Here is a 57,671-nt window from a genome sequence, read left to right as displayed (position 1 = left end):
TGCGCGACGCCATGGAAAAACTTGGCGGAGACCCCGCTAAAATTAATCCACTGTCACCTGCGGAACTCGTAATAGACCACTCTGTACAAGTTGATGGTTATGGCGAAGATGGCTCGTTCGACTTAAACGCCAAGCTCGAATATGAACGAAATAAAGAACGTTACGAATTTTTACGTTGGGGGCAAACAGCCTTTGATAACCTTAAAGTGGTGCCACCCGCAACCGGTATCGTACACCAAGTTAATTTAGAGTATTTGGCCCGTGTGGTGTTTAACGATCAAAAAAATGGTCAATCCCTCGCTTATCCAGATACCCTAGTCGGCACAGATTCGCATACCACAATGATTAACGGCTTAGGCGTACTTGGTTGGGGTGTCGGTGGCATAGAAGCCGAAGCGGCCATGCTTGGTCAGCCCATTAGCTTGCTAATTCCACAAGTGGTTGGTTTTAAGCTCAATGGTCGCTTGCCCGAAGGCACAACCGCCACAGATTTAGTGCTCACAGTAACCGAAATACTGCGAAAACATGGTGTCGTGGGTAAATTTGTTGAGTTTTATGGGGATGGCCTTGCTGACTTACCACTTGCAGACCGCGCTACCATCGCAAACATGGCACCTGAGTATGGTGCAACATGCGGTATTTTCCCGATTGATGATGAAACGATTAATTACCTGCGTTTAACAAATCGCGATGAAAAACAGCTGAAGCTAATCGAAGACTACGCCAAACACCAAGGACTGTGGCGAAACCCAGGCGACGAAGCACATTACACCGACACATTAGAGCTGTCTTTAGATGATGTAGTGCCTAGCCTTGCTGGTCCCAAACGTCCGCAAGACCGTATTGCCCTTGATAAAGCAGGCGAGGTGATTGGGGAGCACTTAAAAGCTTTCCAAAATGAGCGCATGCAACAGCGTGATAAAAGTGATACTCAAGAAGCACGTATCGAAGATGAAGGTCCGACAACAAATCCGGATGATCCTGTTAACGAAGCGCAATATATGGGCGCAGCCAAAGTTAACTTTAAAGGTGAAGAGTTTGAGTTAAAAGACGGTGCGTGTGTCATTGCAGCAATAACAAGCTGTACAAACACGTCAAATCCGAGCGTTATTCTGGCGGCGGGTTTAGTTGCTAAAAAAGCCAAACAGCTAGGGTTGAAAGTAAAACCGTGGGTTAAAACATCACTCGCGCCAGGCTCTCAAGTGGTCACTGATTACTTGAAAAAAGCGAATTTAATGGATGATTTAGACGCGCTTGGGTTTAACCTTGTGGGCTATGGCTGTACCACGTGCATTGGTAATTCAGGCCCGCTCGCTGATGAAATAAGTGAAGCAATTCAAAAGCACAAACTTGTTGTAAGCTCTATTTTATCGGGCAATCGAAACTTTGAAGGCCGTATCCACCAAGATGTAAAAATGAACTTTTTAGCATCACCTCCGCTTGTTGTGGCCTACGCTATCGCGGGACGCACCGACATTGATGTATACAATGAACCCTTGGCACAAGACCCCAATGGTAACGACATTTATCTAAAGAACATTTGGCCAAGTGTGAGTGAGGTGAGTGAGTTAGTGCGTGATACCGTCACCAAAGAGATGTTTGCATCGAGCTACGGTAATGTTTATCAAGGTGATGATCGCTGGCAAAAAATCCAAATCCCTGAAGGTAAGCTTTATGACTGGGATGACGCATCAACCTACATTAAAAAAGCGCCATTCTTTGATGGCATGGAAATAGAACCGCCCGGTATCCCCACGATCAGTGGAGCACGTTGTTTAGCAAAACTTGGAGACTCAGTCACCACCGACCATATATCACCTGCGGGGGCGATTAAAGCCGATGCTCCTGCTGGCTTGTACTTACAAGAACATGGTGTAGAAAAAGCACAATTTAACTCGTATGGCTCTCGTCGAGGCAATCATGAAGTCATGATGCGCGGCACCTTCGCCAATGTACGATTAAGAAACTTACTTGCTGCTGGCACTGAAGGGGGTGTCACACGCATACAACCAACAGATGAACTTGCCAGCATTTTTGATGCGGCCATGCAGTATCAACAAGACGGTACCCCATTGATTATTTTGGCTGGTGCAGAGTATGGGACCGGTTCATCACGTGACTGGGCAGCAAAAGGCTCTTTATTACTGGGTGTAAAAGCAGTCATAGCGCAAAGCTATGAGCGTATTCACCGCTCTAACCTGATTGGTATGGGCGTATTACCGCTTCAATTTAAAGAGGGTGAAAGTTATGAATCGCTTGGTTTGACTGGTCAAGAATCCTTTGATTTTGAAGGCTTATACGACAAAACCAATGAAGTCAGCGTAATTGCAACTAACAGCGAAGGTAAGCAAGTTAGCTTTAGTGTTGATGTGCGAATTGATACACCCAAAGAGTGGGATTACTACAAACACGGCGGCATTTTACAGTATGTACTTCGTAATATGCTGGCTGAGCAGTAATCACTTTTAAGTTAACTAAGGGGCTGAAATTTCAGCCCCTTTTTTGTTTAAAACACCAATAAATTGCAGTTTAGACCAGCACACTTAGTTACAAAAAATGAAAAGCACATAAAAATCAGTATGTTAAACTTGGATCATAATTTGCAAATACTAACCAGATAAAAATCACAATAATTTTAGAATCCATATGACTATTGCATCATTCAAACGCGCGATGTGCGCAACTGCCATCTCATCGAGCTTATTATTAACAGGCTGTGTTATTCATGTATCTGCGGATCAGTTTGCTGAACAAAAACAACAAGACTTACGCGTTTCGGCTGCAAATGTAAGCCAGTTAAAAATCGATGCCGAAGCCGGCTCACTGATCATCAAAGGCAACAGCAATGCCACAGCTATCACAGTGAATGCCAATATCTATGCGGCTAAAGGCGATGAAACCTATACGCTAACACTTGAAAAACACGGCGACACAGTTGAGCTTATCAGTAAGCTCAATAATGGTAGCGTGTCGTTTTACAGTGGTTCATCACCTCATATCGATTTAATCGTATCTGTGCCAGCACAGCTTAAACTTGATATTGATGATGATTCAGGTGATATCGTCATACGTGCTATGCAAAACGATATCAATATTGATGATGACTCAGGATCCATTGTGATTGAAGGAGGTCGCAATATTCGTCTTGATGATGACTCTGGCGACATTCACATTAGTAATGTAAGCGGCAATATCAACATAGAAGACGATTCTGGCTCAATTATAATAGACCAAGGCCAAGGCCGTATTGATATTGAAGATGACTCTGGAGATATTCGCATCGAGAATAGCCAAGGCCCAGCACGTATCATTGATGAATCAGGTAGTATTAGCGTTAAAACATTAGGTGGTGCGCTCACTATCGAAGACGGCTCTGGTGATATAGATGTAAGACACATAAAAGGGCTCGTTACCATCACCGATGGCTCTGGCAGTATTTATGTCAATGATACCCTTGGACTCGCTATCATTGAGGCTGGTTCTGGCGACTTAAGTATTGACAATATTAACGGCCCAGTAAAGCTCAATAAGTAACCAATCATTACTTGATTTAAAACAAACCGTCTAAGTCAGATAGCACCTACACTTTAATTACGCCTTTAAATGTTGGTGCTTAAAATGACAGAAAAAAATATTATAAGAACCCTTAAGGTGTTTATTATATTAGGTATTTGCTTAATTATTTTAGGCCACTCGCTGTTAGCAAGTAACTATTTAGATGAAAGCCTAGGTGTTCACGGCATTATGATCAGTGCGGCTTGTATCGCGGTAGGCGTATTATTTTCATTACCGACAAAGATTTATTTAACCATTCTTTTAATGAAGCTTGAAAGCGAATTAACCACAAAAAACACGCACGTTTAGTGTTCTAATTGCTTATTACGTTGCTCAATTTGCTGCTTTATTTGCTCAGCATCTTGTATGAGTTGTTGTATTTTTTTAGGGTCGTATAAATTCGAATCTGCAGCTGATTTAACCTGTGTATCAGTTAACTTGCTTTCGGGGTCTGCTTGAAAACTCTCTGCGGGTAGCACCGTGATTTCTCGCGAGTCTAACGTCACCAACGTACTCGCATATTGTGGGTGAGGAGTATCTGCAAAATGCCACTGTCCTTGTTCATCTTGCCATTTATAAACCACAACAGCTGCATGACCATTATCAGGCTCGCTAAATTGCTTTAAAAGCTGCTCGGCTTTAACACCCCACGACTCAACATTTTGTGACGCGCTTTCAGTGACATCATGACTTACTTGTTGTGAATAACGTTGCAACATGCTGAGCGATAAGTAAGGCTGACCATCGGGCTTTTTTATATAAAATAGCAGCACAATACTGGTCAGTAATAGCATTACTGCAAGATAGCAAAATCGCTTCATGATCCAATTTATCCGTTATTGGTAGTTATTCATTATCTTAGCAAACTCTCCTGATGATTTGAGATTTTTCAGAAAGTCATTAAATTGTTTGCTGGTCTCTTTACCACGTTCATCAAACGCAAACTGTAACTGTAATGGCGCTTTGCCTACAGAGTAATCACTCACAGTAAACTTTTTGAAATCATTATTGCGAGCAACATACCACGTTAAGGCATCCCGAGAAATCACTGCGACGCGTTGGTTATGCTCCCAATCCATTAAGGCAAGTAGCATTTCAAATTCTGAGTAAAAATTCTCTCTGTGCATATCACCCGATTGAAATAAGTGTTCGAACTCGGGATAGGTGTAGCCATAACGCGCCATAAGCACATACCCGGCAAGCTGTTCAATCATAGGAATATGGCAGCCACTTGGCATGACCAATACATCTTCTACCATCGCGAGCGCATCACTCCAATAGTATTGATTCTGTCCAACATACCACTCTACAGACTCGATTCGACCATCAAGTAACCCTTCATCAAGCATTTTTTGTGAACGTTTCTCTGGCACATAAAAGTAATCAATACTCACTCCATATTGTTTTGCAAAACGGTTCAGTAAATCGCTCACAATGCCCTCTTCTTTACCGGCCATAAAATGATAAGGAGGATAATCGCTATCAGGCAATCCTATACGAAGCGTATCGGCTAAACACAATGGACTAAACAACAAGAATAATATAACTAAACGGCTCATGATTTTCTCTCACTCGATTGAGCCATGGACTATACATTTTTGGTATAAAAAAAGCGCAACCGATGTCGCGCTTTATGAATTTTCTGATAGGAAATTAGGACTAAATACCGTCACCATCAATGTGTAAACCACACTCACGGTTTAACCCAAAGAAACGAGTCTCTTCTTCAGTCATACCGGGTTCGAGTTTACGTGTTGTATGCACATCACCCATTGACACATAGCCTTGCTCCCAAAGCGGATGGTACGGCAAATCATGTTTCGTTAGGTACTGATAGATATCGCGATTATTCCACTCTATCAGTGGATATACTTTCACTGTACCACGGCTAATTTCAACTATTTGTTTATCAGCACGCGACGATGATTGGTCTCGACGAAGGCCACTGAACCATGTACCCGCATTAAGCTCATTCAATGCGCGGGTCATTGGCTCAACTTTATTAAGCTGATTGTACTGCTTAATACCCGCCTCTCCTTGCTCCCAAAGCTTACCAAACTTCGCTTCCTGCCACGCAGGGCTGAGCTCAGACTTGTACACTTTAAGATTCAGCGATAACCGTTCTGTCATGTGTTCAATAAACTGATATGTCTCTGGGAACAAATAACCAGTATCAGTCAGTACCACAGGAATATCTGGCTGCTGCGATGTCACTAAGTGCAACATCACAGCGGCTTGTATACCAAAGCTAGACGATAAAAAGTGCGTGCTTGGTAAGTTTTCAAGTGCCCACGCAACACGCTCCTCAGCGCTTTTTTCAGCAAGAAGACCGTTAATATCAGCCAGCATGGCTGTTTGGTCTTCTTTGCTCATCGTTAAGATGTTTTTAAATTCACTCATGGTTAATTCCAAACCTTAAAGCGGTATCGCTTTTAAAATTATGCGTGAAAATCGGTTACTGAAACTTTGACTTCAGCAACAATGCCTTTGCGAATAACAAAATCACCAAAACATTCACCGTCATTACGCTCACTCGCCCATTGGCCTATGAGCTTATCGAATGCATCTAGGTAGACATCTTCGCCAACATTTTCTAAATACAATTTAGGAATACGCGTGCCTTCACGGTTACCACCTAAGTACACGTTGTATTTACCCGGGCCTTTACCAACAAGCCCTGCTTCTGCCAACATCGCGCGGCCACAGCCATTCGGGCAACCCACAACACGCATAATAATGTTGTCATCACCCATACCGTGTTTCGCTAAGAGCGCTTCTGTTTTCTCAATTAAGCTTGGTAAGTAACGCTCGGCTTCTGCCATCGCTAATGGACACGTTGGTAGGGCCACACACGCCATTGAGTTTTTACGTTGCTCAGTATGGCTGTCATCAATTAAACCATGATTACGAGCAATCTCTTCGATAACGGCTTTTTGATCAGCGGGAACGCCAGCAATGATCAGGTTTTGGTTTGCCGTCATACGGAAATCACCTTGGTGAATTTCAGCAATTTTACGGCATCCCGTTTTGAGTGGTTTATCTGGGTAATCTAAAATACGGCCACTTTGAATAAACAGCGTTAAATGGTGCTTACCATCAATGCCTTCTACCCAGCCAATACGGTCACCACGGTGAGTGAACTCATACGGGCGGCTGTCTTCGAATTTAACACCAGCACGCTTTTCAACTTCCGCTTTAAATACATCAGTACCTACACGGTCTAATGTGTATTTGGTTTTTGCATTTTTACGGTTTGAACGGTTACCCCAATCACGTTGAACAGACACCACGTGCTCAGCAATTTTCAATGTGTGTTCAAGTGGAATAAAACCAAAGTCATCTGCTTTACGTGGATACGTAGCTGTATCACCGTGAGTCATCGCAAGACCACCCCCCACTAACACGTTAAAGCCAACTAATTTGCCGTTTTCTGCAATTGCCACAAAGTTTAAATCATTGGCGTGTACATCCACTTCGTTATTCGGTGGAATCGTTACCGTCGTTTTAAACTTACGTGGTAAGTACGTTGAGCCTAAAATGGGCTCTTCGGTGGTTTCGCTCTTTTCACCATCTAACCAAATCTCAGCATAAGCCTTGGTTTTTGGTAATAAATGCTCAGAAATCTTCGCGGCCCACTCGTACGCTTCTTGATGAAGCTCTGACTCAACTGGGTTCGTCGTACACAGTACGTTTCGGTTCACATCGCCCGCGGTCGCAATTGAGTCAATGCCCACGCTATTAAGCATTTGGTGCATGCCTTTAATATTGGGCTTAAGTACACCATGAAACTGAAACGTTTGGCGTGTTGTTAGACGAATACTGCCGTAGCTGGTTTTCTCGTCGGCGAATTTATCAATCGCTAACCATTGTTCAGGCTTGATGATACCGCCTGGCATACGCGCACGTAACATAACATTATGTAACGGCTCTAGCTTTTGTTTAGCACGTTCAGCGCGAATATCGCGGTCATCCTGCTGATACATACCGTGGAAACGGATCAACTGGAAGTTATCAGCGGTAAAACCACCGGTGATCTCGTCTTTTAAATCTTGTGTAATGGTGCCACGTAAAAAGTTACTTTCTCTTTTCAAACGCTCGTTATCAGAAAGCTTTACGTTTTTGTCTTGTTCGCTCATGGTATTTCCTAAATTTGTTACGGTGACGGCTGTTAGCTTTAAACGTGATTAATACACGTCTTTCTGATAGCGATTGGCGCTACGTAAATCTTTTAAGTATTGCTCAGCTTGCTCATCATCTTTGCCGCTGTTTTCTTTGATGATGTCAACCAGTGCGTGGTGCACATCTTTCGCCATACGATTAGCATCACCACAAATATAGATGTGTGCTCCGGCTTCTAACCACGCAAACACCTCTTTGCTGTTTTTACGTAGTTTGTCTTGAACATAAACTTTTTCTGCTTGGTCACGGCTAAATGCCACATCCACTTTAGTGAGTAAGCCTGACTTTAAGTAGCCTTGAATTTCTACTTGATACAAGAAGTCTTGCGTAAAGTGTGGGTTACCAAAGAATAGCCAGTTTTTACCACTTGCTTCACGGGCGTCTCGTTCTTGTAAAAACGCACGGAATGGCGCAATACCGGTACCCGGTCCCACCATAATAATGGGCGTTTCGTCGCTTACTGGTAAGCGGAAGTTGTCGTTATGCTCACTGAATACTTTTACCTTACAGCCTTCTTCAGCTCGACGCGCTAAATAACCAGAACAGCCCCCTAAGTGCTCGCTGCCGAATGCGTCAAACTCAACCAGACCAACCGTTAAGTGCACTTCTTCTTCAACTTCGGCTTGGCTCGATGCAATCGAATATAAACGCGCTTGTAGTTTGCGTAAGCAATCTACTAACGTTTGTGCGTCAAGCTTTGCTGGGTTTTGACGAATAATATCGAAGATTTGGCGAGGCTCAATGTACTCACGCATAGCCGCTTTATCTTCAACAAGCTTTAATAATTCAGGGTTACCCGTTGCTGTTGCGTATTTTTCAACAAAGCCAGGGTAAGACTGCGTTAATTCTAACTTTTCAATCAGTGCATCACGTACGCTTAGCGTTTCGTCGCCTAGTTTAACCGTGCTCGATGCATCGATTTGTGTAAGCGCAAGTACTTCATCAACAAGCGCTTCGTCATTTAAGAAGTACACACCCAACGAATCACCCGGTGTATAGGTAATATCAGAACCTTCTAGAGAAATCTCAACATGACGTACATCTTTCGTTGAATCACGGCCTGTGATCTTTTGTACCACACTAAGCTCAGCGGCAAACGGGTTTTGTTTGGTGTATTGACTTGCTGCTGGTGCTGCTGCACCAAATGGCATTGCCACCACTTGACCACCGCTTGTTTGTTGCTGTGCTTTTAGGTCGGGTTCAAATGCATCAAGCGCACCGTCTATCCATTTTGCAGCTTCGTCATCGTAATCAACGTCTAAGTCTGCGCGTTGGAAAATAGTTTCTGCACCTAGTTTATTGAAGCGCTCTTCAAAATCTTTTGCTGTTTGGCAGAAGAATTCGTAGCTTGAATCACCTAAACCAATTACTGCTACCTTTACACCATCTAATTTAGGTGCTTTTTTGGTGGTTAAGAATTCATGTAAGCTTTCTGCATCTTCAGGTGGCTCACCTTCACCGTATGTTGATACCACAACAGTGATAAATTTTTCTTTTTTCAGGGCTGTAGGCTTGTAGTCAGCCATATTGACTAGTTTTACTGCTAATCCACGTGATTCAGCTTGCTCTTTTAATTTGCTTGCAACACCTTTGGCGTTGCCTGTTTGTGAGCCGTATAAAATAGTGAGTGGTGCAGCATCGCCTGCAGCAGGAGCCGCAGCAACGCCCCCTGTTAATGCACCCGCATTAGCACTTGCAGCTAAGTAACCACTTACCCACGCTTGCTGAATTGGATTAAGTTCAGCCACTAAGCCTTGCAGCTTTTGTACTTGCTCTTGCGATAGCGGGCTCGCCGCTGCATTTAGTTGACTCAACAACATGAATTTATTCCTCGTAACCCTGAAAGTTAACTGCGAAACCCCTTGCTACTGGCATTTCACTAACAATTTTTTCGACTTTAAAATAGCTCAAACGATGCTTTTTAAAAGTTTATCTGAGCGTGAAGAATAACGAGGTCTCGCGCGATTAAAAAAGAATAGAATCTGCTTTGATATTCCATTTAGTTATTAATTTTCATATTTACTATAAAAAACAGATTAAATGCTTACTTAGTCGAATAAATATTTTACCAATTAACATTATTGCAACATACCGTGTTTAGCCTATACTCGCTGTGTTCATTTTAAGAACAGACAATATAACAATGAAAAGGAAACAATAATGTCACACGGGACATGTAATAAAATAATGCTAGCCAGCAGTTTGCTGTGTTTAGCAAGTTCAGCAATGGCGAATATCAACAATGCTGATTTCGAAACTTGGTCAGCAGGTGCCCCCTCAGGTTGGAGCACAATTGACAGTGGTATAAATCTCAGCAGCAACAGTAATGTGGTTTACTCGGGTAACTACTCAGCTCGCGTTACAGTGAATACAGGTATGCAAAGTAATACTGATTTATTACAAATGGTTGATGTCGTTGCGGGTGAAAGCTATGAGTTTTCGGCGTGGGTTTATCATACCGAAGGGGGGGTGAAGGCACGCCTTGTCGTTGATGGCTACCAAGGTTATTCAAACTCAGCATTAACAAATCAATGGCAACAGATCAGCTATCAATATACCGCATCAGTAACAACCTCTATCGATGTAGGATTACGTTTTTACGACGTAACGGGCTTTGATGGCAGCGAAGTTGTTTATGTCGATAACTTTGCGCCAAACACTGGCACACCGCCTCCACCTGCGGGGGGCTGTACAGATAACCAAGTCGCTCTTACCCTCACCACCGACAACTATGGTGAAGAGACCAGTTGGCAAATTACCAATGCTCAAGGCAGCACAGTAGCATCAGGCGGCAGCTACGCTGCTAATACGAACTATAACGAGCAAGCCTGTTTAGTTGATGGTGACTACACATTAACTATTTTTGATAGTTACGGTGATGGCATGTGCTGTTCATTCGGTAATGGCAGCTACAGTCTTTCTTTAGGTCAAACTGTGCTTGCCAGTGGCGCAAGCTTCCAAAGCTCAGAGGCTACACCGTTTAGTTTAGGTGATAACACTGGCGGCGGGAATGGCGGCGGTACCACACCAACAGAACCGACAGGTTATTATGTAACGACTCAAGGTCTTACGGGCTATGCTTTAAAAACGGAACTGTACAACATAATTAAGGATCATAACTCACAAGGTTATTCGGCTATTTGGGGATTTTACGACCTCGCATCGCGTGATAAATACTTTGAGAATGATAACTCAATTTTAGACCGTTATTCAGAGAATCCAGCAGGCCAAGACAGCTATAACTATGTTGCTGTGAGCGACCAGTGCGGTACCTACAACAGTGAAGCTGATTGCTATAACCGCGAGCATTCGTTCCCAAAAAGCTGGTTTGGTGGCACTGTTGAGCCCATGAATTCAGATGTACATCATATCTTTGCCACTGATGGCTATGTAAATTCAAAACGCAGTAACTACCCTTTCGGCGAAGTCGCCAGTGCAAGCTACACCTCTAGTAATGGAAGCAAATTAGGCAGTGCCGCTAGCTCATTAAATTATTCAGGTACGGTATTCGAACCGATTGATGAGTTTAAAGGTGATTTTGCACGGGCTTATTTTTACATGGCAACACGCTATGAAAATGTGATTGCTAACTGGCAAAACAACACAACGTATAGCAATGCTGTGCTTAATGGCTCATCAAGTCAGGTGTTCGAGAACTGGGTCATTGCGATGCTATTAAAATGGCATAACGACGACCCTGTTAGTCAGCTTGAACTTGATAGAAACCAAGCCGCATTTGAATTCCAAGGAAATCGTAACCCATTTGTTGATCACCCTGAATTTGCAGAAATGATTTGGTAACTTCGTTAAGGCAAGACACTTAACGTCAGTTAAGTGTCTTTTTTAATCAAGTAAAACCACTTTATTTGCCGCAATTAACCCGTCTACATAGCGCTTTTCTAAATGCCACGGATGACGCTTCCATCCTCGAAAAGCGAATCCAGCAATATGTATTTTATCAAACTGCGATAAATAGAAAGCGATAGCTAGAGTGCCAGAGCTTGGGCAATAAGGTCGATGTATTACAGGTCCTAAAGTAAGCAAGTGAGCGAGTAATGATTGTCGAAACTGAGCGCTTAAACGTTCACATTTACAGTGCAGACCATACATCTTAAATAACTGATTAGCGTAGTCTATCTTGCCTTTTCGATGAATTAATTTAAAAAAGCAGTGCAACAACGGATGAGGGTTAGGATCGGTGATCATAACCTGTGAAAGCCCTTCGAGTGGTATTGTAAGCGGTCTCTCTAGTAAGCCATGCGCCTGATAGCCTCGCCCAACTAGCCATAGATCGGTACAACGCTTACCTAAATGGGCTGGCATGTCTGCACAACGATTAAACCTAACCACGCGTGGGCAGCGATTAACGCTCGCTGCGATATGCGCACCCACAGGGCCATTACCTAAAATAATAATGTTTGGTTGTTGCATGACCCAAGGCACTCCATGTTATTCCTTAAAACAGTGTTATTTCACGCCAGCAACATGACCAGTTAATGACAGCTCACGCTAAATGTAATGTATATGCTAAACGTGTGTGTTCAATAAACAGTACATCATGTCGTTGCCGCTCAACACGGATACGGTAACCAAGATGATGTAACACCTGTTTTAATAAAGCTTGATGCTGCTGCGGTGTTGAATAATGAGAAATATCGAGTGCAACTAACAATGCCTCAGCGTAATGAGATCCTGATAAAAGAGACCGAAAAATACGGTTCTGTACGTCGATGATTTGTGTGACTGAGGTGTTGTAGCAATTAATTTGTAGACTTAACAGGTAGTTTTCGAGTGCATTCATAGCAACGTCCTTCTAAAAAACGCCACTTTAAAAGCTCAACTTTAGTTAAGGTAAAGAACTTTATTTATTTTTTGCTCCACTTATTCATAATCTCCTTGAACAACGCCGCTTCTTTATCTTCACAGGGTCTGGGTGAACCACTCGGTACGCCTGATTTACCGAACACTGAATTAAAGTCAATGCCATAACACTGTCCATTCAGCATCTCGATGCGTCGACTACCATCACCATTTTCCCATAATACCGTGGCTTCGCTTGAAATTGAGTACTCTTTAGGGCTCGTTATTCGTACTCCACTCGCATTGTTTGTTGCTGAGTGTAAATTTCCTGTCGCGTGCGCGGTCGACTGGTTGTACTCAACATCCATGTTAGGTAATGGCGCATAAGGATTAAGCTTTTTAAATGGCCTTGGTGATACCTCTGATGCAACGATTTCAGGCTCTTTTGTTGGCGTAGCGACTGTTGACGCATTGGTCATTGTCCTTCCTCTGGAATTTGTTTGAGCAGCCAGACTTAAAGTACTTTCATTCATAGCTGCGTAACTCGGCTGTTCAGCAACTTCTGAAGCAGTGTCCTCTGATTTTGGTTCTGTCGCAGAACCTAATTGGCTACTCTTAGCTTTTTCTTCGGGCGTTTTTTCTACATCTATATTTAAACGAGGTAAGGTCGTGAGATCAACGGTAACATAGGCTTGCATCACACCTTTAGGTTCAAGCCAAGGCGCAACAATGACACGCTGAGCATGTTTAGCAAATATAAGCAGTATGAGAACATGAAGTGTAATCGAAAACACCCATGCTTTATAACGTCCCTTTAACACCAACACTCCTTGTTTTTTATTCTAAGAGTATTTAATAACCCAATAAGTTCATTGTTAACTCGTAAGGGGTTAGCTCCCGTTTAACTGGTCGCAATTCGCTTAATTAAGTGGTCTATGTTGAGGTGCAAAACGTGTCGGTGGCAAGGCACTAATTTGGCTATTGAATTGTGCTAAATGAACAAAGTATAACGCTATGAACGTCAGGTTTAGTGTTTTAAATGAGTAATACCATTCCTTGATAACAAGGCAAAAATTTAGTTATTTAGTTGTTCTCGACAATTGATCCTGCATTTCCCCCTATCTCCATGCAGTCGTAAATCAGACATTTATAACGTAAGTAGCAACAGGTTTAATCACTCAAAATGATTAAGTATTATTGCGGGTTGGTATCAGTGTTATTTCAGGTGGGTATAACCCCTACTAACCCCTACTCGCTGAGCTAACGACTCACGTCACAAAGCAGTGAAGGTTGTTTTAAATACAAAAAACCCCAGCAAAGCCGGGGTTTTTTAGTAAGTAAACTTAATTAAAAATTAAGCTTGCTTTGGACGCTCAACAACGTCTACTAAAGTCCAAGACTTAGTCTTAGAAATAGGAGCACACTCACGGATAGTAACTACGTCACCAGCTTGAGCTGTATTGTTTTCGTCATGTACGTGTAACTTAGTCGTACGTTTGATGAATTTCCCATAGATTGGGTGCTTCACGTAACGTGCGATAGCAACAGTGAAAGATTTATCCATCTTGTCGCTGATTACACGGCCTTGAAGAGTACGGATTTTATCGCTCATTATTGACCTGCCTTCTGGTTAATAATTGTTTTTACACGCGCGATATCGCGACGTACTGTTCTTAGCGTGTGTGTTTGAGCTAACTGACCAGTGCTTGCTTGCATGCGCAGGTTGAACTGCTCACGAAGAAGTCCTAGAAGTTCAGCATTTAGCTCTTCTACGCTTTTGTCTTTTAGTTCGCTAGCTTTCATTACATCACCGTCCGAGTTACGAAAGTTGTTGTGAATGGTAATTTACGTGCTGCAAGGTTGAACGCTTCACGAGCAAGCTCTTCAGAAACACCTTCCATTTCGTAAAGTACTTTACCAGGTTGAATTTCAGCAACCCAATACTCAACAGAACCTTTACCTTTACCCATACGAACTTCTAATGGCTTGTTCGTAATTGGCTTATCTGGGAATACACGAATCCAGATTTTACCTTGACGCTTTACGTGACGTGTCATAGCACGACGAGCTGCTTCGATTTGACGAGCAGTCATACGGCCACGACCAGTAGCTTTCAAACCGAAAGTACCGAAGCTTACTTTGTTACCGTTTTGCGCTAAACCACGGTTGCGGCCTTTGTGCATTTTACGGAATTTTGTACGTTTTGGCTGTAACATTACTCGCTACCTCTACTTAGCACTTTTTTTGGCTTTCTTTGGCGCGCGTTTAGCTGGCTTCTCTTGCTCTTGTACTAGTGGTAAACCACCAATAACTTCGCCTTTGAAGATCCAAACTTTAACACCAATGATACCATAAGTGGTTAAGGCTTCAGAAGTTGCGTAGTCGATATCAGCACGAAGAGTATGTAGAGGTACACGACCTTCACGATACCATTCTGAACGTGCGATCTCAGCACCGCCAAGACGACCGCTAACTTCAACTTTGATACCTTTTGCACCAATACGCATTGCGTTTTGTACCGAACGCTTCATAGCGCGACGGAACATAACACGACGCTCTAGTTGTGACGCAATACCGTCAGCTACTAGTTGTGCATCAAGTTCAGGCTTACGAACTTCAGAAATATTGATCTGAGCCGGAACACCTGCAATCTTAGTTACTGCTTGACGTAGTTTTTCAACGTCTTCGCCTTTTTTACCGATAACAACACCAGGACGAGCTGTGTGAATTGTTACACGGATAGATTTTGCTGGACGCTCAATAACGATTTTAGACACAGAAGCCGCTTTTAATTCCTTAGTAAGGAATGTACGTACTTTGTGATCGCCAAAAAGCTGATCAGAGAAATCTTTTGAATTCGCGTACCAGGTAGAAACCCAAGGTTTAGAGATACCTAGGCGAATACCAGTAGGATGAACTTTTTGTCCCATTACTTATACTCCTAGCTATCTGAAACCACAACAGTGATGTGGCTTGTACGCTTAAGGATGCGGTCTGCGCGTCCTTTAGCACGTGGCATAATACGCTTCATTGTTGGACCATCGTCCACAAAGATCGTAGTTACACGAAGCTCATCAATGTCAGCACCTTCGTTATGCTCTGCGTTAGCAATAGCAGACTCAAGTACTTTCTTAACTAATACAGCCGCTTTTTTAGGGCTGTACGCCAGGATTTCTAGAGCGCGATCAACCGGAAGTCCGCGGATCTGATCTGCAACTAGACGTGCTTTTTGCGCCGAACCAGAGGCGAATTTATGTTTAGCTAATGCTTGCATTTATCATTCTCCTCTTAACGTTTCTTCGCTTTCTTATCCGCAGCGTGACCGCGGTAAGTGCGAGTTGGTGCAAATTCACCTAGTTTGTGACCGATCATTTCGTCTGTGATAAACACAGGAACGTGCTGACGACCATTATGGACAGCGATGGTCAATCCGATCATGTTAGGTATGATCATTGAACGACGGCTCCAAGTTTTAATTGGCTTCTTGTCACCGCTTTCCAACGCTTTCTCTACCTTCTTCAGCAAGTGTAGGTCAATAAAAGGACCTTTCTTGAGAGAACGTGGCATGGCTATTCCTCAACTATTATTTAGTACGACGACGTACGATAAATTTATCAGTACGCTTGTTCTTACGTGTCTTAGCACCTTTAGTCGGTTTACCCCATGGAGACACAGGATGACGACCACCAGATGTACGACCTTCACCACCACCGTGCGGGTGATCTACCGGGTTCATGGCAACACCACGAACTGTCGGACGGATACCACGCCAGCGATTTGCACCAGCTTTACCTAGTGAACGAAGCATATGCTCAGCATTGCCTACTTCACCAAGTGTTGCGCGACAGTCAGCTGGAACTTTACGAACTTCGCCAGAACGAAGACGTAGAGTAACGTATTGACCTTCACGTGCAAGGATTTGAACGTATGCACCAGCAGAACGTGCGATTTGAGCACCTTTACCTGGTTTTAATTCTACGTTGTGAACAGTCGAACCTACAGGCATGTTACGCATTGGTAATGTGTTACCAGCTTTGATTGGTGCATCAACACCAGACTGGATTGAATCACCAGCTTTTAAGCCTTTAGGTGCAATAATGTAACGACGCTCACCGTCTGCATATAATACAAGAGCGATGTTTGCGCTACGGTTTGGATCATACTCTAGACGCTCAACAACAGCTGGAATGCCATCTTTAGTGCGTTTAAAGTCGATTACACGGTAATGATGCTTATGACCACCACCGATGTGACGAACCGTGATACGACCTTTGTTATTACGACCACCAGACTTAGAGTTTTTCTCTAGTAGTGGTGCGTAAGGTTTACCCTTATGAAGATCAGGGTTAACCACTTTAACCAGGTGACGACGACCCGCAGAAGTTGGTTTACACTTTTGAAGTGCCATAATTCTAACTCCCCTTATTACTCGGCGCCGCCGACAAAGTCTAGCTCGCTACCTTCTTTAAGAGTAACGTAAGCTTTCTTCCAGTCTGAACGACGACCGAAACGCATGCCAGTACGTTTTGTTTTACCCTTAACGTTTAGTGTGCGAACACCAGTTACTTCTACTTCAAAAAGCTTCTCAACTGCAGCTTGAACTTCAGCTTTAGTTGCATCTTTAGCTACTTTGAAAACAATCGTGTTGTTTTCTTCAGCAGCGATAGTGCTTTTTTCAGAGATATGTGGAGCAAGGATCACTTTTAAAAGACGTTCTTCACGGATCATGCTAGCGCCTCCTCAAGTTGCTTAACAGCAGCAGCTGTAATAAGTACCTTATCGAAAGCGATTAGGCTTACAGGATCGATACCAGCTACATCACGCGTGTCAACCTTGTACAGGTTACGTGCCGATAAGAATAGATTCTCATCTACTTCTTCAGTCACGATAAGAACATCTTTAAGCTCAAGTTCTTTAAGCTTAGCAACTAGTTCTTTAGTTTTTGGTGCTTCAAGACCAAACTGCTCAACAACGATTAAACGCTCTTGACGAACTAATTCAGATAAGATGCTTTTGATCGCACCGCGGTACATTTTACGGTTTACTTTTTGGCTATGATCTTGTGGTTTAGCTGCGAAGCTAACGCCACCTGAACGCCAAATTGGGCTACGGATTGTACCAGCACGTGCACGGCCAGTACCTTTTTGAGCCCATGGTTTTTTACCACCACCGCTTACTTCAGAACGTGTCTTCTGAGCACGAGTACCTTGACGAGCACCTGCTGCGTAAGCAACAACTACTTGGTGTACTAATGCTTCGTTAAACTCACGTCCAAAAGTAGCTTCAGAAACTTCAAGAGCGCCAGAAGCGTCTTTAATTGCTAATTCCATCACTAAATCTCCAGGACTTATGCTTTAACAGCTGGTTTAACGATAACGTCACCGCCGATAGCGCCAGGTACTGCACCTTTAACTAAAAGCAAGTTACGCTCAGCGTCAACGCGAACTAGTTCTAAGTTTTGAGTCGTTACACGCTCAGCACCCATGTGACCGGCCATTTTCTTACCTTTAAACACCTTACCAGGTGATTGGTTTTGACCGATTGAACCAGGAGCACGGTGAGATAGAGAGTTACCGTGAGTCGCGTCTTGCATGCTGAAATTCCAGCGCTTAACACCACCTTGGAAACCTTTACCTTTAGAAGTACCGGTTACGTCAACTTTGTTGATTTCGTTGAATAATTCAACAGTAAGCTCAGCGCCTACTTCAAAATCGCCTTCACCACCATTTAGGCGGAATTCCCACAGACCGCGACCCGCTTCAACACCTGCTTTAGCGAAGTGACCCGCTGCAGCTTTGTTTACACGGCTTGCTTTTTTAGTGCCTGCGGTTACTTGAAGCGCGTTATAACCGTCTGTTGCTTCAGATTTGATCTGAGCAATACGGTTAGGAGTCGCTTCGATAACTGTCACAGGGATAGATACACCATCTTCAGTGAAGATACGTGTCATACCCACTTTACGACCGACTAGACCTAATGCCATTTTCCTAAAACCTCTCTAATCTTCCGATTAACCCAGGCTGATTTGAACATCAACACCAGCAGCAAGATCTAAACGCATAAGCGCGTCAACAGTCTTGTCAGTTGGTTCTACGATGTCGATCAGACGTTTATGGGTGCGGATTTCGTACTGATCACGCGCGTCTTTGTTAACGTGCGGTGAAGTTAGTACAGTAAAACGTTCAAAGCGTGTAGGTAGTGGGATTGGACCACGTACTTGTGCGCCAGTGCGTTTCGCAGTTTCCACGATTTCCGCCGTTGATTGGTCAATCAAACGGTGGTCAAAAGCTTTTAGGCGAATACGAATGCGTTGATTTGACATTCTTAAACCTCAATATAAAGAGCATTTAAAAAGAGCATAAAAAAACGACCGAAACAATCTTACTAACTAAGATGTCGGCTGTTCTCTTATATCTACGTTGAACTCCAAATCGGAGTTCCTGTTTTATTAGCTTGAAATCCAAGCTTAATGTTCCTTCCAAGTTCCCGAGGGAATTTTGAAAGCCTGCGTATTATAGTGAGATTGGTGATAAATGCAACAACTTTTTAGGATTAAAACGAATAAAGTCTGCTTTGTATAATATTTCAGTTAAATTCAGTTAAGCTATGTCTTTGCTTTACTATAGTTAATTTGAATAAACCCAAAAGCCACACTATGGCAATGGTCAGTCCAGTTAATAATTGCTATTCTATGGCGCTTTTTTTGTTTCTATTATTACTCTTAATTACTTTGGTGAGTTAATGCGTATCATTAATCGTTGTTTAAATATCATTTCTGCCGGTATGAACCGCTTATTTGTTAAAAGTAAGGTCTTGCCAGAAAACCCGATTGAGCAATATAACCTAAACCCCGCCAAACCGACTTTTTATATTGTTAGACTCAATGCGCGTTCTGATTTAGCGGCACTCGCACGCGTGTGTAAAAAATACGGCTTACCAAGTCCAACAGAAGAGCAGCTTTTGGGCAATAAAGAGCTTGATCGTTTTATTGGTATTCAAAACCCGCCGCCTCTGTTTGGTAATAAAAGTAAACCCAGTAATGCACTTCACCAAGGCAAACACATTATTGACCACCTAATGCACTCAGGTGAGAAAAACGTACAGGTTATCCCGGTTACTATTTTATGGGGTCGTAACCCAGGAAAAGAAAAGCCAGGTTTAGGTACATTGGTATCACACTCACTTACGCCAAGCTGGTTTCGTAAGTTCTTTGTCATTTTGTTTTCAGGTCGTGACAACTTTATTCGCTTTAGCCAACCGCTCGACTTATCGCTCTTGGTAAACGAAAAAGCCGATGTTGATGAACTGCCACATAAATTGCTACGTGTTGCTCGTGTGCACTTCCGTCGTCAGAAACTGGCAGCTACCGGGCCAAAAATGCCCTCACGTGAGCAGTTGTTTAATTCGCTGCTTGCCTCGCCAACCATCAAAAAAGCCATTCAAGTTGAGGCGAAAGAAAAAAACATTAGCCAAAATGAAGCGCGTCAAAATGCGCTTAAATTATTAGACGAGATCGCTGCTAACTACAGTGACGCGACTATTCGTGTTGCCGATCGTATTTTGACGTGGCTGTGGAATAAGTTGTATAACGGCATCGATATTAAATTTTCTGAGCAAGTCCATGAGCTAACCGACAAAGGCCACGAGATTATCTATATGCCTTGTCACCGCTCGCATATGGATTACTTATTACTGACCTATTCGATTTACCATTTAGGCTTAGTACCGCCGCACATTGCAGCGGGCATCAACTTAAACTTTTTCCCTGCAGGTGGCGTATTCCGCCGCAGTGGTGCATTTTTCATTCGTCGCTCATTCGCGGGCAATAAATTGTACTCCTCTGTATTTAAAGAGTACCTAAGCCAGTTATTCATTAAAGGCTACTCAGTAAAGTTTTATACAGAAGGTGGTCGCAGTCGTACAGGTCGTTTATTACCACCTAAAACGGGTATGTTAGCAATGACATTGCAAGCGATGCTGCGCGGCATCGATCGCCCTATTTCGATTGTGCCCGTTTACATTGGTTATGAGCACGTAATGGAGATTAATACGTATTTAAAAGAGCTGGCAGGTAACGACAAAAAAGGCGAATCTGTATTAGGGATTTTTAAGGCCATTAAAAACCTTAAAAACTATGGCCGTGGCTACTTAAACTTTGGCGACCCCATTTCGATAAACCAATACCTTAATGAGCAGCAACCTGATTGGCGTGAATCGATTCACCCAACAGATGTACAAAAACCACAATGGTTGGGTTCACAAGTCGCTAATCTTGCAGACAAAGTGATGGTTAATATCAATAGCGCTGCGGCGCTTAATGCGGTGAATTTGTTAGCGATGATCTTACTGGTTAACGATAAACATGCGCTGAGTAAACCCAAACTGATTGCCCAACTTGAGTTCTACTTGCACCTGCAACGTAGTGCAAGCTATAGCGACAAAGTGACCACCCCCAATGAAAGCGCAGAGCAGCTGTTAGAGCATGCATTGAAACTGAATAAATTTGATGTGATCAGCGACGAATTTGGCGAAATCATTGCAATTAACGATAAAGAAAAAACGCTGTTTAACTATTATCGTAATAATGTGTTGCACTTGTTCGCTGTTCCCAGCTTACTGGCACTGCATTTATTTAAAACACACAAAACGACTCTGGCTGATTGCCAAGCCGTGATTACACGCTTTTACCCGCTATTTGCCAAAGAGTGGTTCTTACATGAGTTAGATGAAAACTACATTACTCGCGTTCTTGCCAGCTTTGTTGATCAAGACTTAATTGAAATCGATGGCAATAATATCAAAGTGACAAATAGCAACGACTGCTTAGCAAAACTCGAAATGCTAGGGCGAGCCTTGAGCTTAACCTTGCAGCGTTATGCAATCGTGGTTGGCTTTATTCAAACCAGCAAGGGGATTGAGCGAGAAGAGCTTGAGCACGAAAGCCAAGTATTAGCAGAGCGTTTAGGCACGCTGCATGGCATTAAAACCCCTGAGTTTTTTGATAAAAAAGTACTTATCGGGTTTATTTCAAGCTTACGTGAGCAAAAGTTAATTACCGAAACAGAGCACGGTTTTACCGGTAGTAATGCACTTTGTGAAGTATATATGTATCTAAAAGCATTGCTGCCAGCACGTGTCTGGCAGTCAATTGATGACATAGTGCAAAGCCAAGCTACGCACTCAAAGGATTAGCGCTGGCGCATCACCCCTTCTTGGATCGTTGAGGCAACTAAGTTGCCTTGACGGTCAAAGAACTGCCCTCTCACCAAACCCCTTCCCGAGCTCGCACTTGGGCTATCAATCGAATATAAAATCCAATCATCAAGCCTAAACGGACGATGAAACCACATCGCATGGTCAATTGTCGCCACTTGCATATTAGGTTGCATAAACGACACGCCGTGCGGTTGTAAAGCCGTGGGTAAAAATTCAAAGTCCGATGCATACGCCAATAAATAATTATGAATGCGTTGGTCATCTGGCATCTCGCCATTGGCTTTAAACCAAATGTGCTTAACAGGTTCCATTACCTGAGGTTTAAATGGATTATGAAACGTGACTGGGCGCATTTCAATCGGCACCTCACGAATAAATTTATTGCGGATCACCTCGGGTATATGCTCAGCATTCGCTTGGTAAAATTCAAGCGATGACTTAAGTTCTTCAGGCTGCGGCACATCTGGCATATGGGCTTGATGCGACAGCCCCTCTTCTTCCCCTTGAAATGACGCTGTCATATAAAAAATAGGTTTGCCATATTGAATCGCTTTCACGCGACGCGTACTAAAACTTTTACCATCACGAATATTTTCGACGTCATAAATGATTGGTTTTTCGGCATCACCAGGGCGTAAAAAATAGGAATGCAAAGAATGGACAATGCGCCCTTCTGGTAACGTTTCTTTGGCAGCCGACAAAGCTTGCCCCATAACTTGACCACCGAATACAGCACGAAACCCTAAATCTTGGCTTTGCCCTCGATACAAGCCTTGCTCAATTTCTTCTAACGATAGCAACGACAGTAAATCATCTAATACTTGGCTCATTTATTTATCCTCAATCCCGACAAGCGTTTAATGATACTATAGACTAATTGGAAGTAAATCTTTGTAAGGGCACCTAATTATGGCTTATTGGCTTTTTAAAACCGAACCTGATGCGTTTTCAATCAATGATTTAAAAAACGCGCCAAAGCAAACCTCAATGTGGGATGGTGTACGTAATTATCAAGCCCGTAACTTTATGCGTGATGGCATAAAAGCAGGGGATTTAGTGATGATTTATCACTCAAGCTGTAAACATGGAGGCGTTGCGGGCATTGGCGAAATAACACGTGAAGCCTATGCCGATCCAACGCAATTTGATTTAAGCAGTGACTACTATGATGCGAAGGCCACAGCAGAAAACCCACGTTGGTTTGTCGTTGATGTTACTTATAAAGCGCACCTTAACAAACTAGTGAGCTTACAAGCGATAAAAGCAAATGACGCCATCACTGACATAGCCCTAAAAAAAGGCGGGCGTTTATCAGTCATGCCCGTCACGGAGCATGATTGGCAACAAATAATCGCCATGAGTGAAAGCTAACATATTAAAGTCGCAGCCATTTTTATTAAATGGCTATTTTTGCTATAATGTGTCCCCTTTATTTTAGAGGTACCGTGGGGGATGTATGAAATTATTGTATTGGCTAGATGAATGGACCCAGCTCCCCCATGCAGAACAGCAAAAACAAGTGCCGTTCACAGGCGGTGACTTACTCGGTGATGTGTATGTGAAATATCATATCATCGACGCCAGCAAACCTCTGCTATTTACCTTTTCTCCTGCGGGGACAAATTATCAAGAACATGACCTTACTGATGATTTCTCACCATGGGCCTACAAGCTTGCAAAAAAGCAAGATGTTAATATCATTGCCTTTCAACATTTAGGTATCAGTAACTGGTTTAGACACCGTAATTTATTATTTTTTATTGAGCAGTTAGCCCCCCTTATTGGCGGCTTTAAAGAACGCTTAGGCTATGGTTTAAGCCGAGGAGGCTTTGCAGTAGGTGCATTTGCTAATTTGTTGAAGCTCGATAAGGTGCTGCTATTTCACCCTGTCAGTACAAAAAATAAAGAAAAAGCGCCATGGGATGACCGTTCAAGTACTGATATCGCACAAAAATTTGATTGGGCAGGTGATTACCACGACGTAGATTTAGGGCAGGCTAAAGGTTACATTATTTATGACCCGACCAATCGAATTGACCGCGCTCATGCTAAACGGTATTCACAATTAACCCATTTACGGGTGTTTGGCATGGGTCACAGTGTTCATGCAACCTATTTAAATAAGTTTGGTTTTTATAAGGATGTGGCGGTGGATTTTATTCGCCATCAACAGGTTGATATTGCCCAGTTTCGCCAACAAACAAAAACCTTGCGCTTTAAAGAAGATTACTACCGACGCTTAAATAAAGCGAATAAAGGCTCTGCACACCGTTTAGCCTTGCTCAGTACCGCACATAATATTTTGATTGATGAAAAGGCTGAGCATCTCCAAGAGCAAAAGGAAGCTGTTGATGTACAGCCTCTGATTGATATAGCCATTAAGCACCAAGAGGCGCACCCTAAAGACGCGATAAAGTTACTCGAAGTCGCTCAGCAACTGTCGCCAGATGATCCATTGATTGAACATAAATTAAAGCAACTCAAGTAATCTAGCTTTTACCTTTACGGTGCTTTTTGACGTGCCCATGCTTGGGCACAATGGTCAGATACATAATCAAACCAAGCCACGAGAAAAAGATGATACCGATCAACCAGGCGTTCTTTTCGTGACCTTGCGTGCGCTTACTATTGAGTACAATGACCACAGGTAAAATGTAGGCACTGAGAACAATAATTAAAAACGCGACTTCATTCATTATTTCACCAAGGCCGGCCAATCAACTTCGTTGCTTAACACACGCTCAACAGCAATATAATGTAAAATATCGCCTTCACTAACGACATAGTCAAGCGGCGGATTTAAATCCATATCTTGCGCACTAAGATTATGGGCAACGCCCAATAAAATAGCGTCATGACTTTGCTTAAAATGATGAAATAAATTACCAAATGTCATTGCTTGCACTCCCTTAGGAATTGGCAAACTGAACTGTGTATCACCATGTAAGGTTGATAATAGCTCTTCCTGAACACGGCTTGAGCCAGGGTCTTGCATAGAGCGTACAAGTATTTCAGCCGATTTTGCACTGCTGCACTCGACATTATGGCAATGCTCTAGCAACATTTCGATTTTTGTTTCATCATCAAAATGCGCGCTGATATGGCAGTGTTCATTCACTAATTTGCTGATACGTAACGCTGTAGTAAACGTTTGGTCGTCATCTTGACCATCTATAATAATTTTATCTGCGCGTTCAATCGCCACTCGTTTTAGCTCGTCAATGTCGGTAAAGCTGCTTAAACGGGCAAAATCGACGTGCGGGTTGGCTAAAAATGGATGCTCCATTTGCTCTGTCACAGCGAGCAGAATACGACGATCTAAACGTTTTTGATCTGCTAAAATATAGTCAATCATCTTTTTAGTCCGCGTGTCATGCCAGCCAAAAATAATGATGTGATTGTTAATATGTGCGAAGCTTTTATCACCCGTCATAGCGCGCCTAATTAAGTAAGTTACTGTTTGCCCTGTTTTTCCTAACAGAACGCCAAATAATGCTAAACCAAATGGTATTTGTAATATTGCAACAATCCAACGTCCCAATTCTGTACTGGCGCTAAAGTCGCCATAGCCTACCGTTGACGTTGTCACAACATAATAATAAAAATAGGTGCTAAGTGGTGTTAAGGCCTGCTCGCCAACAAGCACAAGTAACCACCAAATAAGTAGCATGTGCAATAGGGTTGTTATTACCACAGCTTGCCAACTCACTTGGTCAATATGGCTGCGAATAATCACCACTAAACGATTAAATAGATGATGCATAATCCTTGCAAATAGTCGTAGAGGAATTTATCCGATACGGTACTTTAATGCTTAGCCTTTGGCAACTGATGGAAAATTACTAATGCGTAACAATGAAAATTAATAGTAGACTATACTTTCTCTGTATTTAGTATTTAGGGTGATATATGTCTGGTGTTTTAGCCTCAGTCGACAAACGCACGCAACTGGTCGGTGAAAACCGTTTAGAGCTATTGCTTTTTTACCTGCATAGCCGCCATCTATTTGCCCTCAATGTTTTTAAAGTCAAAGAAGTGGTAAAAATACCACATATAAGCAAAGTCCCCCACGCCCACCCTAAGGTTGCTGGCGTGGTCGATATTCGTGGCGAATCCATCCCCGTGATTGATTTACGCAAGGCAATTTGTATGCCTGATGCACAGCATATCGAAGATACCAACCTTGTAATTACTGAATATAACCGAACGGTGCAAGGCTTTTTGATTGGAAAGGTCGACCAAATCATCAACATGACATGGTCTGACATCATGCCACCGCCAACGGCGATTGGTAAAAATCACTACTTAACCGCACTCACTAAAATCAAACGCGATGGCCAAGAACACTTAGTGGAGATCATTGATGTTGAAAAAGTACTCGCTGAAATCATCGAATACGAAGTCAATATTTCTGACGACATTTTAGATCAAAGCATCGTTAATGAGTTTGCTGGTCGTAAAATACTGCATGCTGATGACTCTCCCACAGCCCGCAAACAAGTGAGTGACACGCTCTCTCAACTCGGTATTGAAATTATCCCTGCACGTAACGGACTTGAAGCACTTAACATGCTGAAGAGGTGGGCAGATGAAGGCAAAGATGTTGAAAAAGAACTGCTGATGGTGATCACCGATGCAGAAATGCCCGCGATGGACGGTTACCGCCTTACACACGAAATTCGTAACGATAATCGTCTTAAAGACTTACACATTGTATTGAACACTTCACTCAGTGGTAGCTTTAATCAGGCGATGGTCGAAAAAGTCGGTTGTAATGCCTTTTTATCAAAGTTTCAGCCCATTTTACTGGTTGAAGAAGTGCAGGCACGACTAAAAGCGGTACTCGAACAGCAACCGTAACACTGCTTTTTCTAATACACCGAATACAGTCTCCTCGGTATCAATTTGCCAATTAGCTTCATTCATGATTAATTGGCACTATTGATTCAACGACAACAATAAAAACTATGCTAAATCGCGTTGCTAAACCATTTACCAAGCTGGTTGAACGTTATCTACCAGATCCATTTATTTTCGTCATTTTATTAACCTTGCTGAGCTTTATTGTGGCCAGTATTTTTACCCCCTCGTCCCCGGTGCAAGTATTAGCTGCGTGGGGAGGTGGTTTTTGGAACTTATTGCAATTTGCCATGCAAATGCTGCTGGTCTTGCTAACAGGTTATATGCTGGCAAGTACCCCTGTTATGCGACACCTGTTAACCACGCTTGCGACGCTCGCGAATACCCCCGCTAAAGCAATCATACTAGTAACGTTAGTTTCTTTATTGGCAAGTTGGATAAACTGGGGATTTGGCTTGGTTATAGGGGCTTTATTTGCCAAAGCGATTGCCAAACAAACCCGGGTAGATTACCGACTACTGGTTGCCAGCGCTTATTCAGGCTTTATTGTCTGGCATGGTGGTTTAGCGGGTTCAGTACCGCTAACTATCGCCACCGATGGGCACTTTTCGGAACAAAGTATTGGGGTAATTGGCACTGAAAACACCGTCTTCGCAGGCTTTAATATTGCGATTGTGCTGGGTTTATTTATTATTATGCCATTGGTTAATCGCTACATGTTGCCAAACGAGAAAGACAGTGTGTATGTTGACCCAGCAAAACTTAACGATGAGCCCACGGCATCAGTAAAACCCACTCGCCCAGCCGAAGTGATTGAGCATAGTCGTATATTAGGTATCGGTATTGGCCTTGTTGGTCTTGGCTATCTATTTTATTACTTTGTGCTCAGTGGCGGTGGCTTAAACTTAAATAGTGTCATCGCTATTTTCCTGTTCAGCGCTATTTTACTGCATCAAACACCTCATAATTTACTGCAAAGCTTACAACAGGCGATCCCGAGTGGCGCAGGCATCGTGATTCAATTTCCATTTTATGCAGGGATTATGGCCATCATGGTCAAAACAGGACTTGCCCAGCAAATATCTGAAGGGTTTATTGCCATTGCAACCACTGAATCACTGCCCTTTTGGAGCTTTTTAAGTGCGGGGTTTGTAAATATTTTTGTGCCATCTGGTGGAGGTCAATGGGCCGTTCAGGCACCAATCGTGATCCCGGCAGCACACGCACTCGGTGCCGACATACCTCGTGTAGCGATGGCCGTTGCGTGGGGTGATGCGTGGACTAACCTGATACAACCCTTTTGGGCACTCCCTGTGCTTGCCATTGCAGGCCTAAAAGCCAAAGACATCATGGGCTTTTGTTTGGTGCAACTTATCATCACGGGTGTGTTTATTTCATTAATGTTGAGTTTTTATCCTTAAAAAGCAAAGCAGGAAGTGTAAAAACACTTCCTGCTTAGTCATTAGATTCACAAAAATATTCGCTCTGCTTTTGTAAACTTAACTCGATAAAATTTTCATTGGTAGGCTTAAAATTGCGCTTTCAGAGTCGGCAAAGTGCATCATAACAGCCACATGTCCGGCAACAACAAGTGCATACATTACCGCTGAAAAGCCTTGGCCATAGGTGTCCAGAGGGATTAAATGCGAGTAATGACGGCCGCGCCATTCGAAGACAATTTCCAGCGCCCCAACAAATAAGAAAAACACCAACAGCATTAAGCCAAAGGTGTAACTTAACCATAAGCCAAATAACACCCCTAATAAACACACGCTTAAACCAATCCAAGATCGCATTGAAAAGCTAATACTTTTTAAAACATGGCCGCCATCTAGCGGTAAAATTGGTAATAGGTTAAATAAATTAAGCAAAGCACTCAGTACAGCAACACCGGCAAATATTTCCATTTCAGTGGCGTAATAAAGCACCACGCCGAGCACTGAGGTAATTAAACCAAATGCAGGCCCCATGAGTGAGATCACCACATCTTGCCAGCGCGTTGTTATTTTATCGTCGGATACAGCCAGTCCTCCAACAAAAGGGATAAGATAAATACCCTTGGTTTTAATACCAAAGTATTTCATGGCTCTAACATGACCATATTCATGCACCACTAAACAAGCAATCAGCATTAGCGCAAACTCGATTGAGAATAGCCATGCATAGCCGGCAACTGACGCACCAGCGAGTGCCGCTTTGACGACCTTTGCACTTTTAAAGAGTTTAAATCCTAACGCGAGCAAACCGATGATGCCACGTTTTGGCTCAGCCTCTTGCATAGCGGGTAATGCAAGTTGACTCACCCACTGTTGATTTACATAAACACCCAAGCTTTTATCGAGCACGGTGCTGGTATCTAACCCGATACGCTGCCCTTGAAAATCAAACTCATACATTTGTTGTTCTGGGTTCTCGAACGCAATCGCTTGTTGTTGATGAAATAATTGCACTAACTGCGCGCCCTTTAAATGCAATGTAAAGGTTTCATTTGCTAAGCTCAGCTGAAGTCTGATCATAATCTATTTAACGGCTAATAAGGAGTGTGGCTATTATACTGAGGCGGCGCTAAATTACGAATTAACTCTTGCGGCCCTTGTTGTGATTATTTACATCAATACACAAGTAAAAAACATGACGAAATAGCATTTTTCTACTACTTTTAACTAAAGCATTTCTTGTTCATGGAGTGAATATGGTGAAGTCAGCACGGCATATACTCGTAGTCGATGATTCTAAAGCGATTCTTATCGTTATGCAGGCCATTTTAAATGAGCTTGAAGTTCCTCATGTCACAACCTGCTTAAGTGCTTGCGAAGCCTTAGAGAAAATAAAAAAAGCCCCGCATTATTTTGATGCCGTCTTCACTGATTTAAATATGCCTGATATGGATGGTATGGAGCTTATGCGTCATTTAGGCGCAATGAAATACCATGGTGCGATCGCAATCATTTCTGAAATGGACCCTAAAGTCATCGATTTAGCGGCTGACCTTGCACGTAAACACAACGCGCATCTTATTGGCAATATTTCAAAACCCGTGCAACTGAATCAAGTTTACTTACTACTCCAAAAACTTGAGCATTTTTCGATTCATGTCGAACGAACAAAATCCCCGATTTCGGAGTCACTTTTACTGCATGCTATTAGCCACAATGAAGTCGTGCCATTTTATCAACCAAAAATTAATCGCCATGACAATCGGGTTGAAAGTATTGAAGTGCTGGCACGAATTAACACCAGTAAAGAAGATGATATCGTTTTACCCGAACGCTTTATCTGTATTGCCGAAGATTTAGATCTTATTAACCTTATTACTTTTCAATTATTTGAAAAGGCGACGAGCGACTTTTCTGAAATTAAAGAGCACTTTGAACCAAATTTAAAACTGGCTTTTAATTTATCGCCTTCACAGCTTGAAGACTTAAGCTGCCCAGATAAACTAGCCCTCATTTTGCACTTAAACAATTTATCGCCAAGCGAAGTGATTTTAGAAATTACAGAGCAGTATGCACTTCGTAGTGCCGCACAACTCGAAACCCTAAACCGCCTTAGAATGCGTGGTTTTGGTATTTCGCTCGATGACTTTGGGACCGGCTTCACCAACGTGCAACAACTCAAAACCCTGCCTTTTACAGAGATAAAAATAGACAGGACACTAATCAGTAATATTGAAACTGATCAGTTTTCACAAGTTATCGTCAGTAGCTTAGTAAATATTGCGATTCAAGAAGACTTAGCCATTGTGGCTGAGGGGATAGAGCGCGTAGAAGAGCTTGACTACCTAGACCGCTATAAAGAATTTATCTTAATGCAGGGTTTTTTACTTTGCCGCCCGAAAGCCAAAGAAGACTTTTTAAATTGGTCATTTTCATGGCGGCAAATGGTTAAAACCGCAGCGGGGTATCGCCGCTAAGGCTCACGTTTATCGTCGCTAACAATCGTATTACTGCTCTCTAAACGCTGCCGCCAGCGCTGCTTTGCCTCTTTTTGCATATTGGCAGATTGGTCATGTTCGTCAACGATTTCAAGCCCCATTAAGGCCTCAATTAAATCTTCCAATGTCACAATGCCTTGAATATCACCATATTCATCAACCACTAAGCAAATATGAACACGTTGCGATAATAAGGTTTCAAGCAAAGTAGGCACATGCAAGGTTTCTGGCACCGTATAAATAGGCTTGACCAGCTTGCTAATTTTGTAGTCTTCACCCAAGCGATGGTAAGCAAGCATAATATCGTTTTTATGTACAAAACCAATAATGTCATCGCCATTTTTATCGTATACCAACACCCTAGAAAATGACGATGAACCATATTCCGATAAATACTGATTCACTGTAATATCTTTGTGTACTTTAAAAAGCACAGTGCGCGGCGTCATTAATGTATCAAGTTTGGCATGGCGAAAATGCAATAAACTGCGAATAATCTCAGACTCATCTTGTCTAAGTGCCCCAGATTCAGTGCCTATATCTGCCATTGCTTCAATTTCTTGACGTATATAATATGCTTCATCGTAATTGCGCCCTAAAAAGCGCGTTAAGATATCCGCAAACCAAACAAAGGGTTTTAAGATAAAGACTAAACCCACCAGGCTTACGCTTACGATGGGGGTTAAAGCACGCCAGTAATTAGCACCTAATGTTTTTGGAATAATTTCGGATAACACGAGTACCAGTAGTGTCATTATTGCTGAAGCAATGCCGACAGCCGCATCCGAAAAAACCACCGCGGCTTGCGCACCAACACCCGCAGCACCTGCAGTATGAGCAATCGTATTTAAAGTTAAAATAGCCGCCAATGGTTGATCTATATTGTCTTTCAACTTAGCAACACGCTCAGCTAAAAGAGGTTGCTGTTTTCGTATTAAAGCAACATAGCTTGGCGTAATGCTTAGCAACACAGCCTCCATTACTGAGCATAAAAAAGAAACGGTAATTGCCACCAGCATGTATACAAGTAATAGTGTCACTGTGCGCCCTCAGCTTTAATGAAGTGCCTCACCTTAACAAGTGTTTACACGAAGCTCAATCCATTCTGCATTCTAACGCAGCACACTTTTTGACATTTTTGCTGCGTGTTATATTGGTCTAAACCACCATTTAATAGGCTAAATCATGATGTTTACAACAACTTGGCTGAGCAAGCGCGCTCGCTTAAAAACAGCACTCAGCGCTGTGGCACTGTGCACTTTAACAAGCACAGCAATGGCTGCTGCCATTGATAAGTCTGCAATACAATTTATTGGCCCACTTAGCGATGACATGCAACTTAAGCCCTATCAAACCGAGCACCGCGATGCCATCATCGCCAATCTACTGCCACACTTACAAAAAAATACCTCCCGTGTACGTGTCTTTGGTGATGAACAAGATTGGCAAGCATTTGATAAAGTAAGTGCCCTTACTTTAGGGGGCCTGCAAGCCCTAAAATTCACAGCGTCAGCCGAACGTTTTAGTCAAGGTAAGTTATCGTTAAAGGGGATCGAAAACGCCCAGTTATTTATTAACGGCGAAAAACAGACTGAAAAAGATAAAACTTATGAATTGGCATTGAGTCAAGGCGACCATCAAATAGTGATCATCACAGAGCAAGTGCCTAATTGGCATGATGTTGCCATTGATTTTGAAGCTAAATCAGAGGAAAGCGCTCTGACCTTTTCAGCAAAAGAGCAGCATGGTTTATCGGCAAAGCAATTATTTGATGCACCAACGATAAGCTACATTTCTATGTCACCAAATGGCGCACATTTTTTGACGAGTACACGCCATTACGACGATAAATCAGCAAACCAAGCTCTGTATGTCACTGAGTTAAAAAACGCTAAAAATAAGACTATTTATCGTTTTGAATCAGCGCAGCCTAGCAATATAACTTGGAGCCCAGACGGTTCAAGCTTGGTGTATTTAATCGAGGGCGAGCTTAAGCGCTTAAATTTAGAAACACTGCAACTCACTGTCATAGCTAAGCATCTTGCAGGCGCAAATGGGTTTCAATTTTACAATAATGACAGCTTAATTTTTAGTTGGTCAAAATCACCCAGCGACGATGGAAAACTCACCAAGCACTATCAAGGGCTTCAAGACCGTTGGTCTTATGCGCGTACCACGTCACAAGTGTACTTACTCGATATAAGCACAGGATTAAGTAAAATTTTAAGTCAAGGCCCGCTGAGCCATTCACTTGAAGACTTCGATGCTCAACAAGGTGTTGTGTTAATGAGTCGCTCAGCCCAAGCTATGAACCGTTCGCCAGAACCCGCGACTGAACTTGTTGAGCTAAATATTGCCTCTGCAACGAGTAATGTACTTGGCCAATTTAAAACCTTTAATCAAGCAAAATACACCGACGACGGTATTTATGTTACAGCTGGCCCTGATTTCAGAGATGGCCTTGGCCGTAATTTACCCGAAGGCATGCTTGCCAATAATTACGATGGGCAACTTTACTTACTTAGCCGCGATGGCAAAAAAGCGACGGCACTAAGCAAAGAGTTTGACCCGGCGATAGGCCAACTTACGGTGCTTGCAAATGGCGATGCACTGTTAAAAGTGACTGAGCAAGATACTGTGCAATTATATCAATACGATTTAAGCAAAAAACGTTTTAACAACGTGAATACAGGCTTTGATGTTGTTGAGCAATTTAGTTTCTCAGACGAGCGTAACCCTACTCTGCTTGTTACAGGCACCACAGCATCAACACCACAACAACTTAAGCAACTCACTGTAGGTAAAAGTCGCACTAAGGTGCTGTGGGACTCCACACCAATTAGCTACCAACACACTGATATTGCAGCGCTTGAAGAGTTTAATTTCATTAACCCTGAAGGTGTAGAAATTAAAGGTCGCGTGTACTTGCCGCATAATATAGATAAGAGTAAACAATACCCTGCTCTGGTTTACTACTATGGCGGTACATCACCGGTGACGCGTGGCTTTACTGGGCGTTACCCTTTTAACCTGTGGGCGGAACATGGTTATGTGGTTTACGTTATTCAACCAACAGGTGCAACGGGATTTGGCCAAGAGTTTTCGGCTAAACACGTTAATGCATGGGGTGAATACACCGCAAACGATATTATTAATGGCACACGAGCATTTCTTAACCAGTATCCGTTTGTCGATAGTAAACGCGTTGGTAACTTAGGCGCCTCATACGGCGGCTTTATGACCATGCTGCTGGCGACAAAAACAGATATGTTTAGTGCCTCTATTGCACATGCGGGAATTTCAAATATCACGTCTTATTGGGGCCAAGGTTGGTGGGGATATTTATACTCAGCTGAAGCATCTAAAAATAGCTACCCGTGGAATAACCCGCAACTTTATAGCCAACACAGTCCCGTGTTTCATGCTGACAAAGTAACAACGCCGCTATTACTACTTCATGGTGACTCAGATACCAATGTACCGGTTGGTGAAAGCCACAATATGTACACGGCATTAAAGTTATTAGGTAAAGATGTTGATCTGATTGAATATAAAGGTGCAGATCACCAAATATTTGCCCGTGACAAACGCTTTGATTGGTGGAATACGATGCTGGCTTATTTCGATAAAAACTTAAAAGATCAGCCTCAATGGTGGCAGTATCTTTACCCTGAAAAATAACAAAAAAACATCACTGAGTACCTGCAAAGGTACTCAGCTTTTTACAAATATATAAAAGCTAAGCCATTAAATTGTAAGAAACAGTTACAAACCGCTCCATTGCACTTCTCAGCCTTTACCATACAGTGCTAACATAACAGCAAATCAAGTATGAAATTAAAGCGAATGACTATTCAAGTTTTATTGGTTGAAGACGACGAGCTTCTCGTTAAACGCATTCTCAATCATTTTAAAGAGACTGAATTTAATATTGAGGTAGATTCAACGGGAGCCGATGCTTTAAGCATCGTGCAATCACGCGCCTCTCTACAAGATGCAATTTCTCTGGCAGTGATCGACATAGTCTTACCCAAGCGCGATGGTTTGTTACTTGCCAAAGAGCTCAATGCACTGACCAATATTGGTGTAATTGTTTTATCTAGTCGTGATTCACAAGCCGATCGTATTGCAGGCCTTGCTCAAGGCGCTGATGATTATATTTGTAAACCGGTTGACCTGCTTGAACTTGAGCTAAGAATGCGCGCCCTTTACAAACGTTTAAAAGGCTCACAACACGACGATGAAAGTGAAGAGTTTATAGAATATGCTGACTTTAAGCTGCACCCTGACAATCGCACTTTGATCACCCCAAGTGGCGAAGAGTCTCGCCTCACTGAAGCTGAACATAAAGTGCTTATTTGCTTGATTGCCAACGCAGGAAAAGCAACCTCTCGAGAGAAAATATCTGAAGAGATTGGGCAACCCGACTGGAGCCCAAGTGACCGTACCGTCGATGTGTTAATTGGCCGTTTGCGTAAAAAGCTCAGTGACGAAAAAGACCAAAAGCGCATCGTTACAGTTCGTGGTAAAGGTTATATGCTCTCTATTTAGGCATACACAGCGCCTAAATGACTCATTGTTTATAAACATACCACCTAACACGGTGACGCTTGCTAAAACACGTAAAGTATTGAATAAAGAATCGATTTAAAATTGTGTTAATTGGCTAATTAGGCGCTCAAAGGCACGATAATTTAATGCCTCTTTTAATTCGCTTAAGGTGATCGTTGGTTGCTCTTTTAAGTCACTAATTGTTCGGGCAACTTTAATAACACGATGATAAGAACGTGGTGACAGCGCCAGTTTTTCACTGGCTCTCGCTAAAAACTGCAACTCTGCAGCTGCAAGCTCACAATATCGACTCATTTCTTTATTGTTCAATCGTGCATTCACTTTACCTTGCCGTGCATGCTGAAGCGCATGCGCTCGCTCCACACGTTTACGTACTTGCTGACTGCTCTCTTCTGGTTCGGTACTTTGCAATTGAGCGCTGGTAAGTCGTGGTAATTCAATTTGTAAATCTATTCGGTCAATAAACGGACCCGATACACGAGATAAATAGCGCAATACTTGATCTGGTGTCGCACGCTTGTCGGTATGACTTCCCGTTGGGCTGGGATTAAGTGCAGCTATAAGCTGAAATTGAGAAGGAAACTCCATTTGCCTCGCAGCCCTTGATATTGTTACGACCCCAGTTTCCATTGGCTCACGAAGCGAGTCTAGCACTTTACGCTCAAACTCAGGGAGCTCATCCAAAAATAACACGCCGTTGTGTGCCAGTGAAATTTCACCGGGCTTCGGGTTCGATGACCCTCCAACCAGCGCGACTGCCGAACAAGTATGATGTGGATTTCGAAAGGGACGCTCTCGCCACTTAGATAAATCAACAGACTGACCAATAATAGAATAAAGCGCCGCGGTGCTAATTGCTTCATCATCCGACATGGTCGGCATAATGCTTGGCATTCGCTGTGCCAGCATCGATTTACCCGTGCCTGGCGGGCCTAAAAAAAGCAAGTTATGGCCACCCGCAGCCGCGATTTCCAACACACGCTTGGCACCGGGTTGGCCTTTAACATCACTTAAATCATAGATTGAATCGCGTTCTATTTGTTGCTCTGGGTACTCAATATTAAGCGGTAAGGGCTGCTGATTCAGTAAGTCGTTCCATACATCTTGGATAGAATAAATCGCTTTACGTGACACACCAGAAACAAGACTGGCTAAGGTGTCGTTTTCCGCTGGTAAAAAACAGCACCGACCCTTTTCTTTCGCTCCTAATACGGAGGGTAAAATAGCATTCACTCCCCTTACTTCACCATTTAAGGCCAGCTCACCATAAAACTCATAGCGATGAATATCAGGGCACACTATTTGCCCTGATGCCACTAAAATCCCAACGGCAATGGCTAAGTCAAAGCGCCCTCCGTCTTTGGGTAGGTCAGCGGGCGCAAGGTTAACGGTGATGCGCTGATCGGGAAAACCAAATTGTGAGTTTTCAAGCGCACTGCGCACTCTATCTTTAGCCTCTTTTACAGAGGCTTCAGGTAAACCAACAATATGAAAAGCAGGTAAGCCATTCCCTAAATGCACTTCAACAATGACTTCTGGAGCTTGCACTCCTACTTGAGCACGAGAGAAAATCCGAGCTAATGACACGTTCCGTTGTCCCTGTAATGTATCCTTGTTATTACAGTTTAGTCGGGATATTTAAAAACATGTAATGTGAGATTCCACTTCATTGCTGCAAGTCGTAATGTGAGGGTCATTAACATGGCCAGTACCATGGCCATTTCTGTCACTAACCCAAGTGAAATTCCCACTGTATAAACGATGCCACCCGCGATACAAGTGATCGCATAAAGCTCACCTTTTAATAACATAGGTATGTTGCCAGCAAGTACATCGCGGATCATGCCTCCGAAGCAACCTGTAATCACTCCCATAATAATAGCCGTGGTATCTGGCATGCCTGCAAGCAGGGCTTTTTGCGCCCCCATTACAGCAAAAAAAGCCAAACCAAACGCATCCGCTATTTGTAAAGCAGATAACGGAATAGAGCGCTGTTTATTGATTAGCCGTGTCGAAATAAAAACTGAGACAAGAATAGCCCAAAAGTAACTTTGATCATGTAACCAAAAAACTGGAATATCTAAAATGAGGTCTCGTAAGGTCCCACCCCCAATGGCTGTAACGGTCGCTAACACAACAACTCCAAAGCCATCCATTTTTTTATCGTACGCTAACAACGTCCCAGAAACAGCAAACACGGCAACGCCGATTAAATCAAACCAATGGTAAAGTTCCGTCATGTTTGTAACTAAAAAGTAATGTTACTTACGTTGTAACATAAACTTTTCAATCTTTTAAGCGAAGAATCAATTACTCGCCGCTTTCTACCAGCTCAATAAATTGGAGACTTTGCATCATAACCCCATCAGCAAGTGTGGTATCAGAAAAGTACGATTCCTTTTCGGTCGCTTTACTGGGTGTCGCTAATAACACGTTATAGTCCTCTTCTAGCTCAAGCCATAAACTCCGCTCTTTGGCAGTCAACTGAGAATGTTGCTTGCGAACACGAACAGCTTCATAAAAGGCTTCTTGTGCAAATCTAGCATCTAAAAAAAAGCCCAGTAACATTGCTGTTACTGGGCTGTGCACGGTTACTGCTTAATTAAACTGCCTGATACAAAAGAATGCAGAGCAGGGTCATCGTTATCATCATAGGTTTCTGGCACTTCGAAGCCTAAAGTCTCAACACTAAAACCGCCATCTATCATCATTATGGGGGTCATGAGTACACCATAACCGTAGTTTTGAGTAATAGTCGGGTCGCTGTACATCATTAATGAACCTAGGTGTAGCTCCCATGTCGCCTCTCTCACTTCACCCTCTAATTCAAATGTTGCGGTACCATCATTTGAAATAACAACATTCGATGTTTGCATACCACTGCCATCGTCTGCCATGTAGGTAAATACATGTGAGCCCACTAACTCTGTTTCAGTAAAGGTCGCTTGTTCTATTACTCGCGTGACACGCTCCATGATGCCGAAATCGTCGCCATCTTTAAAGTGTATAAAGTTACCTTGTGCTTTCACAATAAAGTTAGGGTCGGCTTGCTCAATAGGACTACCATAGGTTTTTTCATAGAAGTCTACTGACACCTTTTGAGTTTCTGTATCGTAGCTGTAATAACCACCTGAAATACCTAACTCATTAAACTCAGTATCATGTGCTAACTCTAAGAATGTGCCATCTTCTTTAAATACGGCAATAAAGAAATGACTGTCAAATGAGCCATCATAGTATCCCCCGATTAAAGAATTCGACGTACTATAAATTCGAGTAAACTCAACGATCCCCTCACCTTCTACAACTAAATTCAAGTTATCACCATCAATTGTAGCCAAAGTAACAACTTCTTCATCAATCCCGAATACACCATTGGTATCTTCAGTTAAAGTGACTGAAAGCTGACCTGTCGTTTCATCCCAAGTAAAATCACCAATTTCATAGCCTGGATAGCCGTCTTCTTCATTTAAGTCTGGTAAAGCTTGAATATGAATCCACTTGCCATCTTTAATAATAACGGCAACATCAGGCTCATCTGCAACCTGCCATGCACCATCAAGAGGATGAACAGTCGCGGGACGTTCTATAACAACTTGTTCTTGAGCCATAGCCTCATCGAAGTACCATGCCTGCTTAGCATCTTCTGTACAGCTACTTCCTTGACTGTAAACACACACAGTTAAGAAATCGCGGTCAAATTCAACGACCTCAAATACCCATTCATTAGACATCAACTTACCACTTTGCAGTGCATAGCTGTTTTGCATATACGCGCCTTGATAAGTTGTTGCTATTGAGTACTCAAAAGCACCTGAACTTTTGTCAGTGATAGTTGCCAACTCAATGGTTTCTACCCCAAGCTCTTTTGGAGTATAGAAGTTTGAGAAGTAACGATAGCTTGTATCATCTTCAGCATACATATGCTCCCACCAATACGGCGCAAATCGACTTACACCATAATCGCTTGAAACAGAAAACTCTCGAATATGAGAAGCATAATATCCAGGCATTTCGGTGCCATCCATTTCAAATGCACGGTATTTACGATAGGTAAAGAAGTGCTCGCCATCTTTTGCTAGCAGCTGCTGTGTAAACTCAGTATAGACAGGGCAGCTATTGTCGGGTTTATCACAGGTTGCCGATATGCCTCCGGTGTCGGTGTAATAGTTATTTCGAACAAACACACCTTCGCTGTTAATCTGCCAAGAGCGATAATGTTGATTAAGGCTAAAATTCATTAAGCCATCATCATATACATCGTAATGGAGATCAGGTTGCGCTGAATTTACACCTTGATAAATAGTCCATTTACCCAACACATCACTGTTTGTAAGCTGCAGCGTGTTATCTTTTACAAATAACCCTGTACTTGTAATACTTGAATCATCCGTTTTAGACATTAAAGAAGCTGCGAATTGGTAACCGACATTCATTGATTTTATAAACCAGAACGAGTAGTCAAACGTAAGTGACTCATCGGTGCTAGAGATCATCAACCGGTTATCAGACACTGACCAAGTAATCGCAACCGGTGCATTGCTATTATTGATAAGTGTTCCCGTACCACCTTCAACTAAATTAAAATTTACGGCACTGCTGTAGCCGTGAAAATCAGATGTATTATCAACATACCATGAACCGACTAAATCGGCTGCGGCAACATTTAAGGTTTGTGTTTTATCGATTAACGTACGATTCGCGGTCAACTCTTCTGTCGATATTATCTCAGTCGTTGATTCGTTTTTCGTTTCAAACGCTGAATAAAGCTCAACAGTTCTATTAGCGTCATTTTCAAGTAAAATGCGCATATCCAAATCAGTTAAGTACTCGCACATTTCTTCTTGAGTCACTGTACCTGCATCAAAATAACACGATACTTTGACTGGTTCAGGAACAGTAATACTGACGACATCATTGTCCTGTGTCCAAGAGAATGAAGCATTAAAATTAATAAAAACATAACTGCCCGTTCCATCAGCGTTAAAATTAATCTGACCCGCGCCAAAACGCGTGTAATACTTGGGCGCCATAACAACATAGTCACCCACAACACTGCCAAATGAGTTATCAACCAACTCTTCATCGTCTTTAATGGTTTCTTTTACTGTTTCTATTAAGGCTGGATCTTGACTGTTCACGGTGTTGATAAAGTCATCAATACTCTCGCTGTCACTGACTAAATCAAGCGTAGACTCTACCCCTTCAGGTAAGCTGTAATCAGGATTATCAACAATAATTTTAATTAACGCTGATAGCAGCAGTTTTTCGTCAGCATCAATCGCAAGCAAGGCTTTGTCTAATGCATCCTCAGAATCAACCGTGTCGTTATCACGACTAATAAGAGCAAATTCAGCAGTACTTACATTGGTAATATTGACACCAAAGTTTTCTTCTTTGCTCAGTGTTCCATCTTCGCCTGCTTGCGAGATTAAAGTAGCAATCGACTTAAGTTGAGAAACAAACTCTACACCCGGGTTGATGGCGTTATCGCCTAGCGCAACAAGTTTCACCAGTTTATTAGCAAAAGAGTCGTCTACTTCAACATCAACACGGTAGCGGCCTTGCTCATCAGCAGTAATCTCAAATAACTCATCACCAATTTGTACCGCCACATTTGAATTTATAATGGGCTCATCCGTTACAATACCTGTAATTGTGACACTGAGCACTTTACGCTTTAATTGAATAGTGACTTGTGCATTAGCTGATGCACCATCGTCATCGGTGACGGTCACAGATAACACCACATCCGCATCATCTTCAATTGCAGGTGCCGTTATCGTTAGGCTGCTACTGTCACTACCCGACAAAGCTAAATCAGGACCAGAAATCTGCGACCATGCATAAGTACTAATAGTGCCGTCACTATCAGTTGCTGTTGCTAGAAGCGTTAACTCGCTACCTTCGGTGAGTGTTTCATCGCTGCTTATTGATACTGTAGGGCTTTTATTTTCTGCAACTGGCGGCTTTTTATCCTCGTCGCTATCGCTTCCACTGCCACCACAAGCGGTTAAACCGACAAGACTTGTCGCGAGCAGTAGCTGTTTAAAGTGATTTATTAATCGTGAATTAGGAGGGCTCATCATGTCATTCCTTACATTGATTGCTACGTAGCCCCCAAAAAGAGGCAACTGCACAAACAGTTGCCATATCTCAAGGGAAGCGAAATCTAACAATTATGAACAAAGGCGGGATCTCCGTGACTTCCTTAACCATATACTGAGTTCAGCTATGTTTGCCCGTCAAATATGAACACGTGAGATCCCATCAAAACGGTTCATCTTTTGTTAAGTTTTATAGGTTAGATGAGATGCAAAAATTATGTATGCTTGATGCCGACAAAAATGTACTCAAATACGACATAACAATAAAAATCAATAAGTTAAAAGTAGTGATACTGATATTCTTTTGCCGTCATACCATATTTTACTTTAAAAAATTTCGAGAAATGTGAGCGAGATGAAAAACCAATATCGTCAATCACCAAACTAATTTGACGACCTTGGCGTAACAACTCGGCAGCTTTTATGAGTCGATAATCCCGTAAATATTCACTCGGTGTCATGTTGAGAAACACTTTTAACTTACGCTGCAACTGACGTTCACTCAGTGCGAGATGCTTAGCACAATGCGTCATTGAGAATCCTTGTTGCTGATAATTTTCAGATACATAGTGCTCAAGCTTTTCAAGTAACTGTTTATCACGCGGATCAACGGGAGTATCTGCCTTTGGTGGGCTTTGATCTGGCACCTGAATCACATGCTGTTGAGCATATTGATTAACCCAATCAATCCAATTTTCGACTTTTAATAATAATTCTTCCCTGTCAAAAGGCTTGGTGATTACATCCAGAGCATGTTGTTTTAAACCGCTTACCCGCGTTTCATAGTCTCCTTTAGCAGTGAGTATTATCACGGGAATATGGCACGTAACAGGGGAGCTATGTAACGCATCTAATACGGCAAAGCCATCCACTTTTGGCATCATTAGGTCTGTCACTATCAAATCTGGCACTTGGCTTTGCGCTATTTGCAAACCAACGTGGCCATCTTCTGCCAGTAATACCTGATAACGCGGGTGTAATTCAGTTTTTAAATAATGACGCAACTCATCATTATCCTCGATAACTAGTACGGTAGGTTGCTCACAATTTTTCTTGGCTTTAAGGTTCTCACTGTCGATACTCACCGAGGTTGCCTGCTCGAGAGCCTCAGCTAATGGGAAACGAAGCGTAAATGTTGTGCCTACCGCTAAGCGACTAACAAGCTGAATGTCGCCTTGATACTTATCAACGAGACGTTTCACAATGGCTAACCCAACACCACTGCCTTCTACATTGGCTTGGCTGCTTACACGGTAAAAGATATCAAATACTTTCTCTTTCTCCGCATCAGCAATCCCTTTACCTGTATCGGTCACCTCAATAAAGGCATTGTTATCATGCGTTGTTATTTTTAAGCTTACACTCCCTTGTTTTGTATACTTGAAGGCATTGCTGAGTAAATTGCTTAATATAGTAATTAGCCCCTCTCGGGTGCTTGATATAAAAATTGCTTCTTCTATTTCAACATAAAACTCTACTGATTGCTCACCGAGTACAGAAAACTGTCCTGCAACCTCACGCGCAATCGCAGACAAGGATACAACCTTAATAATCTCTTCATTGCGCTCATCATAACGGGTCAATGTTAAGAGTTTATCGACCAGATTTTCTAAACGTCGACTGTTTCGTAATACCAAGGTTAACTGCTCACGTTTATCTGTGTTTTTTTCATTAAAAATAAGACGCTGCAATGGTGCGATTAACAAACTAAGTGGCGTACGTAACTCATGAGATGCATGCGTAAAAAAGCGCACTTTATTTTCAAGCGAATCACTAAGCGCATCAGCTTGCTGTTCTATCAGCGCTTTTTGCTCTGCAATTTCATCAGTGCGCTCATTGACAAGTTGCTCTAGTTGATACTTTTGTTTACGGATCCGATAGGTCCAAAGCACCGTTAATAACCACACCAAACATAAGACAAGTACTGCACAAACAACATAAAAAGCAGGGCTTTGCCACCATGGAGCCAGTACTTTGATATTCAATAACAATGGGGCGAGTGCGTTCGCTCCACTTTCGCTACTTGCTTTAACGATAAGCTGATAACTGCCAGGCGGTAAGTTGGTGTAATCTATTGATAAGTAAGGACCCGTTACATTTCTCCATTGCTGTTCAAAACCTTCTAAACGGTAAGAATACTTATTAGTTTTAGGTTCTGAATAATGCAAATAACTGACCTGTAAGTGCATGCGTGTAATATCGGCTGGCACTGTGACGATGCGACTCTTCTCGATTTGGTAAAGGCTACCGAGCTTACTCCCAGCAGAAATAATAAGGTCTTGATCGTCAAACTGTAAACGCGTTAATGCTAACTGCCCACCTTGTTTATTCTTAACGAGTGTTTCAGGGTTAATAACACTTACACCTTGGGTGCCGCCAAACATTAACCGGCCATCTCGCATTTTTAGATAGGCGCCGGCATTAAATTCATTGCCTTGCAAACCGTGACGAGCTTTATAACTGGTGATTGCAAAATTCTCTGGATTTATTTTAGCTAATCCATTGTTTGTACTTACCCAAACCATGCCATCATTGCCTTTTAATAAGGCATAAATCACTTGATTAGGCATACCATCTGCCACATTAATAACCTTTACTTGCTGGCTATTGGTGTCAATGATATTTATTCCATTAGACGTCGCTAACCACATACGTGAACCTTCCTGTAAAAAGGCTCTCACCGTATTATCAGATAAAGCAGATGCGGGGTTACCTTTGCGATAATTAATTAAAGAATCAGTCGCAAAGTTATAGTAATACGCCCCATCCCCATCGGTTGCTATCCACATGTCTGTTGCGGAGCTTTGATATAAGCTTGTCACCCTTGCTGTAGGTATGACTAATTGAGAATGTGCCTGTTTTTCTGAAAAACTGATAAACCGACCTAATTGCCTATCAAAACAAAATAATCCACCACCATTCGTCCCTACCCAGACATTATTTTTCTCATCCACCAGCAAGGCGTAAATACTGTTTTCAGTTAATCCATGGCTCCCTTCATCAGCTCGAAAATGTGTCACACTGCCATCTTGGTGGAGCACATCAATGCCCTGCTGCCAACTACCAACCCAAATGTCTCCATTTAAATCTTCGGTTATCGCTTTAATTGCGTTACTGGTAATTGAATTGGGTAAGTTGCTCGCCACGAGGTGTTTAATACGGTTTAATTGTTGATCAAGGATATCTATCCCGCCCCCCCAACTGCCATACCAAATACGTTGCTGCGAATCTTCAAATAGCGCCCAAGCATCTTTACTTGAAAGCGGTGTCGGTTTTTTTAATTTACTGAATTGAAGTGAAGCAGGATCTAGCTTGCTGATACCATTGGCAGTACCAAACCACATAATATCGCTACTATCACGGTAAATACTGTAAACTCGGTCGTGCGCTAAGCTATATCTGTCAAATGGGTCATGGGTTAAAGCAGTAAACGTGTTGGTTTTGCGATCAAAAATATTGATGCCGCCCCCTCGCGTTGCAAGCCATACTCGACCTTGCTGATCAAACTCGATATCACGAATTTCGTTACTGGTTAACCCGTGCTCTGAGTCGCTCGATTTAAGCCATTGCTGCATCGATTTTGCTGATAAATCAATCTTAAATAACCCACCGCCTTGACTGGCCAACCATATTGTTTCGTCATTTGCCTGCTTTATCGCAAAGATACTCGAATGAATGCTAGGTGGCTTTGTAAATCCATTCAACAACGTACTGACAGGTTGTTGCTTAGCTAGATCATAATGAATTAATCCTGCACCATGAGTACCTAGCCACAATACATCGTGTATTTTTGTTATCGCATAAATAGGCTTTTTTATATCCCGCACTAGTGGGGTCACTTTTTCATTGCGTTTATTGTAAGCGAATAAACTGCCATCATACGTGCCGATATACAGCACGTGAGAATCAACAAACAAACTGGTAATACGGTAGTCTGTTAAAATGGGCGAAGAAAATTGGTAATCGTATAACGGGAGTTGATTTACGCCCCCATTGCGGGTGCCTATAAAAAGGTGCGATTCGTTATCGAGTGCAAGCGGATAAATGTAGTTATTCGTTAAACTATTGTTTTCTCCTGTTGACGAAAAAACAATAAATTCATTCCCATCAAAGCGGTTTAACCCTGCTTGCGTAGAGAACCATACAAACCCCTGCTGATCTTGTTGAATATCAAATACAACGCTTTGTGATAAGCCATTATCAATACTGAAATTTTGAAACGCAGGCCACGCAAAAGGTAAAAAAAATAGACTAAAAAGATAAATAAGAAACCGAGTCATCCCTAAAAGCTACACATTTATTATTAGTTATTAATAAAGAATAGTTCAGTTCAGTTAACATTCATAATAGTTCCCCATTTTAACTACATGAAAGAAAAGCTTTTATTATAGTCGGTTCTAAAGCTCATCACGTTTAAGCCCAATAATACCGCTATTGTTTCAGGCAAAAATACGTTGATGTGTATCTAATAATTTTAGTTAATTTAATTTCAGTGGGTTGCGGAGCAGTAAATAATGAAAGCAAACCGACGACCTTCGGGTCATAAACCTGAATTTCAGGCATAAAAAAACACGCGGTGGCGTGTCTGATCATGTTTGCTAATTTAATTTCAGTTGGTTGCGGGAGCCGGATTTGAACCGACGACCTTCGGGTTATGAGCCCGACGAGCTACCAGGCTGCTCCATCCCGCGCCTGAAATTATTAAGTTTACTTTTCTTCTCACTTAATTTAAGAAGTCAGCCAATTCAAAGAATTGGTTGCGGGAGCCGGATTTGAACCGACGACCTTCGGGTTATGAGCCCGACGAGCTACCAGGCTGCTCCATCCCGCGCCTGTAATCTCTTAGTAACATAAGCATGTTAACGATGCCCTGTACCAGAGAGAGCGCTATAATATAGCAAAAAAATTAGAAATCAAGGGTTATAATAATAAAAGCGGTTCAAGCGAACAAAAAGCACACAAAACTACTCTAAATAGCACGTTGATGAGGACTGATCATTTTTTGCCACTCCCAATCTGGGTGTCCCATTACAATAAAATCAGGATTCTCAGTACTTTCTCGTTGATTGTAAGTCAGTGGGTTAAATTCAGCGTCAGTAATGCATCCGCCAGCTTCTTCGACAATTACTTGAGATGCACCAGTATCCCATTCACCTGTTGGGCCAATACGTAAAAAGCAATCTGCTTTCCCCTCAGCAATAATGCAAGCCTTTAATGAACATGACCCTAATGCTACGGTGGCAAACTGAGTATTTAAATATTGACTGACCGCCTCAATTTTTTGCCTGCGACTCACCGCTAATGTTAAGTTATCTGGCGTTGCTACCGAAATTTGCTTATCTTGGCCATTTTCACGTTTAAACGCACCATTTTGATAACTTGCGAAATACGTCACTTGTTTAGCTGGCCAGTGTATAACGCCTAAGACGGGATGATTGTTTTCAATCAACGCAATATTTACCGCAAAGTCGCCACTTTCTAAAATAAACTCTCCCGTACCATCCATAGGATCTAGCAACCAATATCGCTGCCAATGTTTCCTATCTTCAAGTGCTGGAATAGGCGTCTCTTCAGACATAATCGGAATATCGGGAGCCAACTTTCTTAGGCCTGCCATCAATACTTCGTTCGATGCCAAGTCAGCTTTCGTTACGGGTGTATTATCTGACTTTTCTTCAGCACCAATATCATCTTGCTGATAAATAGCCATAATAGCCTCACCTGCCTGCTCAGCTAAACGAATGCACGGTTCTAAAAAATTATTCATTGCCCGCTCCTGACTCTAGGTACTTTGTTAATAATAGCAAAGCTGCAACACTTCGTGCTTCAGTAAAGTCATCTTGTTGTAATAAAGATTGCCAATCTTGTATTGGCCATTTAACAACAACGAGCGGTTCAGGCTCATCACCAGGTAACGTTTCTGGATAAAGTTGCTCTGCATAGAGAATATGCATAGTGGCATTAAAGTAACTGGGTGCCATCGTTACTTTTTTTAGTGCAGAAAAATGCTTCGCACCAAAACCGACCTCTTCTTTAAGCTCTCGGTTTGCGGCTTGCTCTGGTGTTTCTCCAGGATCAATTAAGCCCTTAGGAAAACCGAGTTGATAGTCGTTCGTGCCTGCACAATATTCCCTTACTAATAGCAATTCATTATCAGCTGTAACGGGCACAATCATCACAGCTCCCCGGCCTCCACCACGAATTCTTTCATACTGCCTTTGTTCATCATTTGAAAACTTCAAAGCCAGAGATTCAACAGTAAATAGTCGGCTTTTGGCGACGACTTCGTTAGACAATATTTGCGGAGGTGTTGGGTGCTTTTTCTGTGTCATTGGCATTAATTTGCTATCATGTCAGTTACACTCATGATAAATCTTTTAAAGTGAATTGCCTATGTTAAATTGGTCAAAAATCGATACAGTACTGCTTGATATGGATGGCACTCTGCTCGATTTGCATTTTGATAATTACTTTTGGCTTACCGTTATTCCCGAACAATATGCATTAAAGCATGGACTCAGTTTAGAGCAGGCGAAAACAGACATTTTTCAACGCTATCAAAAAGTAAGCGGCCAAATAAGTTGGTATTGTTTAGATTACTGGCAACAGCAACTCGATTTACCCATTATGGCGTTAAAGCGTGATATTCAGCATTTAATAAAAATTCGCGAAGACGTCCCCCCTTTTCTAACCGAACTTAGAAAAACAGGCAAAGAATTAATCTTACTTACGAATGCCCACCCAGATTGTGTCATGTTAAAGTTTGAGTTAACGGCAATAGACAATTATTTAGATGGCGTTATTTCAACCCATCAATATGGTGTGAGTAAAGAACATCAACCTTTATGGCAGCAAGTGCAACAAGAATGGCAGTTTGATAAAGCGCGCACTTTATTTGTTGATGACAGTCCCGCAGTGCTCGATGCGGCCAAAGAGTTTGGCATAGGCCATATACTTGCGGTTGCCAACCCTGATAGCCGACAACCGCATAAACAGTTCGATGGCTATTTATCTACCACCGACTTTCGTGACTTCATGCCCCTAAAATGAGCATAAATAGGTTTATTTAGGGTAACGCTGCTCTAAGCCTTGATAGACAAGCTTTGCAAAATCAGCATGCTCCGTATCGAGGCTTTTAACGACTTCAACTAAATGCTCGTTATCTTCTTGACCGTTCCACACCTTTATATAACTGCCATCTTTGTAACCATGATCTTGGCGGAAGAAATTAAGTGTATTTTTGCCAACATAGCCACGATATAAATCGTCGATATCCATGCCAATTTGCGCCATACATCCAGCGAATGCGGCAGCATTAAAACGCTTTTCAGCAACGGCGGTTGCAGCCAATAACTCAAGCGTTTGTTTAAAATCGTCAGCTTGCTCAGGCGCACTTAGTTCAGCTTCAAGTTGAGCGGCAAGTTGCTCGTAACTTGTTTCCCCGTCGATACGCAGTGATAAACCAAAATGGAAAATGTCGACCAGCTCCAAAATAACTTGCTCAGTATCTGGGGTTTGTTTTTTCCACCATTTCCAACCATAGTGGTCGAGCATTTCAGCACACTCAACCCAAATAGCACGATACCATTCAAAACCTTGGCTAAACCATTGCTCATGCACTTTTGTATTCATGGCATTTTGCATCTCAAGCATGACAACGATTTTTTGTAAATTAGCAGACATTTTTAATCCCAACTTGCATTTTTATTTAGCTATATACTACAGATAAATTCAGCATTGATGAAATTAAAAAACAGCTAAGCAGGTCTTCATAAGCAGTTGAAAAAATAATTGAGGAATACCATGCTGAGAACCCTTCTTGTTAGTGCATTACTTGTGCTATCTAGCCAAACACTTGCAGCCACAGCTCATAATATTGCTGACTCGGCAGAGCACGTCAGTCCACTATTGCCTGGATTAACAATTCCAGATGTTGATTTAAAAGACCAAAACGGCACAACCGTTTCTTTAAAAAAACGTTTTAAAGAAAAAACTACCGTATTAATCGTTTACCGAGGTGGATGGTGTCCCTATTGTTCCAAGCAATTAGCCAACGTACAAAAAATTGAGGATCAATTAGCAGACTTGGGGGCACAAATTATTGCAATATCTCCGGATAGTCCAGAAAAGCTAGCCGAGACTAAAATAACCTCTGCGAACTATCAACTACTCTCTGATGATAGTTTGGCATTGAGCCAAACGTTGGGATTGGCATTTTATCTCGATGACAAGACCGCAAAAATTTATCGCAACAAGTTAGGGGTTAACTTTGTATCACTCGATGGCAAAGCACAGGTTGCGTTACCCGTTCCTGCTGTTTTTGTAGTAGATAAGCAAGGGCTTATCCACTTTCAGTATGCGAACCCTAATTATAAAGTTCGTTTAACAGAAGACGTATTGTTAGCCGCAGTTAAATCAGTGAGCGAACAATAAACACACTATCGAGTGATTAATTAAGTAGGGCTTTAAGCCCTGCTTAACGACCTTGCGCAAACGCGTGCCAAGACTCAATTAAATCAACAAAATCCTCAAAACCGCAGCCACTGCTTAAGCCATCTTCTTCAAGCATTAAATCATCATCCTGATACGCCATGAGATCTTCATTATCTTGATGAAGAGCATGGGCTTCAAACAACGCTTCGTCCTTACTCAAAATCAAATCTATTTCTTGGCCTTGCAGTGTTAAGGGCTCATGGCTATTTTTAACGGCGGAAATTAGCGCCTGGACCATCGCTATTTTTTCTTTGCCTATTTCTTCATTCAACCAACGACCGATAACCGCATGTTCAGTCGAAATTTTAATACGTAAACCGCTCATTGGATCGCGGATAAATTGATATTCCATCGTAAATACTCACAACTCTTGATGCAGTAATTATATCGGTTGCGGCATGCAGTAGCGAGTTCAGAAGGCCAAAAACAACACTAGCGCCCAATGGCGCTCGTATAAAGCTAATTTGCCGTTAACTATTCGATGATTGTATTATTCAATGAATAATTCCAAACTTTATAAAAATAAAAGGCATAGCCTATGCCAAAAGTTATAATTGAAATTAAAATCCAAAGAATTACATGACCAATGCTTCCAAACATATCTGTTTGGCACTTCATCTTCCTAGAAGCGCCACTTTCATCAACAAAATAGCTTCGATTTAGTATAAATTTCGAAAATGAATATGGAAAAAAGAAAGCCCCTATTCCGAAAGTTATTAGGATAATGAAAAACCAAATAATTATATGACCCAAAATATCAATTGTACCTACATCCGCTTTTATTCTCATTTTTAACTCCTTAAATTGTAGATATATTTATGCCTTCTTGCACAAAGCTATTACTACTTTACTGATAACAAACATATGCGAATATTACCACTAAAATTTTAATAACTTGCCAAAATAGCTGTTTATAAAAACAGTATTTTATTTAGCCTTGCATAAACACCTGTTATACTCCTCTCATTATAGATTGAAAAGGCGTAACGATGGACGTTTCTGAATTACTCGATGGCTTAAATGACAAACAACGGGATGCAGTCGCAGCCCCATTGCAAAATATGCTAGTACTTGCTGGTGCAGGTTCTGGTAAAACTCGAGTACTTGTTCATCGTATCGCATGGCTAATGCAAGTTGAGCAAGCCTCTGCCTACAGTATTTTTGCCGTCACCTTTACTAATAAAGCTGCAAAAGAGATGCGCTCTCGCGTAGAAGAAACCTTAAAAGCGCCTGTTGGTGGCATGTGGATTGGCACTTTCCACGGGTTGTCTCACCGTATTTTGCGTGCACATCATCGTGAAGCAAAATTACCTGAAAGCTTTCAAATCTTAGATTCAGACGATCAGCAGCGAATGATCAAACGCTTACTTAAAGCAATGAATATCGATGATAAAAAGTGGCCAGCGAAACAGTTTAGCTGGTACATCAGTGCTAAAAAAGACGAAGGTCTGCGCCCTAAAGATATTCAGGCTTGCGATATCAATGAGCAAATGATGCTGAAAGTTTATGCAGCATATCAAGAAGCGTGCGATCGTGCTGGTTTGGTCGACTTTGCAGAAATTTTATTACGCTGCTACGAAGTACTTAACAATCACCCTACGCTACTGCGTCATTATCAGCAGCGTTTTGCTCATATGTTGGTAGACGAGTTCCAAGATACCAATACGATTCAATATGCTTGGTTAAAGCTGCTAGCAGGAAACACCAACAGCATTATGATAGTAGGTGATGATGACCAAAGTATCTATGGTTGGCGCGGTGCACGTATTGAGAATATTAAACGCTTTTTAACCGACTTCGAAGCCGAAACCATTCGTCTTGAGCAGAACTACCGCTCAACAGCCACAATATTAAAAGCCTCCAATGCGCTAATTAAAAATAATGCTGAACGCATGGGTAAAAGCCTCTGGACCGATGGTAACGAGGGTGAACCAATTTCGGTGTATGCCGCTTTTAACGAATTAGATGAAGCCCGTTTCGTAAGCAGTAAACTGCGTAGCTGGCTAAATGCTGGTAATGCCTTGCAAGATGCCGCGATTCTATACCGTAACAATGCGCAATCTCGTGTACTCGAGGAAGCCATGTTACAAGAAGGGCTTAAATACCGCATTTATGGAGGCATGCGCTTCTTCGAGCGTCAAGAGATTAAAGACGCCCTTTCGTACCTGCGCTTAGTGGGTAATCGCCAAGATGATGCCGCCTTTGAGCGCGTTATTAACACCCCAGCTCGTGGCATTGGAGATAAAACCCTCAGCCACATTCGTGACTGTGCGCGGAACGAGTCTCTTCCTCTGTGGTATGCTGCAAAAGCCATTATTGAACAGCAGCATCTATCTGGGCGTGCAGCCAGTGCAGTAACAAAATTTTTAGAGCTGGTTGAGCACATTGAAGACAAAATCAGTGATCTTACCTTAGAAGAGCAAGCTAAATACGCGATTCAAACTTCAGGGTTGATGGCCATGTACCAAGCTGAAAAAGGTGAAAAAGGCCGCGCTCGCGTAGAAAACTTAGAAGAGCTCATTAGTGCCTGTGGCCAATATGAGCTACCTGAAGACGAAGAATTCAGCTCACCACTGCAAGGCTTTCTTGCGTACACTTCTCTCGAATCAGGCGAAGGTCAAGCCGATGAGCACGAAGATGCCGTACAAATGATGACACTTCATTCAGCAAAAGGCCTTGAGTTCCCGCTTGTTTTTATGGTGGGTGTTGAAGAAGGCATGTTTCCTTCACAGCAAAGTAATGAGGAGTCTGGTCGCTTAGAAGAAGAGCGCCGTTTGTGTTATGTAGGCATGACCCGAGCGATGGAAAAGCTGTACATTAGTCACGCTGAAACTCGCCGTTTATATGGCCAAGAAAAATACCACAGCCCCTCTCGATTCTTGCGCGAAATGCCAGAAGACTGTGTTGAGGAAATTCGTATCAAAACACAAGTTTCAAGGCCCCCAGCCGCAGGCCGTTTTAGCTCATCAGTCACACATGCCGCATTTGAAGACAGTGGCTTTAATTTAGGGCAACGCGTTTTACATGCAAAATTTGGTGTAGGAACGGTACTAAATTATGAAGGCAGTGGTGCACAGTCACGTATTCAAGTGAACTTTGATGATTTAGGCAGTAAGTGGCTTGTTACTCAGTATGCAAGACTTCAAGCCTTATAACGACTACCTAAGCATGCTCATCACTGAGCTGACGATTGCCAAGCATCGTCAGCTTATTGTGGTGCAAGGTGATGCAACCTGGTGTTATGCATTTGCCAATCAACTGTCACTGCCAAACACGTATGTGTTTAGCAGTTGCCATCAATTAAAAAATAGCGCCTTCCCAAAGCATGTTCATCAAATTCTTGGACAAGAGTTTCAACACGCGATTTTTGATGGTTTTAGTGGACTGTATGCAGATAAGTTAGCCGCGCTTGCCGGTACAGTTAAAGCCGGTGGTGTGTTTATTTTATTACTCCCGAATGACCCAACATGGGTCGATCCTGCGCTTGAAAACGTCACATCGTTTGGACAAACAATAACGCATAGTTTCTTTAATGAACGCCTAACTACATTATTAGAGTCGCAAACACACATTTTTAAGCAGCACATCACGCCAACGACATATCAAACAATACACCCACATCACGCATTAATTGACTTCTCTCAACAACAGGCGTGTATTGAGCAAATAATTAAAACAGCACAGGGTCGCGCACATCGTCCTCTCGTAATTAGTGCTGATAGAGGGCGAGGAAAATCAGCCGCATTAGGCCTTGCAGCTGCTGCATTAAAGGATAAAAAAATACTGCTGTGTGCGACTCAAGTTAAAGCGGTGCAAACCACATTTAAACACTTAGCTGAACAACTTAATGTCCCTTTGCAAGCCAATTGCAAGCAACTTGCAAACCTAAGTTATAGTGCTCCTGATAACCTCCTTAATGAAAAACCTCAATGCGATCTGCTATTTATAGATGAAGCTGCAGCTATCCCTGTTCCTATGCTAATGCAAATTTTACACTCGTACCCACGTATTGTGTTTGCTAGCACCATGGTCGGTTATGAAGGCAATGGCCGCGGTTATACACTGCGCTTTTTACATTATTTGCGCAGCCAGTTTAAGTCATTAAAGACAATAAACTTAGACGCACCGATCCGCTTTGCAAAGCATGATCCGCTTGAGTACGCCATACGCGATTTATTACTGCTTGATGCGCAATACAATCAAGTCGCTAGTTCGTTACCTTTGCAGTTCGAGCAGGTTAGCAAGGAGCGCCTTATTCGTGATGAACACTTATTAAGCCAAGTTATGGCACTCCTCGCGTTAGCGCACTACCAAACCAGTGTGAGTGATTTACGTCAATTGCTTGATGCACCTGAATTATACTTATTTATTTGCCGACAAGCAGAAAACCTACAAGCCGTCTGTTTAGTCGCAATTGAAGGGGGACTATCGCAAGATATTGCAGAGCAAGTAATAACAGGCGAACGCCGCCCGCAAGGGCATTTAATGGCACAAACATTAACTCAGTTAACGCATGATACGCAGTGGCTAACAGGTCACTCTGCACGCGTTGTGAGAATCGCTGTAGCACCAGAGAGCCACCAACAAGGTATAGGATCTGCCTTATTAGATTTTTGCCAACAACAACTAAGTACGTGCGATTTCTTTGGTGCAAGTTTTGGGGCAAATGCGTCATTAGTTAGGTTTTGGAAAACAAATGGTTTTCGCCTTGTAAAGCTAGGTTTTAACCGTGATAAAGCCACTGCAGAACATGCTGCACTTGTTATTAAGCCATTAAAAACACAAAGCAAAGCAGTCACAGAGCAATTAAAAGAAGAATTTAAGCAAGACCTATCCGTGCAACTATTTGGGCATTTTAACTCTTTACCATGGCAACTAGTTGATGAACTACTCTCAGGCTATTCAACAATAGGTTGCTCTTCAGAAATGCTTAATAGAGCAGACAGGTTACTCAACAACGACGTTTCACTCTTTAAATTACAACCCTTACTGTGGCAGCTTATTTGGCACATGCCTATTAGTCTAAATTTACTCGACCAAGATACAAAAATGATCCTTATTAGACTAGTATTACAGCAAATTGATGTGAAAAGCGTAATTGATGAAGCACACTTCACGGGTAAAAAAGAGTTCGACATTCGGTTCAAAAAAGCAGTACACGATTGGTATGCCCAGTTTACTTTACTTAATAAGAGCAACCGTTAAGCGCCTAGCGATTTGCTTGCTTTTCGTGCCTATTATAGGAAACACTCAACATACACAGCCACCTATAAAATTAGGGATGTCTACCGCACTAACTGGTCCTGCAAAACACATCGGCGAGCAATTAGCACTGGGTAGTACAATCTATTTCAACAAAGTAAATGCACGTGATGGAATACATGGTCAAAATATTGATCTTATTCTTGCTGATGACGGTTATGAGCCTAAAAACACCGTTGTAAACACACGACAATTTTTATTTAATGACAAAATAGACGCTATTTTCGGCTCGATGGGTACACCGACTGCAAATGCGATTAAGCCCCTTTTAGATAGACATCGAGTGCCCTTCCTGATGCCTTTTACTGGTGCTGACTTTCTCCATAACCAGTCAATGCCAAACGTCTTTAACTTACGCGCAAGCTATCAAGATGAAGCGATAGAGCAAATTAATTATTTAGTTCAGGAGCGCAAGCATAAAAAAATAGGGTTGATGATCCAAGCCGATGAGTTTGGTTTTTTAGTTGAAAGTAACTTAATAATGGCACTGCAAAAACACGATTTGGTACCGGTTGAAGTTGCACGTTTCAAACGAAATAGCGAAGAGATATCAAAGGCACTAGAACAACTTAAAGTTAGTGGAGTCACCGCAGTATGCATGGTAGGCACTTATCAACCATTAGCCGAATTTATTAATACTGGATACGAGCAAGGTTTCAAACCCGACTATACCTCAGTATCATTTGTGTCGAGTTTTGATTTATACTCTCTCATTCACCACCCAAGTACTATTATGGTAACGGAGGTTGTGCCAGACCCCAATCAGTGTGACAACTCCTTATGCAAGCAATTTAGAGCAGATATCAAGCCCTATAACACAAGCCCTAACAGAATTATTTTTGAAGGCTATTTGAATGCAGTTGCGTTAGTGAGCGCCGCACAAAAGTGCACAACACCGTTGAATAATCAATGCTTGCTGACTGAACTAAATAAGCTCTTTAGTGATACGTCTGAGTTTGCCGATTTATTTAACAATCAGACAAACAACACGGATAAAAAGATCTACCGATCCTATTTTAAAAGTAATTGAAATTAACTACTGCTAAATCGAAATAATGTTCTATGCTTTAAAGACTTAACAAGGCTTTGAGGGAAATATGGATCTGATTAATTTTCGTGTTGGGCAAAAGACCATTTCACTTAAGATTCTCGATATTCTTCTAACAGAACGTTACGAAAATAACCTGACATCTTTGCCTAATGAGAATAAAAGCTTCATTGGTGTAAAAGATTACATGGAAACACCCACGCCCATCTTTGATTTAGGCATTGTACTTAATAACCAATCAACCAATAAGACAAATGCTGAGCTCACTGACTTATTGGTTGAAAAAGAAAAAGATCACCAACAATGGTTGAGCGCACTAGAGCATAGCCTGCTCACAGGCGCAGCCTTCACAAACACAATTGATCCGGATAAATGCGATTTTGGCCGATGGTACAACAGCTTTAAAACTGACAACGAAGACCTGCAAAATATCCTCGATAAGTTCGACACCCCCCACAGAGAATTGCACGCCATGGCGCGCGAATTCTTAGACCTTCAAAAAACAATGACCAAAGAAAACGTTATTCGTTTATTTGAAGAAAAGAAGCGCCAAGTGTTTAATCAGTTAATACGCTTGTTTGAGTCTGCAAGAGAGCAGATTATTCTGGATTACAAGCCTATCATAATCTTTACCACTAAAGATGGCGTAACTCCTCATATAGGCCTCCTCGTTGACAAGGTAGAAGACAATATCAATGTAAAGAAAGAGGATATTAAACCGCTTGATAAGCTTACCTCCGTAGGTTTTGATGTTGATCCTCAAACTAGAAATATGATGCGTGGTTTAATCAAAATGAAAAACAAGCATAGTTTGTTACTCGATCCTAGCGCCATATTCCGCCCTGAGCATTTGATGCGCCATGAAGCCGAAGAGACCGAAGAATATGGCTTGTTTTAATAACTAGCAATGAATCACTATCTCGTTGGAACAGCTATAGCCGTGAATGTCTGTGGTTATGTGTGAAAGGCATAATCATTTTTCGGCACTCAAGTGCCTCTACCTTCTAATTAATTGAGCCAGATGTGAAATGAGCGATTTAGAGCCCCTTGCACTTCTGTCATCGTGATTAAGAAGCGTAGGAGCGGCTTTAGCCGTGAATGTCAGTGGTTATGTGTGAAGGGCATATCAGACACTTTCGGCACTCAAGTACCTCCTACTACGCGCTAATTAGGTTAGCGTAAAGTGAAGTAGTCCATTTTAGAGCTCTCCAATCCTGTCATCATGATTAAACAACGTTAGAACCGTGATTGAACATCGTGATTAAGAAGCGTAGGAACGGCTTTAGCCGTGAATGTCAGGGGTGTTGTATGAAGGGCATATCAGACACTTCGGCACTAAAGTGCCTTATATGGACTCCTCCTATTGCACAATACCCTTCGTTAATTTTGTTAGACTGCGTACTTATATGCGGGCTCATAATGAGGAGCTACCTCGGCCCTATGATGTTTTCGCGCCCTTGTGCCTCTTCTCCTACTCGGTGTTTTAACACACTAATCACTTTACAGGCTATCAAGGGTGGGTCTAACCGCTTAACGCAGGTTCTTGGTCAATACAGTTATTTCTGTTATCGAAGACTAAATGTTAATTTGCTAGTAGGCTTGGTTCATAACGCGTGCCCTTTTTCAGCATGGCATACGCCGTCCG

Annotated in this window: 52 protein-coding genes and 2 tRNA genes (1 of these 54 running past the window's edge); 18 read left to right on the top strand and 36 right to left on the bottom strand. The window is 42.2% G+C overall.

Annotation, left to right across the window (positions count from 1 at the left end; genetic code table 11):
• The 3 genes from acnA to BM378_RS16930 all read left to right on the top strand — a co-directional run.
• Nucleotides 1-2,459: the 3' portion of an aconitate hydratase AcnA gene (acnA, locus tag BM378_RS16940; protein ID WP_036974180.1), read on the top strand. The gene continues 292 nt to the left of window position 1, outside the view; the window shows 2,459 of its 2,751 coding nt (coding positions 293-2,751); the start codon falls outside the window, past its left edge; it ends in the stop codon at nucleotides 2,457-2,459.
• 187 nt (nucleotides 2,460-2,646) lie between these two features.
• Nucleotides 2,647-3,534 carry a DUF4097 family beta strand repeat-containing protein gene (locus BM378_RS16935; RefSeq protein WP_065978925.1) on the top strand — a complete coding sequence of 296 codons (888 nt, stop codon included), beginning with the start codon at nucleotides 2,647-2,649 and terminating at the stop codon, nucleotides 3,532-3,534.
• Nucleotides 3,535-3,618: 84 nt separating this feature from the next.
• Entirely contained in the window at nucleotides 3,619-3,864 is a 246-nt protein-coding gene (locus BM378_RS16930; RefSeq protein WP_036974184.1) for a hypothetical protein, read from the top strand.
• Here the strand turns inward: BM378_RS16930 and BM378_RS16925 are convergent.
• From BM378_RS16925 to BM378_RS16905, 5 genes are all read right to left on the bottom strand, one after another.
• Nucleotides 3,861-4,376 carry a DUF4124 domain-containing protein gene (locus BM378_RS16925; protein WP_074989650.1) on the bottom strand — a complete coding sequence of 172 codons (516 nt, stop codon included), beginning with the start codon at nucleotides 4,374-4,376 and terminating at the stop codon, nucleotides 3,861-3,863. The two genes, BM378_RS16930 and BM378_RS16925, sit on opposite strands and share 4 nt — an antisense overlap.
• Nucleotides 4,377-4,391: 15 nt before the next feature.
• The gene (locus tag BM378_RS16920; protein WP_074989649.1) at nucleotides 4,392-5,114 is read right to left on the bottom strand and encodes a substrate-binding periplasmic protein; all 723 of its coding nucleotides are present in this window, start codon (nucleotides 5,112-5,114) and stop codon (nucleotides 4,392-4,394) included.
• A 100-nt stretch (nucleotides 5,115-5,214) separates the two neighbouring features.
• Nucleotides 5,215-5,955 (bottom strand): phosphoadenylyl-sulfate reductase, encoded by a 741-nt coding sequence (locus tag BM378_RS16915; protein ID WP_036974190.1) that lies wholly within the window; start codon nucleotides 5,953-5,955, stop codon nucleotides 5,215-5,217.
• 38 nt (nucleotides 5,956-5,993) lie between these two features.
• The gene (gene cysI / locus BM378_RS16910; protein ID WP_074989648.1) at nucleotides 5,994-7,691 is read right to left on the bottom strand and encodes an assimilatory sulfite reductase (NADPH) hemoprotein subunit; all 1,698 of its coding nucleotides are present in this window, start codon (nucleotides 7,689-7,691) and stop codon (nucleotides 5,994-5,996) included.
• Between the two features lie 48 nt (nucleotides 7,692-7,739).
• Complete coding sequence (locus BM378_RS16905) at nucleotides 7,740-9,554, bottom strand: assimilatory sulfite reductase (NADPH) flavoprotein subunit (RefSeq protein WP_036974194.1); 1,815 nt, start codon at nucleotides 9,552-9,554, stop codon at nucleotides 7,740-7,742.
• Nucleotides 9,555-9,894: 340 nt separating this feature from the next.
• Between BM378_RS16905 and BM378_RS16900 the strand changes: the two genes are divergently transcribed.
• Nucleotides 9,895-11,535 (top strand): endonuclease, encoded by a 1,641-nt coding sequence (locus BM378_RS16900; RefSeq protein WP_074989647.1) that lies wholly within the window; start codon nucleotides 9,895-9,897, stop codon nucleotides 11,533-11,535.
• Nucleotides 11,536-11,577: 42 nt separating this feature from the next.
• On the opposite strand, the gene BM378_RS16895 is transcribed toward BM378_RS16900, so the two are convergent.
• The 14 genes from BM378_RS16895 to rpsJ form a co-directional block, all read right to left on the bottom strand.
• Nucleotides 11,578-12,165, bottom strand: coding sequence for a hypothetical protein (locus BM378_RS16895; protein ID WP_036974200.1), 588 nt, complete (start codon nucleotides 12,163-12,165; stop codon nucleotides 11,578-11,580).
• Nucleotides 12,166-12,238: 73 nt separating this feature from the next.
• Nucleotides 12,239-12,535 carry a hypothetical protein gene (locus BM378_RS16890; RefSeq protein WP_036974202.1) on the bottom strand — a complete coding sequence of 99 codons (297 nt, stop codon included), beginning with the start codon at nucleotides 12,533-12,535 and terminating at the stop codon, nucleotides 12,239-12,241.
• Nucleotides 12,536-12,599: 64 nt separating this feature from the next.
• On the bottom strand, nucleotides 12,600-13,355 hold the full coding sequence (locus tag BM378_RS16885) for a hypothetical protein (protein ID WP_036974204.1): 756 nt from the start codon (nucleotides 13,353-13,355) through the stop codon (nucleotides 12,600-12,602).
• A gap of 533 nt (nucleotides 13,356-13,888) precedes the next feature.
• On the bottom strand, nucleotides 13,889-14,146 hold the full coding sequence (rpsQ, locus tag BM378_RS16880) for a 30S ribosomal protein S17 (protein ID WP_036974206.1): 258 nt from the start codon (nucleotides 14,144-14,146) through the stop codon (nucleotides 13,889-13,891).
• Nucleotides 14,146-14,337 (bottom strand): 50S ribosomal protein L29, encoded by a 192-nt coding sequence (gene rpmC / locus BM378_RS16875; protein ID WP_004588692.1) that lies wholly within the window; start codon nucleotides 14,335-14,337, stop codon nucleotides 14,146-14,148. The genes rpsQ and rpmC overlap by 1 nt, the downstream gene beginning before the upstream one ends.
• Entirely contained in the window at nucleotides 14,337-14,750 is a 414-nt protein-coding gene (gene rplP / locus BM378_RS16870; RefSeq protein WP_036974208.1) for a 50S ribosomal protein L16, read from the bottom strand. Before rplP ends, rpmC begins: the two co-directional genes overlap by 1 nt.
• 12 nt (nucleotides 14,751-14,762) lie before the next feature.
• On the bottom strand, nucleotides 14,763-15,464 hold the full coding sequence (gene rpsC / locus BM378_RS16865; protein WP_036974210.1) for a 30S ribosomal protein S3: 702 nt from the start codon (nucleotides 15,462-15,464) through the stop codon (nucleotides 14,763-14,765).
• A gap of 11 nt (nucleotides 15,465-15,475) precedes the next feature.
• Nucleotides 15,476-15,808 (bottom strand): 50S ribosomal protein L22, encoded by a 333-nt coding sequence (gene rplV / locus BM378_RS16860; protein ID WP_004588690.1) that lies wholly within the window; start codon nucleotides 15,806-15,808, stop codon nucleotides 15,476-15,478.
• A gap of 14 nt (nucleotides 15,809-15,822) precedes the next feature.
• Nucleotides 15,823-16,101, bottom strand: a complete 279-nt coding sequence (gene rpsS, locus BM378_RS16855; protein ID WP_010376377.1) for a 30S ribosomal protein S19 — start codon at nucleotides 16,099-16,101, stop codon at nucleotides 15,823-15,825.
• 16 nt (nucleotides 16,102-16,117) lie between these two features.
• Nucleotides 16,118-16,942, bottom strand: a complete 825-nt coding sequence (rplB, locus tag BM378_RS16850; protein ID WP_036974212.1) for a 50S ribosomal protein L2 — start codon at nucleotides 16,940-16,942, stop codon at nucleotides 16,118-16,120.
• Between the two features lie 17 nt (nucleotides 16,943-16,959).
• Nucleotides 16,960-17,262, bottom strand: coding sequence for a 50S ribosomal protein L23 (gene rplW / locus BM378_RS16845; protein ID WP_036974214.1), 303 nt, complete (start codon nucleotides 17,260-17,262; stop codon nucleotides 16,960-16,962).
• Nucleotides 17,259-17,864, bottom strand: coding sequence for a 50S ribosomal protein L4 (rplD, locus tag BM378_RS16840; RefSeq protein ID WP_036974217.1), 606 nt, complete (start codon nucleotides 17,862-17,864; stop codon nucleotides 17,259-17,261). Before rplD ends, rplW begins: the two co-directional genes overlap by 4 nt.
• Nucleotides 17,865-17,881: 17 nt before the next feature.
• Complete coding sequence (gene rplC, locus BM378_RS16835) at nucleotides 17,882-18,517, bottom strand: 50S ribosomal protein L3 (RefSeq protein ID WP_036974218.1); 636 nt, start codon at nucleotides 18,515-18,517, stop codon at nucleotides 17,882-17,884.
• 27 nt (nucleotides 18,518-18,544) lie between these two features.
• Nucleotides 18,545-18,856, bottom strand: a complete 312-nt coding sequence (gene rpsJ / locus BM378_RS16830) for a 30S ribosomal protein S10 (RefSeq protein WP_002957900.1) — start codon at nucleotides 18,854-18,856, stop codon at nucleotides 18,545-18,547.
• A gap of 419 nt (nucleotides 18,857-19,275) precedes the next feature.
• Between rpsJ and plsB the strand changes: the two genes are divergently transcribed.
• Nucleotides 19,276-21,726 (top strand): glycerol-3-phosphate 1-O-acyltransferase PlsB, encoded by a 2,451-nt coding sequence (gene plsB / locus BM378_RS16825; RefSeq protein WP_074989646.1) that lies wholly within the window; start codon nucleotides 19,276-19,278, stop codon nucleotides 21,724-21,726.
• Here the strand turns inward: plsB and tesB are convergent.
• Nucleotides 21,723-22,580, bottom strand: coding sequence for an acyl-CoA thioesterase II (gene tesB, locus BM378_RS16820; RefSeq protein ID WP_036974222.1), 858 nt, complete (start codon nucleotides 22,578-22,580; stop codon nucleotides 21,723-21,725). The genes plsB and tesB overlap by 4 nt on opposite strands.
• Before the next feature lie 79 nt (nucleotides 22,581-22,659).
• Between tesB and BM378_RS16815 the strand changes: the two genes are divergently transcribed.
• Together BM378_RS16815 and BM378_RS16810 are read left to right on the top strand one after the other, a co-directional pair.
• Complete coding sequence (locus BM378_RS16815) at nucleotides 22,660-23,121, top strand: EVE domain-containing protein (protein ID WP_074989645.1); 462 nt, start codon at nucleotides 22,660-22,662, stop codon at nucleotides 23,119-23,121.
• An 85-nt stretch (nucleotides 23,122-23,206) separates the two neighbouring features.
• Complete coding sequence (locus tag BM378_RS16810) at nucleotides 23,207-24,238, top strand: hypothetical protein (RefSeq protein WP_036974225.1); 1,032 nt, start codon at nucleotides 23,207-23,209, stop codon at nucleotides 24,236-24,238.
• Nucleotide 24,239: 1 nt separating this feature from the next.
• Here BM378_RS16810 and BM378_RS16805 read toward each other — a convergent pair whose 3' ends face one another.
• Together BM378_RS16805 and BM378_RS16800 are read right to left on the bottom strand one after the other, a co-directional pair.
• Entirely contained in the window at nucleotides 24,240-24,446 is a 207-nt protein-coding gene (locus BM378_RS16805; RefSeq protein WP_036974228.1) for a PLDc N-terminal domain-containing protein, read from the bottom strand.
• Nucleotides 24,446-25,513, bottom strand: a complete 1,068-nt coding sequence (locus tag BM378_RS16800) for a potassium channel family protein (protein WP_036974230.1) — start codon at nucleotides 25,511-25,513, stop codon at nucleotides 24,446-24,448. The genes BM378_RS16805 and BM378_RS16800 overlap by 1 nt, the downstream gene beginning before the upstream one ends.
• A 146-nt stretch (nucleotides 25,514-25,659) precedes the next feature.
• Here BM378_RS16800 and BM378_RS16795 point away from each other — a divergent pair, with 146 nt between their 5' ends.
• On the top strand, nucleotides 25,660-26,610 hold the full coding sequence (locus tag BM378_RS16795; RefSeq protein ID WP_065978918.1) for a chemotaxis protein CheV: 951 nt from the start codon (nucleotides 25,660-25,662) through the stop codon (nucleotides 26,608-26,610).
• A 107-nt stretch (nucleotides 26,611-26,717) separates the two neighbouring features.
• Nucleotides 26,718-28,031 carry a short-chain fatty acid transporter gene (locus tag BM378_RS16790; protein ID WP_036974234.1) on the top strand — a complete coding sequence of 438 codons (1,314 nt, stop codon included), beginning with the start codon at nucleotides 26,718-26,720 and terminating at the stop codon, nucleotides 28,029-28,031.
• 78 nt (nucleotides 28,032-28,109) lie between these two features.
• On the opposite strand, the gene BM378_RS16785 is transcribed toward BM378_RS16790, so the two are convergent.
• A complete protein-coding gene (locus BM378_RS16785) occupies nucleotides 28,110-29,126 on the bottom strand; it encodes a metalloprotease (protein ID WP_036974236.1) in 1,017 nt (338 codons plus the stop codon).
• Nucleotides 29,127-29,302: 176 nt separating this feature from the next.
• On the opposite strand from BM378_RS16785, the gene BM378_RS16780 reads away from it, so the two are divergent.
• On the top strand, nucleotides 29,303-30,523 hold the full coding sequence (locus tag BM378_RS16780) for an EAL domain-containing response regulator (RefSeq protein ID WP_036974238.1): 1,221 nt from the start codon (nucleotides 29,303-29,305) through the stop codon (nucleotides 30,521-30,523).
• Here the strand turns inward: BM378_RS16780 and BM378_RS16775 are convergent.
• A complete protein-coding gene (locus BM378_RS16775) occupies nucleotides 30,520-31,584 on the bottom strand; it encodes a hemolysin family protein (protein WP_036974240.1) in 1,065 nt (354 codons plus the stop codon). The genes BM378_RS16780 and BM378_RS16775 overlap by 4 nt on opposite strands.
• Nucleotides 31,585-31,729: 145 nt before the next feature.
• On the opposite strand from BM378_RS16775, the gene BM378_RS16770 reads away from it, so the two are divergent.
• The gene (locus tag BM378_RS16770) at nucleotides 31,730-34,225 is read left to right on the top strand and encodes an alpha/beta hydrolase family protein (protein ID WP_074989644.1); all 2,496 of its coding nucleotides are present in this window, start codon (nucleotides 31,730-31,732) and stop codon (nucleotides 34,223-34,225) included.
• Nucleotides 34,226-34,390: 165 nt separating this feature from the next.
• A complete protein-coding gene (locus BM378_RS16765; RefSeq protein ID WP_036974296.1) occupies nucleotides 34,391-35,095 on the top strand; it encodes a response regulator transcription factor in 705 nt (234 codons plus the stop codon).
• A gap of 96 nt (nucleotides 35,096-35,191) precedes the next feature.
• Here the strand turns inward: BM378_RS16765 and BM378_RS16760 are convergent, their stop codons facing one another.
• The 9 genes from BM378_RS16760 to nudE all read right to left on the bottom strand — a co-directional run bounded on the left by BM378_RS16760 (nucleotide 35,192) and on the right by nudE (nucleotide 47,555).
• The gene (locus BM378_RS16760; protein WP_074989643.1) at nucleotides 35,192-36,703 is read right to left on the bottom strand and encodes a YifB family Mg chelatase-like AAA ATPase; all 1,512 of its coding nucleotides are present in this window, start codon (nucleotides 36,701-36,703) and stop codon (nucleotides 35,192-35,194) included.
• A gap of 38 nt (nucleotides 36,704-36,741) precedes the next feature.
• Nucleotides 36,742-37,356 carry a trimeric intracellular cation channel family protein gene (locus BM378_RS16755; protein WP_065978914.1) on the bottom strand — a complete coding sequence of 205 codons (615 nt, stop codon included), beginning with the start codon at nucleotides 37,354-37,356 and terminating at the stop codon, nucleotides 36,742-36,744.
• A 70-nt stretch (nucleotides 37,357-37,426) separates the two neighbouring features.
• Entirely contained in the window at nucleotides 37,427-37,705 is a 279-nt protein-coding gene (locus BM378_RS16750; protein WP_065978913.1) for a hypothetical protein, read from the bottom strand.
• A gap of 2 nt (nucleotides 37,706-37,707) precedes the next feature.
• Complete coding sequence (locus tag BM378_RS16745; RefSeq protein WP_141687242.1) at nucleotides 37,708-41,205, bottom strand: PKD domain-containing protein; 3,498 nt, start codon at nucleotides 41,203-41,205, stop codon at nucleotides 37,708-37,710.
• A gap of 296 nt (nucleotides 41,206-41,501) precedes the next feature.
• On the bottom strand, nucleotides 41,502-45,503 hold the full coding sequence (locus tag BM378_RS16740) for a hybrid sensor histidine kinase/response regulator transcription factor (RefSeq protein ID WP_074989642.1): 4,002 nt from the start codon (nucleotides 45,501-45,503) through the stop codon (nucleotides 41,502-41,504).
• Between the two features lie 334 nt (nucleotides 45,504-45,837).
• Nucleotides 45,838-45,914: transfer RNA gene (locus BM378_RS16735), tRNA-Met, on the bottom strand.
• Nucleotides 45,915-45,977: 63 nt separating this feature from the next.
• Nucleotides 45,978-46,054, bottom strand: a tRNA-Met gene (locus BM378_RS16730).
• A gap of 138 nt (nucleotides 46,055-46,192) precedes the next feature.
• Entirely contained in the window at nucleotides 46,193-46,990 is a 798-nt protein-coding gene (gene cysQ / locus BM378_RS16725; RefSeq protein WP_036974269.1) for a 3'(2'),5'-bisphosphate nucleotidase CysQ, read from the bottom strand.
• On the bottom strand, nucleotides 46,983-47,555 hold the full coding sequence (gene nudE / locus BM378_RS16720; RefSeq protein ID WP_036974304.1) for an ADP compounds hydrolase NudE: 573 nt from the start codon (nucleotides 47,553-47,555) through the stop codon (nucleotides 46,983-46,985). Before nudE ends, cysQ begins: the two co-directional genes overlap by 8 nt.
• Nucleotides 47,556-47,616: 61 nt before the next feature.
• Between nudE and yrfG the strand changes: the two genes are divergently transcribed.
• Complete coding sequence (yrfG, locus tag BM378_RS16715) at nucleotides 47,617-48,273, top strand: GMP/IMP nucleotidase (protein WP_036974272.1); 657 nt, start codon at nucleotides 47,617-47,619, stop codon at nucleotides 48,271-48,273.
• Between the two features lie 12 nt (nucleotides 48,274-48,285).
• On the opposite strand, the gene BM378_RS16710 is transcribed toward yrfG, so the two are convergent.
• Nucleotides 48,286-48,906 (bottom strand): dUTP diphosphatase, encoded by a 621-nt coding sequence (locus BM378_RS16710; protein ID WP_036974274.1) that lies wholly within the window; start codon nucleotides 48,904-48,906, stop codon nucleotides 48,286-48,288.
• Nucleotides 48,907-49,029: 123 nt separating this feature from the next.
• On the opposite strand from BM378_RS16710, the gene BM378_RS16705 reads away from it, so the two are divergent.
• The gene (locus BM378_RS16705) at nucleotides 49,030-49,656 is read left to right on the top strand and encodes a peroxiredoxin-like family protein (RefSeq protein WP_036974307.1); all 627 of its coding nucleotides are present in this window, start codon (nucleotides 49,030-49,032) and stop codon (nucleotides 49,654-49,656) included.
• 43 nt (nucleotides 49,657-49,699) lie between these two features.
• Here BM378_RS16705 and BM378_RS16700 read toward each other — a convergent pair whose 3' ends face one another.
• Entirely contained in the window at nucleotides 49,700-50,068 is a 369-nt protein-coding gene (locus tag BM378_RS16700; protein ID WP_036974277.1) for a YacL family protein, read from the bottom strand.
• Nucleotides 50,069-50,190: 122 nt separating this feature from the next.
• Complete coding sequence (locus BM378_RS16695) at nucleotides 50,191-50,505, bottom strand: DUF6693 family protein (protein ID WP_074989641.1); 315 nt, start codon at nucleotides 50,503-50,505, stop codon at nucleotides 50,191-50,193.
• Nucleotides 50,506-50,705: 200 nt separating this feature from the next.
• Here BM378_RS16695 and uvrD point away from each other — a divergent pair, with 200 nt between their 5' ends.
• The 4 genes from uvrD to BM378_RS16675 all read left to right on the top strand — a co-directional run bounded on the left by uvrD (nucleotide 50,706) and on the right by BM378_RS16675 (nucleotide 56,924).
• Nucleotides 50,706-52,871 carry a DNA helicase II gene (gene uvrD / locus BM378_RS16690; RefSeq protein WP_065978908.1) on the top strand — a complete coding sequence of 722 codons (2,166 nt, stop codon included), beginning with the start codon at nucleotides 50,706-50,708 and terminating at the stop codon, nucleotides 52,869-52,871.
• Nucleotides 52,849-54,921 (top strand): tRNA(Met) cytidine acetyltransferase TmcA domain-containing protein, encoded by a 2,073-nt coding sequence (locus tag BM378_RS16685; RefSeq protein WP_074989640.1) that lies wholly within the window; start codon nucleotides 52,849-52,851, stop codon nucleotides 54,919-54,921. The genes uvrD and BM378_RS16685 overlap by 23 nt, the downstream gene beginning before the upstream one ends.
• Entirely contained in the window at nucleotides 54,884-56,008 is a 1,125-nt protein-coding gene (locus tag BM378_RS16680) for an ABC transporter substrate-binding protein (RefSeq protein WP_074989639.1), read from the top strand. Before BM378_RS16685 ends, BM378_RS16680 begins: the two co-directional genes overlap by 38 nt.
• Nucleotides 56,009-56,075: 67 nt before the next feature.
• Entirely contained in the window at nucleotides 56,076-56,924 is an 849-nt protein-coding gene (locus tag BM378_RS16675; protein ID WP_074989638.1) for a CZB domain-containing protein, read from the top strand.
• Nucleotides 56,925-57,671 lie beyond the last annotated feature (747 nt).

The organism is Pseudoalteromonas lipolytica (assembly GCF_900116435.1).
Classification (GTDB): Bacteria; Pseudomonadota; Gammaproteobacteria; order Enterobacterales; family Alteromonadaceae; genus Pseudoalteromonas; species Pseudoalteromonas lipolytica.
The sequence above is the reverse complement of the archived record's forward strand: the minus strand, read 5'-3'. Positions and strand labels throughout refer to the sequence as shown.

What these genes read in the sequence shown, in the direction of transcription:
- BM378_RS16815 (WP_074989645.1), top strand. Translation starts at nt 22,660, where the DNA reads ATGGCTTATTGGCTTTTTAAAACCGAACCTGATGCGTTTTCAATCAAT.
- BM378_RS16925 (WP_074989650.1), bottom strand. Translation starts at nt 4,376, where the DNA reads ATGAAGCGATTTTGCTATCTTGCAGTAATGCTATTACTGACCAGTATT.
- nudE (WP_036974304.1), bottom strand. Translation starts at nt 47,555, where the DNA reads ATGACACAGAAAAAGCACCCAACACCTCCGCAAATATTGTCTAACGAA.
- BM378_RS16785 (WP_036974236.1), bottom strand. Translation starts at nt 29,126, where the DNA reads ATGATCAGACTTCAGCTGAGCTTAGCAAATGAAACCTTTACATTGCAT.
- BM378_RS16765 (WP_036974296.1), top strand. Translation starts at nt 34,391, where the DNA reads ATGACTATTCAAGTTTTATTGGTTGAAGACGACGAGCTTCTCGTTAAA.
- BM378_RS16755 (WP_065978914.1), bottom strand. Translation starts at nt 37,356, where the DNA reads ATGACGGAACTTTACCATTGGTTTGATTTAATCGGCGTTGCCGTGTTT.
- uvrD (WP_065978908.1), top strand. Translation starts at nt 50,706, where the DNA reads ATGGACGTTTCTGAATTACTCGATGGCTTAAATGACAAACAACGGGAT.
- rplW (WP_036974214.1), bottom strand. Translation starts at nt 17,262, where the DNA reads ATGATCCGTGAAGAACGTCTTTTAAAAGTGATCCTTGCTCCACATATC.
- BM378_RS16795 (WP_065978918.1), top strand. Translation starts at nt 25,660, where the DNA reads ATGTCTGGTGTTTTAGCCTCAGTCGACAAACGCACGCAACTGGTCGGT.
- rplB (WP_036974212.1), bottom strand. Translation starts at nt 16,942, where the DNA reads ATGGCACTTCAAAAGTGTAAACCAACTTCTGCGGGTCGTCGTCACCTG.
- BM378_RS16930 (WP_036974184.1), top strand. Translation starts at nt 3,619, where the DNA reads ATGACAGAAAAAAATATTATAAGAACCCTTAAGGTGTTTATTATATTA.
- BM378_RS16895 (WP_036974200.1), bottom strand. Translation starts at nt 12,165, where the DNA reads ATGCAACAACCAAACATTATTATTTTAGGTAATGGCCCTGTGGGTGCG.
- rplP (WP_036974208.1), bottom strand. Translation starts at nt 14,750, where the DNA reads ATGTTACAGCCAAAACGTACAAAATTCCGTAAAATGCACAAAGGCCGC.
- rpsQ (WP_036974206.1), bottom strand. Translation starts at nt 14,146, where the DNA reads ATGAGCGATAAAATCCGTACTCTTCAAGGCCGTGTAATCAGCGACAAG.
- BM378_RS16920 (WP_074989649.1), bottom strand. Translation starts at nt 5,114, where the DNA reads ATGAGCCGTTTAGTTATATTATTCTTGTTGTTTAGTCCATTGTGTTTA.
- rpsC (WP_036974210.1), bottom strand. Translation starts at nt 15,464, where the DNA reads ATGGGACAAAAAGTTCATCCTACTGGTATTCGCCTAGGTATCTCTAAA.
- rplV (WP_004588690.1), bottom strand. Translation starts at nt 15,808, where the DNA reads ATGCAAGCATTAGCTAAACATAAATTCGCCTCTGGTTCGGCGCAAAAA.
- cysQ (WP_036974269.1), bottom strand. Translation starts at nt 46,990, where the DNA reads ATGAATAATTTTTTAGAACCGTGCATTCGTTTAGCTGAGCAGGCAGGT.
- cysI (WP_074989648.1), bottom strand. Translation starts at nt 7,691, where the DNA reads ATGAGCGAACAAGACAAAAACGTAAAGCTTTCTGATAACGAGCGTTTG.
- BM378_RS16695 (WP_074989641.1), bottom strand. Translation starts at nt 50,505, where the DNA reads ATGAGAATAAAAGCGGATGTAGGTACAATTGATATTTTGGGTCATATA.
- rplD (WP_036974217.1), bottom strand. Translation starts at nt 17,864, where the DNA reads ATGGAATTAGCAATTAAAGACGCTTCTGGCGCTCTTGAAGTTTCTGAA.
- BM378_RS16685 (WP_074989640.1), top strand. Translation starts at nt 52,849, where the DNA reads ATGCAAGACTTCAAGCCTTATAACGACTACCTAAGCATGCTCATCACT.
- BM378_RS16740 (WP_074989642.1), bottom strand. Translation starts at nt 45,503, where the DNA reads ATGACTCGGTTTCTTATTTATCTTTTTAGTCTATTTTTTTTACCTTTT.
- BM378_RS16770 (WP_074989644.1), top strand. Translation starts at nt 31,730, where the DNA reads ATGATGTTTACAACAACTTGGCTGAGCAAGCGCGCTCGCTTAAAAACA.
- BM378_RS16935 (WP_065978925.1), top strand. Translation starts at nt 2,647, where the DNA reads ATGACTATTGCATCATTCAAACGCGCGATGTGCGCAACTGCCATCTCA.
- rpmC (WP_004588692.1), bottom strand. Translation starts at nt 14,337, where the DNA reads ATGAAAGCTAGCGAACTAAAAGACAAAAGCGTAGAAGAGCTAAATGCT.
- rpsS (WP_010376377.1), bottom strand. Translation starts at nt 16,101, where the DNA reads ATGCCACGTTCTCTCAAGAAAGGTCCTTTTATTGACCTACACTTGCTG.
- BM378_RS16805 (WP_036974228.1), bottom strand. Translation starts at nt 24,446, where the DNA reads ATGAATGAAGTCGCGTTTTTAATTATTGTTCTCAGTGCCTACATTTTA.
- BM378_RS16905 (WP_036974194.1), bottom strand. Translation starts at nt 9,554, where the DNA reads ATGTTGTTGAGTCAACTAAATGCAGCGGCGAGCCCGCTATCGCAAGAG.
- BM378_RS16745 (WP_141687242.1), bottom strand. Translation starts at nt 41,205, where the DNA reads ATGATGAGCCCTCCTAATTCACGATTAATAAATCACTTTAAACAGCTA.
- rpsJ (WP_002957900.1), bottom strand. Translation starts at nt 18,856, where the DNA reads ATGTCAAATCAACGCATTCGTATTCGCCTAAAAGCTTTTGACCACCGT.
- BM378_RS16900 (WP_074989647.1), top strand. Translation starts at nt 9,895, where the DNA reads ATGTCACACGGGACATGTAATAAAATAATGCTAGCCAGCAGTTTGCTG.
- BM378_RS16675 (WP_074989638.1), top strand. Translation starts at nt 56,076, where the DNA reads ATGGATCTGATTAATTTTCGTGTTGGGCAAAAGACCATTTCACTTAAG.
- rplC (WP_036974218.1), bottom strand. Translation starts at nt 18,517, where the DNA reads ATGGCATTAGGTCTAGTCGGTCGTAAAGTGGGTATGACACGTATCTTC.
- BM378_RS16810 (WP_036974225.1), top strand. Translation starts at nt 23,207, where the DNA reads ATGAAATTATTGTATTGGCTAGATGAATGGACCCAGCTCCCCCATGCA.
- plsB (WP_074989646.1), top strand. Translation starts at nt 19,276, where the DNA reads ATGCGTATCATTAATCGTTGTTTAAATATCATTTCTGCCGGTATGAAC.
- BM378_RS16710 (WP_036974274.1), bottom strand. Translation starts at nt 48,906, where the DNA reads ATGTCTGCTAATTTACAAAAAATCGTTGTCATGCTTGAGATGCAAAAT.
- tesB (WP_036974222.1), bottom strand. Translation starts at nt 22,580, where the DNA reads ATGAGCCAAGTATTAGATGATTTACTGTCGTTGCTATCGTTAGAAGAA.
- BM378_RS16700 (WP_036974277.1), bottom strand. Translation starts at nt 50,068, where the DNA reads ATGGAATATCAATTTATCCGCGATCCAATGAGCGGTTTACGTATTAAA.
- BM378_RS16890 (WP_036974202.1), bottom strand. Translation starts at nt 12,535, where the DNA reads ATGAATGCACTCGAAAACTACCTGTTAAGTCTACAAATTAATTGCTAC.
- yrfG (WP_036974272.1), top strand. Translation starts at nt 47,617, where the DNA reads ATGTTAAATTGGTCAAAAATCGATACAGTACTGCTTGATATGGATGGC.
- BM378_RS16790 (WP_036974234.1), top strand. Translation starts at nt 26,718, where the DNA reads ATGCTAAATCGCGTTGCTAAACCATTTACCAAGCTGGTTGAACGTTAT.
- BM378_RS16800 (WP_036974230.1), bottom strand. Translation starts at nt 25,513, where the DNA reads ATGCATCATCTATTTAATCGTTTAGTGGTGATTATTCGCAGCCATATT.
- BM378_RS16780 (WP_036974238.1), top strand. Translation starts at nt 29,303, where the DNA reads ATGGTGAAGTCAGCACGGCATATACTCGTAGTCGATGATTCTAAAGCG.
- BM378_RS16915 (WP_036974190.1), bottom strand. Translation starts at nt 5,955, where the DNA reads ATGAGTGAATTTAAAAACATCTTAACGATGAGCAAAGAAGACCAAACA.
- BM378_RS16680 (WP_074989639.1), top strand. Translation starts at nt 54,884, where the DNA reads ATGCCCAGTTTACTTTACTTAATAAGAGCAACCGTTAAGCGCCTAGCG.